Origin of the sequence: Ruminiclostridium josui JCM 17888 (assembly GCF_000526495.1) — a bacterium.
GTDB classification, from domain to species: domain Bacteria; phylum Bacillota; class Clostridia; order Acetivibrionales; family DSM-1351; genus Ruminiclostridium; species Ruminiclostridium josui.
In genome coordinates this window covers 1,602,744-1,660,414 of the sequence record NZ_JAGE01000001.1, presented here as the reverse complement: position 1 = coordinate 1,660,414, position 57,671 = coordinate 1,602,744, and the positions used below count along the sequence as shown (strand labels likewise).

The following is a 57,671-nucleotide window of genomic DNA, read 5'->3' as shown; positions in this document are numbered from 1 at the left end:
CGTAATACCGTTAGGAGCAACTAACCTATATATTGGATATGATGATGCAAATGGCACTCAGATTCAGGACTTATGGGGAAATAAATTACCTGCTACAACTATTCCTTTGAACATAGTTCTGGATACTGTTAAACCAACAGTTACAGAAGTTAAGTTTGATAATACAAAGCAGTTAACAGTTGTTTTCTCTGAAAAACTAGATAAAACAACAGCTGAACAATCAGGCAACTATGTAATCAAAGATTCAACTGGAAAGGTTATATCCGTTACTGGTGCAACTCTTGTTAATGATGATTCACTTAACAAAGTTCAGCTTGCTTTTACAGATGAATTGGGTGGCGGATCCTATACTATCGAAATAAAGGGAGTTAAGGATGACGCTTTTGTAAACAATGTAATGGATACTTATACATCAACATTGAACTTTACTGATAAGGTAGCTCCAAAGGTACTTGATGATTCAGCAAGAATTGTTGTTGGTAAAGATTCAGCAGGAAATGATAGCAAAAAGGCATCCATCTACATTCCATTCAGTGAACAAATGGATCCTACTACACTTGTGAAGGCTAACTTCATGAAGAATATTGGTGATGGTAATTTTGTTGCTTTAGGTGACAATGATACAGTTACTGCTGCTGCTGACGGAAAGTCAGTTACAATTGTGTTAGATAAGAGTGCTTCTGTTCTTATTGAAGGTGATGTTGAAATTAAGGTTGGTCTTGTAAAAGACGTTGCAGGAAATACTTTGGCAACTTATGTTAAAGATGTAACACCTACTAAAGATACTATAAAGATTGAAAAAGTTGAGGCTATAGCTAAGAAGCAAATAAAGGTTACATTTACTGGTAGACTTTCTACCATAACTGCTAAAGGCTTTAAACTTACAAATGCAGATGATGAGGAAATTGCATTGTCAGTTGCTAGTGTTACATTGAACAATGACGGTAAGTCAGAAGTTGTATTTAACCTTGGAGCAGAGCTTAAAGAAGATGCAACATATGTAAAGAGTGCGGCAACAGCAACAATAGTATTGTTATCTGTTGACGATGCCGTAGCTGTTGATACTAAATCATACTTAGGTGCAGTTATATCAACAAGCTCTGAAGTTGCTTCAGACTTAATTGCTCCTTCTGTAAATACAGTTAAGGTTACAACTGATGGTACTATCGAAGTTACATTTAATGAAGATATTGATAATACTACTTTAGCTGCTTCAACATTGAATGGCTTCTCAGTATCAGGCGATGTTAAGTTAGTAAAAGTTGCACGTACTTCATCTAATGTAATTACTCTTACACCTGAAGATGGAAAGAAATTCTCAGACTCAACTGTAGTTAAATATAACTCAGTTGCTGGAATAACTGACACTTCTAGTAACAAGGTTGCTGACTTCGAAAAGACAGCTACAAAATAATTTAACAAATAAAGTTTGGATGTAAATCCTTACAATAAAAAAAGGAACTGCCCTAGGGCAGTTCCTTTTTTGAGTTTTTCTTCAGAGTTTACAAATATGTAACCTAAATACGACCCTATCACGAAAATTTGCCTTTATTGTAGATAACTATATTGATATAATGGTAAACAGAGGGAATATTTCAGGAAAGCAAAAGGGGGACACAATGTACATAAGAAGAAAATTATCTCTAGTATTGGCTTTGATTATTTGCCTACTATCTTTTACGCAGGCATTTGCAGTTGGTAATGAGGATAGTATGACAACAGATGAGAAAGCAACAGCATTGAACAAGATTTCATTATTATCAGGAACAAACACAGGTTTCAACCTTGATGGATATTTAACGAGAGCCGAGGCAACTACTTTTATAGTAAAGCTATTGGGCAAGGCTGAATATGTTAATCAGGAGAAAGATAGACTACGAGTATCCCACTTTCCGGATGTAGTACAGTCTGCATGGTATGCTCCGTATGTAGGATATTGTAGCGAAAACGGTATTATTGCTGGATATCCCAACGGGAATTTCGGACCCAATGACAGGTTAAATGAGAAGGCCTTTTTGACTATGGTTTTAAAAGCCATAGGCTATAGTGAATTTACAGGAACTGAAGTATATACAAAGGCATATGAAACTGGATTGGTAACAGACAGCTCGTATCTAGAGAAGACAGATGTAAACAACGAATATAAACGTGGTGATGTGGTAGAGCTGCTATATCATACACTTAGCATAAATCCCAATGATTCTCAGGTATCAGTTCTGAAAACACTTATAAGTAATGGGGCAATTAAAATTGATGCAGCTATATTAGCAGGATTATTAACAGAGGCTGATAAACTTGAAATAGCCGAAATCATCCCACAAAGTGCCATGACACTTGTTGTTAAGTTTAATAAAGAAATTCAGAAGCTTACAGCAGACGATATAAAGATAAATACCTTCGGTAATGACAATGAAGTGCTAAATGCCTCAATTGTTAAGCAGGAAGGAAATACAGTGACTATAAAAACTGCTTTGCAGGTTCCGCAAAAGAATTATTTTTTAAGAATATCTAATGTATCTGATATGGATGACAACATAAAGCTCCCATATGTAGAAGCAGCATTTCCTGGTTATGTACAAAAGGAGATAATTTCTGACTTCTTTAAAATAAGCAGTATAAAACCTGTAAGTAAGAATTCAATAATTATTTATTTTACACAGCCGGTTAATATTAATGCAGAAGATCCAACGTTCTATTCAATTTTTGACGGTGATACTGAGATACTAAAAGGCAGTGCAAGTACTATCGCGGTGAAGGCTCTGGACTCTCAGAAAAATGCAGTTTCATTGACATTGAAAGGTATAAGCCTTGCACCTGATAAAGAATACCATATAAAAGTTTCAGGCGATCTTAACAGCGAATATGGTGTTCGTTTGGGAGAAGCCGAGGGTGACTCTGGGGCATTTATTAGTATAAATGAAGATAATGTGGAATTTGCAGTTGATAAAATATATGCATTGAACAGCAAGACCATAAGAATTGATTTTAATAAGCAGGTTAATCCTACTCGTGCTCAGTATATACACAATTATGGACTTACTTCCCAGGCTGATTATCAGATTCAGATTACAAAGGCTGTAGTTGCACCTGACGTAGCCAGCAACGGTAAAAGTGTGCTTCTGACCATAAATGGCGGATTGGATTCCACTCAGGAGTATAAACTTATGATTTTTGATCTTAATGATATTTCAAGACAGCAAAGCATTACAGAGAGACTATACTCATTTTCCGGGAAATACACTGACAGCGGTGTCTTGAATGTTACCGATGTAAAGGTTATTGATACCGGCACTCTTGATGTGTATTTTAACCGCGAATTAGATAGTGAGTCTGCTTCCATAAACAATAACTATACGTTTATAGGTATTACAAATACAATGTATTCATCAATACCGGTCAAGGCATATTTCGATTCACAACAGCCTAAAAAGGTGCGATTATTCCTTGGAAATGACAGTCAGTTTAAATATAGGGATAGTTATAAACTGGTTGTACAGGCATCACTAAAGGATTATATGGGTAATCCGGTTGGAACGCTGATTTATGTTTCCTTTCCATGTAATACAGAATTAAAAGCAGTTAAACCTAATATAAGCAGTGCAATTATAATTGCAAAGGATGCAGTTAAATTGACTTTTTCAAGAGAGATTTCACTAGAAACTCCAAACATACTAAACTCAAATTATGTACTTGAGTATAGTGACGGTATAAATACAGTTAAGAAGATACCGACTTCTGTAAATTATATTAATGCTACCACAATGATACTCAAATTTGATAAGCTGGATTTTAACAACAGGTATACAATTCGATTCACTTCACTCAAAGACATCTCTGGATTGTTTAAATCTTCAGGTTCTGAGTTTAATTCTGTGCAGGTTATCATGGGTTCTGACAAATAAGCTTTAACCAATTTTAAAGAGAATAGTGGATATGCTGCTATTCTCTTTTGCATTCCAGACATTTGTTAGGACAAACCCGTATATGGAAATGGAGGGATAAAATGTACAAAAAAGTTATAATTTTTATGTTACTGTTCTCATTTACTTTTTCATCTATAAATATATGTGCAACAGAGAAAAGTACAATGACATTAACGCTTAAAGATGCAACACAGCTTGCGGTAAAAAATAGCAGACAGCTGACTCGTCTTGGAAGGACTATTAAAGATTTGAGAAAGGAATATGAAGGCTCCTACGCTGTTGATGTACTTAACACTGATAGATACGTAATGGTAGACAGGATGAATGAATTATATGCCAAATTAACTTCACGTAAGCTAATGAGCCTTGATGAACAAGGTGAGCTTCTGATGCTTTATACAGTTTTAGCCGGTACCGCTGAGGCAAAAGAAATTAAACTTGAGCCTGAAATTAATCCAAAGGATTTTCCTGATGCCGTGGCATGTGCCACGATTGTAAAGAGTTGTTTGAATAAGGAACTTGCATATTTATCTATTGAGAACGGTATAAGACAAACCTTTGATTCAATATTGAGCATAACAAAAAATATTGATTTAGCACAGAAGACATATGAAATTCAAAGGCAGAGATTAAATAAAGCGGAAAAGGATTATAAAAATGGATTAATTTCAGAAACTGAAAGATTAACAATTGAAACGGAATATAAAAAACAGGGTATTGAATTAAATAAGCTAAAAAGAACTCTGCAAAACCTGAAGATGTCTTTTAATAGGCAATTGGGAATCAGTATAGATACGGATGTTACCCTTGTGCCATATAAAGTAAATACTGATTACAAGATAGATAAATATGAAAATTACCTTAAAAAAGCGTTGGTAAACAGAAATGAGATTACTTCACTTAAAATGGATTTAAAGGCAGCTGAAATCCAATTATATACTTTTAACCTAATCTACTCATTTGAATTTAGCAATTCTGAACTGGATTTGTATAAAAAGAATATGGAATTGCAGATTTCAGATATAACCAATCAAATAAAAGAAAAGCAGATTTTAATAGAGCAGGAATTAAAGAGTGCATATGCAGACCTTATAGACAAGCATAAAACTATGGAAAACTCAAAATTGTCTCTTGAATATGAAAAGAAAAAATTTGAAGTTTCAAAGCTGATACTTAGATCCGAATCATTGAGCATCTTGGATTACAATACGGCCGTGATTTCACTGGAATTAGCTCAAAGCGACTATGACAATAAGGCTAGGGATTTTGATTATGCAATATATAAATTGAAAAACTCTTGCAATATAGGCCCTGGATACAATTAATTTAAGGAGATGATGAAAAATGAGAGCAAAAGCTATAGGTAGTATAATATTAGGCTTATTAATATTACTTAATACAAGTATATTCACTCCCGCACAGGCATCAGGAGAAATAAGCCTAGAGTCAGCAATACAGACAGCTCTTAGCAATAATAAAGAACTGAAGCTTTATGACGATAAGATTACATATGCAAAACAACGTTATGATTTAGCATATGCAAAGTCATTTTCCGCAATGGCTAAAGGCTGGGATGATGACGCTGAACTGATATCAAATAAAAAAGAAGAGCTTCTATATCCGCTGCAGAGAAAGAATCAAATAGACCAATTGGTGTGGGAAAAACAAAATAAAGCTGATTCACTTGAAAGCGACGTAACAAAAGCATATTATGAGATATTAAATAAAAATACTTTGATTACTTTGCGAGAAAAAGCAGTAAAACGACTGCAAAATGAGCTAGAAGTTAAAAAGAAACAGGTAAAGGGCGGTGTAGAGGTCCAAACTACTGTTACAAACCTTCAAATATCAATAAATCAAGAACAGCAGAAAGTTAACAACCTTATTAGAGAAAGAGATGTTCAAATAATTAAATTAAATGGTTTACTTGGATTTGAACTAAGCAGCAGCATTAATCTGAAAAAAGTAAATATTCCGATTAATAGTATAGATAATATTAATATAGAAAATGCTGTAGAAAGTCAGAGTTTAAACAACCATGATATATTAAAAGCGCAAAAAGATTTAGAGGAAATTCGTCTGGAATATGATATAGTAAAAAAATATTCATATAAGCCAGACAGTAACGGAATAGAAGAAATTGAAGATCGTATGCTTGATGCGGAATATGCTTTGGAAGAAATTAAAAAGGATGTAAGTTTAAAAGTAAGAACCGACTTTAATACTCTTCTAAATTTACGCGATGATATAGAAATAAACAAGCTTGAATGTGAAAAAGCAAAAAAACTTTCCCAAGCTGCATCTGCTAAGTATAAATTAGGACAGATTACGCTGGTGGATTATGAAAAGGTAAAAGCTAATGAAGATGAGGCACAGATAGCATTAGAAAAAGCAAAATTAGACTATTTGATTGCTTATAATACTTTTATAACAAATTATAAATAATACTGGAACTTTTTTTAAAAGATTACGTCTAAGTTACAGGAGTATAATGTTTATACTCCTTCTGTTTTATATAAAAAAGCAATATTACCAAAATATTAATTTTTAATTACGAATAATTAATGGTATAATTCAGGTAGACTTTAGTGTAGAGATGCATAAAAAAATTTGATAGGGGTGTAATTTTGAACAAAAAGATCTTAATTGTAGACGATGAGAAAAATATTGTCGATATATTGAAATTCAACCTAAAAAAGGAAGGCTATGATACAATAGAGGCTTATGATGGAGAGGAAGCAGTGAACCTTGCACTTTCCCAGAATCCGGATCTTATTTTGTTGGATATAATGCTTCCTAAAATGGATGGATTCACTGTATGCAGAAAATTAAGACAGTCCATTTCAACACCTATTCTTATGCTGACTGCAAAGGAAGAAGAAGTGGATAAAGTTCTGGGGCTCGAGTTGGGAGCTGATGACTATATAACAAAGCCATTTAGTCCGAGAGAACTTATGGCACGAGTCAAGGCAAACCTTAGAAGGCTTATACCCAGTGAGCAGCCGAAGGAGAATACTAATTCTCATATAAACAAGTATGGGGATTTAACTATTGATATAGACAGGTATGAAATTAAAAGAGGAGAAGAAACTATTGAGCTCACTCTCCGTGAATTTGAACTTGTAAAATTTCTTGCAGCACAGCAGGGAACCATATTTTCAAGAGAAACTCTTCTGGAAAAGGTTTGGGGCTATGAATATTATGGGGATGTAAGAACTGTTGACGTTACAGTCAGAAGAGTAAGGGAAAAACTTGAGCAGGATCCTGCAAATCCACAGTACATTGTTACTAAAAGAGGAGTTGGATACTATTTCAACAAAATTTAGATTAATCGTGGTAAACGTATTTATTTAGGAGTTAGCATGAAATTTTGGAAAGGTTTTTTTAGGCTTCTAAACAGTTTGCAGTGGAAGCTTGTATACATTTTTATTTCAATGTGTATTATTCTGGTTTCTGTAGTATATGTTGTTATTAATATCGGACTTCAGAATATATACTATGACAGCTTTGCAAACAGTATAGAAACAGGATATAAAAATTGGATAGATGTAAGAGGCGGAGTTCCGGAATCTAATCAAAAACTTTTAGAATATTTCACAGAAAGTGGAGATGCCCTATTCTTTGGGGCGAATTCCTCTTTCCTGGGAATGACAATAATAGATTTAACAAACATACAGACTTCTACTGGTGGAATCCTTTATTCGTCTGAAAAGAGTTATACAGATGATCCTGAGGCATTTGCAAATAATATAAAAACTAGTGAAAGCCTTATGTCTATTTGGGCAGGGAACCAACTCCAGAAAAGCGAGCGTTTAATTAAAGGTGCTAACGGTAAGTATTTTGAGTATATTAAACAACCTAAAGACAATTTAATTTTTTATTTTACGTATCAGGAAGAGGCGTGGCTTCCAATATTGGAGAAGTTTAATTACCTGATACTTACAAGCGCTCTTATAGCGGTTTTTTTGTCTTTGCTTCTTGGATACATGCTTTCAAAGACAATTACGTCTCCCATAATAAGTGTTATGCATAAGGCTGAAAAAGTTGCTGAGGGAGATTTTGGGGAACAATTGACAGTTAAGTCTGAAGATGAAATAGGAAATCTGACAAGAACCTTTAACTATATGGCATCTGAGCTTAAGAAGACATTGTCCGAAATTTCGAGTGAGAAGAACAAGGTTGAGACAATACTCAACTATATGGCTGATGGGGTAATAGCCTTTGACTTAAATGGAATGGTCATTCATGCCAACCCAGCGGTTAAAAAGCTCCTTGGTGATGACGTAGTAAACAAACCTTTTAAAGAATTTGCCATTAAGGTAGGCCTTGATGTCAGAATTGAAGATATAGTTTACTTTGAAGAATCCCCGGTGAGAGAATCTGACACAATTATCAATGATATGTATGTAAAGGTTTATTTTGCTGTATTTACAGATACAAATAAAAAACCTGAGGGTATTATTGTAGTACTTCATGATGTTACAGAACAGCAAAAGCTTGATAGTATGAGAAGGGAATTCGTGGCAAATGTATCACATGAGCTTCGTACACCTATTACTTCAATAAAAAGTTATACTGAAACACTTTTAGATGGTGCTATGGAGGACCCGGAAACATCAAAACGCTTCCTTAGCGTAATTGACTCCGAGGCAGATAGAATGACTAGATTAGTAAAGGATTTGCTTCAGTTGTCCAGACTTGATAATCAGCAGATGAATTGGAAAATGGAAAAGGTATTTTTGGATACAATTGTAAAAACCATTGTTGAAAGAATGCAAATCGAAGCACAAAGAAAGCATCAAAAGCTTGAAAGCTACGTAATAGGGGACATTCCTGCAATAAATGCGGATAAAGACAGATTAGAGCAAGTTATAGTAAATCTTATAAGCAACGCAATTAAGTATACACCTGAGCATGGAGAAATAACAGTATATGTAGGTATAATCTATAACGATATATATGTAAAAGTTACGGATACGGGAATAGGGATTCCAAAGGAATCATTACCAAGAGTGTTCGAAAGATTCTACAGGGTAGACAAGGCAAGGTCCAGAGATATGGGGGGCACAGGCTTAGGCCTTTCTATTGCCAAGGAAATTGTACAGGCACACGGCGGTACTATCAGTATTTCTAGTGAAATGGGGAAAGGCACAGAGGTAACAGTTAAATTACCACGTGCAGTGTAAATATTTTTTAAATGCCATGTAATGGAATTGTAACAGAACTTGTATTATAATAAGTATATAGTACTGGGAAATAGTACAGATAGTTGTTTTTTCTCGAGGTGATATTATGAAATCAAAATTACTGATTTTTATTATAATAGTTTCTGTTTTGATGGCTGTATTTGTAACGCCTGTAATGGCTGCTTCAAATATTGTCAAGATTACTAGACCAGATGGCAATGAGGTAGTTGAAAAACCAATATTCTCAATTTGTGGTGTGTGTACATACGATGAAACCTTTATTGAGTTTCTGTACTGGGATAAAGGTACTGAAAAGTATCAACCACTTGAGACCACTGATGGAGAATACACATTTAAGGTCGGAAGCAGTAAACTGTTTGGTAAGAATGTTGAACTAAAATATAAGGGTGAAAACCATATTAGGGTAGTAGCCTATACTAAGGCCACTAAAGATGACCCGCAAACCAAGAATTACACTATAATTTATGCAGCTGAAAAGAAGAGTTTACTGGACAATATTCGTAATTGGCTTTTAGATAAATTTTAAAATATTATGATAAAATTAAATTCTACTAAAGTTGGTTTATATTTCGAAAAGCTTAAAACACTGTTTTTAATATTTTTAATAGTTCTTTGCGTAGTACAGGTGGGAATTCTCTGGAGTACTCAATCCAGTAGTTTCCCTTTTTTATCGTCTCTTTTTTCTGATTCCAAAATTGCATTACCGGTATCGGTAGAGGACACAAAATCAAAGTATCTTTTACCTTCAAGAATTGTTATGTCAACAGACTTTGATGGGGATCACTTTGTTATCCCTAATGGCTCAAAGGATTACAACAATATTTGGGATGGAGCGAAGACATATTTAGCTCAAGCTTTGGATAGCAAGCCCCAAAAGACTCAATCCTTTGATGATAAGTTATGGGGTAAATTGTCAGCCAGCAAACCTTATATGATTGAGTTTAAAACCTCAATTCCAACGGATATTGTTAAATGGGTGCTAAATCTTAAGCCATCAGCAGGAGATGGCCTTTCAGGTATTTATAAAATCATAATATGTCCGGATGACCCGGATAATGGATATAGCGACACCCTTTATATCAGAGATGACAAGAATATATATACATATAGCTTGGTTAATAGGATTACTTCATTGAGAAGTGAGGAATTTACAGTAATGTACGATATCCTCAAAGATAACCCTGCATCAAAAAATTATCAGTTTGCTGCTGAAAAGTGGGGAAAATCTGAAGAATTAAATTTTCCCAATGATATGCTTGGTCCAATGCTCGATAACACTGTTGAAGCCTACCCTAGCATTACATGTTCAACTTTTTCCGGAATGGATGAAGCTGACTTGAACTCTCTGGATTATGAAGATTACGAAAAGATAGCCTCAGAACTTTTCGGAGAATCAAGCAGTGATTATGACTATGACAGGGATATTAATGGCTCAGTGGTTTTTAAAAGACTTGATATCGTGTATAGGTTATACAAAAACTCAGTTCTGGAATATAAGTACACAGGAAGCCAGACATCAGCATATAATCTTAGGCTATTGGATGCCTATAAGAAAGCAATAGAGTTTATTATAGATGTTAATAAACAGAATAATTTTTTATCAAAAGTAAATGTATACCTCAGTGAAGTCGAAGAAAATTCCAACTCATATACCTTTAAATTTGATTATTCGATTATGGTAAACGAACAAGAGGGAGAGGTTCCTTTGATATTAAAGGATTATTCAGTTGCAAAAGGCATGGATAATCAGGAAAATGCTATAATTATTGAGGCAAACTCAAAAAGAGTAGTTCATTGTCAAATGATACCTGTCAAGTTTAAGGTAGGGAAACCCTTAAATTATCAATGGGCATTTCAATACATGTATTCAAAAGCATTTGAGAAATATCCGGAATTAAGCAACAAAGAAATGTCAGTTAAGAATTTCGGAGTATATTATGTACTATCAAATTCTGCTCTTAAAGAAAATATAGTACCAAGTTTTGTCTTATATACCGAAGACAATGGTAGGTATGTACTACCGTTAAGCCAAAAATAAAAGAATTGTAAAAAATGATTATAACAGGGTACAAGGGGAAATAATACTAATGACCAGAGGGAGGACAAATGAACTGGAAGAAAGCCAAGATAATTTTAATAATAGTCTTTACAATTTTGAATATAGTTTTGGCTTTTGCCTGGTATAAAAATATTAAGGTTGAGCAGGTATCCCAACAAACTATAACCAATACTGGATTGATTATGGCTAAAAATGGTATTAATGTAGAATGTCCCATACCTAAATATAAAGGCAAGGATTACATACTCCAATACGAGGAGAGTCCCCTAAATAAGACAAAGATAGCAGAGGTGCTTCTTGGTAAAGGATATGTAAAATCAGGGAATGATACATATACAAAGGATACAAATAAGCTTGTGTTCACATCAGATTCAGGATTTGAGTATACAGGCACCGGCGAGAACAGCGTGAAAGTTTATACCGACAGTAAAGAAGGAATCAATGCAAAATTCAAGGCATTGGCTTCTAAAATGAATTTGCCTTTCGATGAGTTCAAACAAGATTATTATACTGATTCCAAAAACGTAAATGAAAAGTTGTTAGTATATAAGGGTTTTTATAAAGGATATGAGGTTTTTGACAACTTTATTGAGATTCAGGTGATAAACAAGGAAATATGCGAGCTTAAATATCAATATAAAAAGCCTATAAGTATTACTGCAAGAAGAGATATAAATATTATACCAGCGTATCAAATTCTAATAACAAAGATGACCAAATACCAAGGCATTGACATATGTAATGTGGATATGGGATTTAAGGGATATACAGGAGTTGACAAGGAAACAAAGACTCTTTACGAAGGGTTATCCTGGAGAATAAGAAGTACCGACGGAAAAGAGTATTATTTTAATGCACGTAATGGCGAAGAAATAAAATAGCTAAGATTGGTAAATTTTAATATATGATAATAATGGTAGAATAATTTAAATCTAAATGGTATAATGAAATCGTGTGTGTAATATTATAGCAAACACTATTTGATTACATAATTTGGTGTATTTACAGATTTACCATTTGCTTCATTAAATAGGTATTGCTGTTTATAGCCTGGACAGTTTATACAAAAGGTTGGTGTATAAGGGTTTGGATAAGTTTATAATAAATGGGCCATGTCCCCTGAATGGTGAAGTTACAATTAGCGGAGCCAAGAACGCAGCAGTAGCTGTTTTACCTGCTGCACTCATCATAAATGGTATTAGTCGGATAGAAAATGTCCCTGATATCAAGGATGTAAAAGTTTTACTGGAGATACTCGTTAAATTAGGTGCTAAAATTACTAAAGAAGATGCCAACACCGTTATATGTGACACCAGAGAAATCAATTGCTGGACAGCTCCGTATGAGCTTGTAAAAAGTATGCGAGCTTCATACTATTTGTTGGGAGCATTGATTGCAAGGTTTGGAAAAGCGGAGGTATCACTTCCCGGCGGATGTGATTTCGGATTTAGGCCTATTGATCAACACATTAAGGGCTTTGAGGCAATGGGAGCGAGTGTTGAGATTGAGCATGGTATTGTTAAGGTAGATGCTTCAAATCTTACAGGAGCTCAGATTTATCTTGATGTTGTAAGCGTAGGTGCCACTATAAACTTGATGCTGGCAGCTGTAAAGGCTAAAGGACAAACTACTATTGAAAATGCTGCCAAAGAACCACATGTAGTTGACGTAGCAAACTTTCTTAATGCTATGGGTGCAAATATCCGAGGTGCAGGAACGGATGTCATAAAGATAAAGGGTGTAGATCACCTGAAAGGCGGAGGAACACATTCCATTATCCCTGACATGATTGAGGCAGGGACATTTATGATTGCTGCCGCTGCCACTCGTGGAGATGTAACTGTAAAAAACGTTATTCCCAAGCATATGGAATCGCTTACTGCTAAGCTGATTGAAATGGGTGTTACCGTTCAGGAAGATGAAGACTTCATAAGAATTTTAGGTGGAAATAAGATTAGAAATGTAAACATAATGACGTTGCCATACCCCGGATTTCCTACTGATCTTCATCCTCAAGCTACCGTGCTTTTAAGTCTTGCAGAAGGTGTAAGCACTATTACAGAAGGTGTATGGGATTCCAGGTTCCAATACGTGGATGAACTAAAAAGAATGGGCGCAAGGATTAAGGTTGAAGGAAGGATTGCCGTTATAGATGGTGGAAATCAACTTTCAGGTGCACCTGTAAAAGCTACAGATTTGAGAGCAGGGGCTGCCATGGTACTTGCAGGATTAATTTCAAAGGGGCGTACTGAAGTTTTAAATATTAAATATATAGACAGAGGATACGAGAACTTTGTACAAAAGCTGAATCTTTTAGGTGCAGATATTAGCAGGGTACCATGTGAGGATTAATTATATACAATGAGGTCAATTAAATGGTCAAGTTTTGCAGTTTGTTTAGCGGAAGCAGTGGCAATGCACTTTTTATAGGTACAGAAAAAACAAAACTTCTTATAGATGCCGGCTTGAGCGGTAAAAAAATACTTGAGGCACTATCGTCCATTGGTGAAAAGCCGGAGGAACTAAGTGCAATATTAATTTCTCATGAACATGTTGACCATGTTCGAGGTGCAGGGATTCTATCAAGGAAAGTAGATATTCCCATATATGCAAATGAGTCTACTTGGTGTGCAATGGAAAACGGTCTTGGACCTGTAAAGCTTGAAAACAAAGTAGCATTCAATACCGGTGAAGAGTTTGAAATCGGAGATATATGTATAAGGCCATTTTCAATTCCTCATGATGCTGCTGAACCTGTAGGTTTTAATTTTTTTGCAGAAGGAAAAAGGATTACCACAGCAACAGATATAGGGCATATGAGTGACGAACTTTTGAGCTACATAGTAGGAAATGACCTGGTTTTGCTTGAATCCAATCATGATATTGAAATGCTTAGAGTTGGACCATATCCGTGGCCTTTAAAGAAAAGAATTTTAGGAGACCACGGACACTTATCAAATGAGAATGCTGCGAAGGTGATTACATATCTTGCAGAAAAGGGCTGCAGCAGGTTCATTTTGGGACATTTAAGCAGTGAGAACAATTTCCCAGAGCTTGCCTACCAGACAACATATAACGCACTAAATGAAAAAAAGATAGCAGTAGGCAGTGACGTTGAGCTTGCAGTTGCTTTAAGGGACAGAGTTGGACAAATTAATATAATATAATAAAGAATGTAAAAAGGGGGAATCAGTAATTTCTGGTTTTCCTTTATTTTTGTGTTTTTGTTAGGAGATATTTATATGAAAATAACAATAGCAGCTGTAGGAAAGCTGAAAGAAAAGTATTTGAAAGAAGCAGTATCAGAATATACTAAAAGATTATCCAGATTTACAGAAGTGGAAATTATCGAAGTAGATGATGAATACGCACCTGATTCTCTCAGTGAGGCACAGGAATGTCAAGTTAAGAAGAAGGAAGCTGAGAGGCTGCTAAAGAGAGTTAAGCAGGGAAGCTATGTTATATTACTGGATTTGGCGGGTGAGCAGACAACTTCTTCAGGATTTTCCGCTAAACTTGAAAATATAATGATTTCGGGGAATTCCCATATAACTTTTATTATAGGGGGTTCTCTTGGTTTGGATCAAAGTCTTATAAATATTTCGGACTACAGACTTTGTCTTTCAAAAATGACATTTCCTCACCAACTTGCAAGAGTTATTCTTATGGAGCAGGTATACAGGGCCTTTAAGATTATTAATAATGAAACATATCATAAGTAAACTGTGCTTTATATTAAATAGCTACTAATAGTTGACATATTGTTAGCAGGGGTTGGTAGAAATGCTCAAATTATTTCTGTAATATCGTATAGGGGTGAAAAAATGAAATTCCAAGATAAATTACAGGCTCTAAGAAAAGAGAAAGGATTGTCTCAGGAAAAGTTAGCTGAAGCTATTGGAGTGTCAAGGCAAGCTGTTGCAAAATGGGAAGTAGGTCAGTCATATCCTGAGATAAATAAACTTGTTGCTTTGAGCAATTATTTTGGTGTAAGTGTAGATAAATTTGTAAAGGATTATGATGATGAAAATTGCACTTACCAATATAGTAAACAGCAAAGTTGTGCAAATGAAGAAATAATTGATTTTTTATGCCGTGCAAAAAAGTCGACTTATGCTGGTCGTGGGGTTGAAGGAACTTCCTCAAGACCTAATTCACATGATTTTTACTATGAAGAAGGTAATCTAAAATATATCGATACTTATTTGGGAGGAGAAAAATTTTCAGGGGAAGAAGCAATGTGGTATGATAACTTTCCATTCTGGTCAATGAATTATATTGGTCGGGTTATTGCTGATGATTTTTCAGGTGATTTCCTGAAAGAATGTCTATTATTAGTTCCTAAAGAATATCCTTATCGTGGACCTTTGATCTATCGAAATGGTCAATATAGCTATCATTGTGTAGTGAATGGGGAGTTTGAGTGGTTTAATGGGTATGAAGAAATTTTCTATAATGATACTAAAGTATATGAATGCATTTTTCATGGTGGTTGTGTAATATAGGTTACTAAAACCCTCCAATATCACCAGACTTTGTGCAAGTGTTATGATGATAATTATGTTATCTTTGAATCTTTTTTTAATTACTAGTTTTTATGAGAGTTAATGGATTTCAACAGACTTTAAGTTAACATTTTAAAATAAGAGGGATGCTCTATTCAAGCATCCTTCTATATTTTTAGTATACAACGAGTTTAAGACATAAACTTACTGAATGATTCTTCTTGCTGTTACATAACGGCTTGTCCAATAGCTTGTGGTAGTGTCTGTAATTTTAACAGTATCTCCTGTTTTAGGGCTGTGTATCATTTTACCGCCTCCGAGATATATACCTACATGGCTGATAACTCCGTTTCCTTCAAAGGAGTAGAAAACCAAGTCACCGGGCTGCAGATTCGCCTTGGCCACGAATGTCCCATTTGACGCTTGATCTTTAGATATCCTATTTAAAGTATAGCCATGCTTTCCAAAAACGTATTGTGTAAAACCTGAGCAATCAAAGCCTCCATCGCTGGGGGAATCACCTCCATAAACATAGGGGGTACCAAGAAAGGTCTTGGAGTAAGCAATGAGAGCGTCAACTTTTTCTTGTCTTGTAGTTTGTTGATTGTTTAATTTCAAATACTGCCCACTTGACCATCCTGTTCTGCCATCCGTTAGTTTAATCTGGTACCAGCCATTAGATTCTCCTATAATCTTTACGACATTTCCTTTCCATAATACATGCATTATGGGGTAGGCTGTTGATGCTCCGGTGCGCATATTTAAACTGGTTGCTGTTACTGTAGCTGTAGTATTAAGGGAAGCCACAGAGGAGGTTTTTGCTGGTGTGGCCGCAGCAGCATTTGTAGCAGCAACTGGAAAAAGTGAAAGAGTTCCTACTACCATTGTACCAAGCATTAGTTTTACTGAATTAATCTTGACATCTGAGAATTTCTCGCGAATAAGTTTTTTGATTTGTTCTTCAACTTTTATAGTAGTTTCTTTAGCACCTGCTAAAAATTCAGAGGCAAACTCTTCAGTGCCGGGGTTTAGGTATAACTCAAGGGTAAAGCCATCACCGTCTTCTACTAATCTATAATTTTTATAAAAATCCATATTGCACCTCATATCCTAATCAATATAGTTACTATTTATAGTTACCAGGTTTTAAGATAATATTAGAAGTGTTTGTATATGAGAATACAACTACTATTACAAATCATTCTGCAAGTAAATGATAATTGATGTTGAAAAATGTCTAAAAATAATATATATTAGTATGGCTGATAATAAATAAAATTATGATTAGTTTGAAAAATTACATAGTAAAAAATTCAATAATTAAATTACTAGATAAAAATTAGAGGTTAAAATGTCAATAAATTACGTGCAAGATATGACAGAAGGAAATGAAGTCAAACTTCTTATAGGATTTTCATTGCCAATGCTTATCGGTAACATCTTTCAACAATTTTACAACTTAATTGACTCGATTATTGTAGGAAAATATGTAGGAGCTAATGCGCTTGCAGCAGTTGGAGCTACAGCCTCACTAAATTTTCTAGCATTCTCCATATGTTTGGGGTTGTCCATTGGAATAGGTATAATAATTTCACAGTATTTTGGTGCAAAAAAAGAAGAAGATGTAAAGAGCGCTATAGCAAATGCAGTATATGTAATAGCTGTGTCAGGACTTATTATGAGTTTAGTAACATGCCTTTTAGCTCAGCCTATATTGGAGTTAATGCGAACGCCTCCTGAAATTATTGATGATTCGGTGAAGTTTCTGAGAATAACATCCGGTGGTATGATTGCAGTGGCGGCGTATAATGCCATAGCTGGTATATTAAGGGCGTTAGGGGATTCAAGGACACCCTTGTTATTTTTAATACTATCTTGTGGAGTTAATGTAGGTCTGGATCTGTTGTTTGTACTGAAATTTGGGTTTGGTGTAGCGGGCACAGCATGTGCTACTGTTATTTCACAGGCAATTGCTGCTTTGGGGTGTATTACCTTTGCTTTAACCACAAATCCATATTTCAAATTAAAAAAAGAACATATGAGAATAAGTTGGCCAATTATAAAAAAATGTTTTAAAATCGGAATTCCAGTTGCATTGCAAAACTCTATGATTGCCATTTCATTGGTAGCATTACAGAGGGTTGTAAACGGATTTGGAGAAGTGGCAGTTGCTGCATATACAGCCACCAGTAGAGTAGAACAGCTTATTGGACAGCCTTATAACTCTTTGGGAGCAGCCATGGCTACATTTTCAGGACAAAATATGGGTGCAGGAAAGCTAGAACGGGTAAGAAAGGGATATCATAAAGGTATTATAATAGTAGCGATACTAAGTCTAGTGGCACTGCTGGCAGCCCAATTCGGAGGCTATGCAATTATGAGTATATTTGTTAAAGAATCAGCTGTTATTGACCTTGGAGCTAAAGCAATAAAAATTACAAGCTGTATGTATTTTGCACTTGGCCTGATATATATAACAAGAGGGGTTTTAAACGGGGCTGGTGATGCTTTTTACTCTATGATAAACGGCTTTGTTGAAGTTATAGGTAGAGTTGGGTTTTCAACCGGCTTAGCAATGATACCAGCTATCGGAGTTTGGAGTGTATGGGCTACTACCGGATTAACATGGGGTATTACGGCTATTGCGAGTATTATAAGATACAAACAGGGAAAATGGGAACATAAATCGTTAGTAGCGGCTGACAATAACCCATAATTAAATGAAAATCCAATTTAATAACTTAGTAAACATCTGAGAACTCTATATTAACTTTTTCGTTTAAAGTAAGAAGTGTAGGGACATTTTTAGCTGCACTTTTTGGTACAAGGTATACAGGCAACGTAATTGTAAAAGTACTACCCTTGTTAGGCTCGCTCTCTAAAGTTATAGAGCCCTTGTGCAGTTCTACCAGATACTTTGTAATAGTCAATCCCATTCCGCTTCCTTCATGTTGCCGAGTAAGGGACTTATCCACTTGAATAAACCTATCAAAAATTAATGATTGGTTTTCCAAGGAAATACCGATTCCGTTATCCTTAACTGATATTTTTACATTATCAGCAGAGTCTGTAATACTTACATAAATTTCTCTTCCATTACCATTAAACTTTACCGCATTAGAAATCAAATTCAAGAGAATTCTTTGTATTTGATCAGGGTCGCAGGCCATAAACTTTTCTTCAACGTCCGTATCGAATATCAAGGTAATACCCTTATCTTTAATATAAGATGCTACCGATAGGACAGTTTCCTCTACAATATCAACAATATTGTTGTTTGATAGGTTTAGATCCAAAGAGCCTGCATCCATCTTGGTAATGTCGATAATATTATTAATAATCCTCGTCAGCCTGAAACAATTCTGATTCATTATGTGAAAATGCTTGTGCATCAATGCTGTGTCAAGTACACCATGGTTCTGGCTGATTTTAAGAGCTGAAAGTTTAAGACTGCTAACCATAAGATTTAATGGTGTTCTAAGCTCATGAGAAACATTACACAGAAAATCAGTTTTCAGCTTATCCAATTCTTTTAATTTATCATTTGCCTGATTAGCAACATTTGTAACAGCAACTTCCTCTGCAACTTTTTCAGCAAAACTGAGGACATTACTTGCATCTTGCAAGATATATGTAGTTCCGATAATAGTCTTATCCTCGGAATAAATCGGGGATATGGAGATATTGACAGGTATTGTGTGATTATCCTTAGTTAGGATTTTATAACCTGATATCTTTACACTAGATTTATCCGAGCATATTTTCGGCGAAAACAAAGTAGAAACGTCTCTTTCCAAAAGCTCAGAATGACAATATCCTGAAAGCTCTCTAAAACTATCATTGACCTCTATTATTTTACCCTTTGTATCAGTGATAATAACCATATCAGATAATTTTGAAATAATCTGTTTAGCTGTAATTGAAGCGGATGTCATATTCAAACTTTGCTTCGCAAATATAATATTTAATGTTATGGAATATATAACAATAGTAGTATGTACAATAGTCGGTGATACATTTCTACTGAAACAAGGCAATATAATGTTTGTAACAATTCCAACGCTTAAAGGAACTGTTTGAAGAAGAGCGTGTGTAATAACTGACTTTAGCTCAGTAGAACTCAAATTTATATACAAAATAATCCCAATAAAGAGGGAGCAAGGCAAAAACCATGGGTCTGGGGTATTAAAGGAGTATAACCAAATCCCATTACTCTTGTAAATAGTAAGATAACTCAAGTTGTCAAAAAGAAACAGTATCGTTATAGGAATGCATAATGAAAATATGACGGGTACAGTCAATTTTGTGTTCTGCGGCCCGTCATTTAGTATTGATACAATGTTAATTGACAAAATATTATATGTACAAAACCCTATAGCTCCCACCTTATACCACATAAGAGCAGATTCTTTGTCCGGAGAACTCAAAAAAAACACAAAAGACAAAGACCAAAGTGTAAGTACAATATTTAAAAGTAAATAAAATCGTCGATTGCTATTATTACGCTTTAGTATAAAGACACAGGAGGTAGTAACTGCGTAAGTTAACAAAATTATAAGTGATATTATCGTCACTAAAACCGAATAAGACAAATAACACATATATATGACCTCTCTCTACACCATAATATTATACTGTTATGTAAAAATAAGTCAAACACTATTATGCACCAAAAAATGAGATTTTTATGGTAAATCGCGGTATTATTATGTCTATTTCAAGTATTTATTTCCAAATAAAATATCGTATTGGATTAAGCGATAATCCTTAATAAGCTGGTTATTACTGTCAATAGTATTTATAGTTTGCTGATGGAGAACAGGGAACTTTTTCTCCAACTCCGGAAGAATATTAAAATAATTAGGATATTTTACACCGGCATCCTGCAAAATCTTGTAGGCTATATGAGACGGCGAAACAATTTCGGAGAAAGAATCAATCTCTTTGAAGTTTGACCATGCAGCAAAAGGAGTTGTGTAATATTTTAACTTTTCTAAGTTTTGGTTTTGAGCTGACCTGTCATCAGTGCCTAAGAGATCATATACTTTGTAAAAATCATTCAGAGTTCCAAGTCTGGGGGCATGATCTCCAAAGAAATACACCAATGTAGGCTTATTAGTCTTTTTCAACTCTTCTATAAGCTTTCCAAAAGATTGATCGGCGTCATAAATACCTTGAGCAAAATTACCTACTATATTCTTCTGTTGGTCGTTTAGTTTATCTGATTCCACAGTTACATCATGAGAACTGTATTTATCAATATAGGGGTCATGATTCTGCATTGAAATTCCAAAAATAAACGCGGGCTTATCAGAGGAATCCAAAGTATCCAGAATTTTGTCAACTAAGGCATAATCTGAAATATACGGTCCTTTACACTGAGAACTGAGGTCGAATTTATCAACATCGTAAAAATTCTCAAATCCGAAATAATTATATACTTTATCTCTGTTATAAAACCAACCATAATTTGGGTGAATAGCAGTCGTGCTGTAGCCGTTGTCCTTAAAAACAGATGCAATACTTGGAGTTTCTGTTCTGAGATATGCATTGTAAACAATAATACCCGGGCTCAAGGAAGAGATTGACAACCCTGTGAGAGCCTCAAATTCACTGTTTGCAGTTCCACCACCAATAATTGGCGCTGCTATTTGTCCCTTTTGGTACTTATGAGTATTTTCTACAATATCTTTGCTGAATTTTATATCATTAAGCTTAGTTATATCCCAAAAACTTTCACTCATTATCATGATAATGTTAGGTTTTTCTTTTGAAGCAACGGCAGAGGCGGCTACACTTTCACCGGATTTGCCATATTTCGTATTAATCTCGGCCATTGTATTCTCGCTATAACCTTGAGGCTTAGGATTAAGGTACTTATCAAGCTCTGTAAGGTAAAAATAGTTTTGGGCGAACATTCCGTTAGCCATTATTTCGTCTTTACCGATATACCATGATTTCTGTATTCCCAATTGTACTGACAAAGGTGTGTTTGTAAGAATTATGGAATTCAGTAAGAAAAATACTGCAGCAAAAGGAAGCAGGTATATAGAAAGTTTTGGTTTCATATATCTGCCTATAGCCTTTCTGAAGTGTATCACAAGATACATCAGTACTCCAATAGCGGCAACAACAGCGATTATAATAGGGATACTAATATATTCTTTTGATATACCGATTAAATTACGAATAAGATATAAATCCCATGGATAAAAAGGTTCGTCAAAATATGTGAACTTGATATAATTAGCAACTGTAAGGAAAATAGTCACTATTCCTATGATAACTTTAGGGATACCCTTACCTAACAATGCTGTCAAACACAGATAAATGCCGCATAAAACCATTATATTAAACATCAGATTAGGGTCAAGTACATCCTTAATGGTTTCATTTAGATTTTGCCTTATGGAAAACTCGCAAATAAAGGTTGCAATACCGGAAACTGCAAAGAAGGATATAAAGTTTACCACTGGCTTTATAAAATCTGAAAGATCAAAAGCGGTACTTCCCTTTGAGAACCTTGATATTAGCATACGGAAAATCATATTTGCAGATATGGAAAACCATATGGCAAAAAGTGTTATAAAGGGCAGGTAAACAGCGGTTAAGGCACCTAACTTAACGATATTTAACAAAAGCATACTATCAATAATTGAATGACCAAGTGCTTTAAATAGAAAAACTGCTAACCCGCAAGAAGAAATTACCAAGTTCATAAAAGCAAATGCCCATATCTTTTTCGATTTGATAATATTTTTCCCATTTACAAAGGAGCCGAATACATATACGGGATAAAATGCTATTACAAATACAGGTACACTGAAATCTAACAAAGACACAGCGTACACAGAAATAAATGAAAGCAAAAATGTTACGGGAAACAATAATTTAAACCGCTGAAGCTTTGGGGTAATAACACTCCATAAAAGATATGAAAGGAACAGCATATTTAACAGGTATATTCTGTGAGTTATTGACAGTAATAAAACAATTAGGTTTGCACCAAAAAGGATAATAAATGCAAGCCTATTAATTTTTAACTTTATAGAAGACATATAGAAAACAACGGTTGAAGCCAATAGTACTAAAGCCAATTGGACAAATCCGTTACTATTATAAAATATATCTACAGTACTTATTACTGCAACTAAAAAAAAGTAGATTAAATTATTTCTTATATTTTTCATATTTACCCAGCTTCCTGTTATTATTTAAGTCAGAATAAAGTAATAGCATTTTCTGTATAATATAATACCCCTAGCTGTATATTTCATGTCATCTTTTTGCCAAAGTAACAGGTAAATTTTGAAAAATTTTACCTGCAAAGTATTATTATACAGATATTTGCTGACTTTTAAACACGAAAACGATTATATCAAACTAAATCTAAATATAAAAGTAGATAAAAGTAGAAATACATAAATGTAACAAAAAATTTAAAAATAAGAGCCTACCCATAAATAAATGGATAGACTCTTTCTATAACACCCTATGCAAGTTCTAGTGCAATTTCCATCATATTGGTAAATGATGTCTGACGTTCCTCGGCTGATGTTGCTTCATGTGAAACAAGGGAGTCAGAAACAGTCAATATACATATAGCATTTGCACCGGCACGAGCTGCATTCATGTATAGTGCTGCAGCTTCCATTTCTATTGCCAGAACACCCATTCTGGCCCACTTCTTCCAAACCTCCGGCTCATCATCGTAAAATATATCAGAGGATAAAATATTTCCCACCTTCACGGATATTCCTTTATTCTCTGCAATGTCTAAAGCCTTTTTCATTAGGGGCCAGGATGCGGTAGGAGCAAAAGTTCCAGGCAAGTTATATTGGGATGCATAATTGGATGTTGTAGAAGCCGACATTCCGATAATTATATCTCTAATTTTAATATCCTCCTGGATAGCACCGCAGGAACCAATCCTAATAATGTTCTTAACTCCATAAAAGTTTAACAACTCGTATGAGTATATTCCGATTGAGGGCATACCCATTCCAGATCCCATAACAGAAATTTTTTTGCCTTTATAAGTACCAGTATATCCGAACATATTCCTAACGGAATTAAATTGAACCGGGTTTTCCAAATAGGTCTCGGCTATAAATTTAGCACGAAGAGGATCTCCCGGCATTAATACTGTTTCAGCGATAATACCCTGTTCGCTTACATTGATATGTGGTGTAGGAATCATAATTCACTCTCCTAAATTTAATATCTTTACGTTAAAAAACTTATAGTACATATAAATTATACAATTTTCCAGTTAAAAAAACAGTAAAAATATAACAAATAAAATCAATTTAAAAATTATTGACAATTTAAATTGATAAGTTTATAATAATTCGTGCATAAGGGAGCTTAGCTCAGCTGGGAGAGCATCTGCCTTACAAGCAGAGGGTCATAGGTTCGAGCCCTATAGTTCCCACCAAAAGCAATTATCATATTTTATGATAATTGCTTTTTTAGTATTAAAAATATTGAATATCATGCCCTTTGCATTTAATTTAAGAAATGCTGTTAATTTTGAGATATAATAGAAGCTTAATACTAAGGTTACATAGCTGTTTAGAAAAGAAAGTAGTGGAGGATATAAATGAGCGAGTACTATATACTTGATGCAAAAGTAAAAGACATAGATTTGAAGTTTGAAACTTCAAATAAAGTTTTTTCTCCAAAGAGCATAGACAAAGGTACTTTAGCAATGTTATCTGTTGTTGAATTTGAGAAAACTGATAAAGTTTTGGACCTGGGCTGTGGATACGGAATAGTTGGCATACTGGCAGCAAAAATTTTAGGGATAGAAAATGTTGTAATGACTGACAAGGACAGTATTGCTGTGGAATTGTCAAAGAAGAATGCGGCACTTAACAGTGTTGAGGGAGTTAAAATCATTCAAAGTGATGGCTTTAAAAATCTAGATGAAAAAGATTTTACTATGATATTATCTAACCCACCATATCATACTGACTTTTCTGTAGCAAAGGAGTTCATTGAAAAAGGGTTTAACAGACTTTGCATTGGTGGAAGGATGTACATGGTTACAAAAAGGAAGGACTGGTACAAGAACAAGCTCACGGCTATTTTTGGAGGGACCAAAATTTGGGAGATAGATGGTTACTTTGTATTTATGGCTAAAAAGAAGGATAGTTCTTATGCAAATACTAAAAAGAGTAGGAAATGAAGCAAATGAGTTTAGTTTTCAGGGGCAGTTTGGGGGAACTAGTGGTATAAAATCAAACAGTCATTATGGTTAAATTTTCTTATCAAAAAAGTGTTGACACATGAGTTTTACCCTGCTATACTATCATAGTGTCAAGGGCAGAAACAACTGCCATGATAAAAGAAAAGATGCTGGTGTAGCTCAGCAGGTAGAGCAGCTGACTTGTAATCAGCAGGTCGGGGGTTCGATTCCGTCCGCCAGCTCCAAAACCCTTCAAAATGACATTTTGAAGGGTTTTTTCATGTGCGAACTTCTTACTTTGTAAAAACAACACAAATGGTTTCACCTGTTTCTGAAAATTCCTTCCCAGCAACATCACCAAAAAACTCAAATGTATTGAAACCTGCCGACTGAATTTCTGATAGCAGTGCTTCCTTGGTAAAATGGTCCCATATATTAGCAATTCACAGTTTTTTTTGTAATTACAATAGACTGCCTTAACTCCGTATTATCTTCATATTGATAAACTGATTCTAAGCAAATATGTGGCTTCACACACAGAAATCCACCATCTTCACAGAAATACCATGAATGACTATCCTGTTTTCACATAAGAGGTGTAAATAACTTTCGCTAAACACCCTTTGGCATACTTCTAAAATAAATGTGATTGCCATCGGGGTCACAGAAATGCATATTTTTTGCTCCCCATGGCTGTAATTTTGGAGCATCAATAATATGTACTCCTAAATTTAATAATCTCTTATATTCTTCATCTACATCATCAACAGTAAAAGCTAAGCTGATATTTTCATTTTGGTTGTTCTTTATTTTACCGTTATTGTAAACACTCAAAGTAGTACTTTCTGTAATTATAAATTGGTGTACTTCATCCTTACAATCCGAAGAAATACCTAAGATACTTCTGTAGAAATCAACAATTTTAACAACGTCATTTGTTTCTATGCAAACTTCTCCTAAAATCATTTATCCATCTCCCTTTATAATTAAGTTATATACACCGTATGGCCTGAATTTTAAGTAATTATAACATTAAAGTAATTGGATGCCAATGCCGTATACATAATAACAAGAAGATTTGAAATGCAATTAGAGAGCCATATATGAAACATCTACAATATTATGTCTATCATTTAAATTTTCTATTATGTAAAGAATTAGGTATATGATTTTTATATTACGTAAACTATACCCAAATAGCTTAAAAAGGTGTAGTATTAAAAGAAGTGAGGGTAATATGAATTAAAACATACCTTAATGGCAATAATTACGGAAGGGTGAATTTTATTTCCTCAGGTCAAAAGTGAAATCAAATAAGGCTAATAACCTACATAGCTGAACTGAGACTATTTTCCATGTTAGTAAATTTTAATAACATTGACATGTATTTACACTTTTGATATAATGGTTTTTGTGGGATATTCAAAAATTCTCCTCTAGAAAACGGAAGAAGTAGTTTGATTTTCTATAAAGATTTTCGTGATAAATATTTTCCTTACTTTTTATTGGTCTGAATAGTAAAAGATTTTATAAGGTGGTGAATTATGGACCAAGTTAATTTACAATCAAAAACGTTAGAAGATTTGAGATATATTGCAAAAATGCTGGGGATGAAAAATATATCCAAATATAAGAAGAGTGAGTTAGTAGAACTACTTAGTGAAAACTCCAAAAAGCTTAAATCTGATGATATTGTGGAAGAAGTTGTTTCTAAAGAAATTAAAACGGCTGAACCAGCTGCGAATTCGAAAGAAACTCAAGCAAGCGAAGAAAGGTCCAAAGAAACATCAGAGGAGGTTCCTGTCTTAAGAAAATCCCGGAGAGGAAGGCCAAGCAAGGCCTCGAAACTAATGGACAAGCCGGAGAATACCGGTGTATCTGATTTACTTACTAACGTTACAGGTCAAGATAATCAGGGTAATAATCCAAATTTGGTATCAGAACAAAGTGATAAACCAGACAGATTGTCTGACACGTTAAAGCATCTGGAAACAAAAAATAATATAGAGAAAAAGTCTCATGGAAGAGGACGAAAAAAGAGTATTCAACCTTCTATCGAACTCCCGGATAATGAAAATAAATTAGTATTAAATACATCAAACGTATCAGAAGTTTCAGAAAAAGATAATATAATCAATTCGGCAGACTCAGAAAATATAAAGGACAGTAAAAACAGCGGATTAGAGCCCAAGGAATCAGTAGAACAGCCGAAAAGTGCTTCTGATGAAAAAATATCCGAAAAAAGTGAAAAGGATTTGAAACCTCAGACATACAAAAAGGATGATCAGTCTTCAACAAGGCAGGATAACAGACAACAGCACAGGCAAGCTAAATCCTTTGCAAACACAAATGGTAAGTCTGATATTCCAGCGGAACCACAGCGTATGCCGTTAAATCAGCAGCCGCAGCAGGTTCAGCCTCAACAATCTATACCATCCCAGCCTCAGGTTATTTCACCTCAGATTCAACAACCGCAAGGTAGTGAAAAAATAGAAAGTGATGATCCTGTAGAAGGAGTTCTCGAAGTATTACCGGATGGTTATGGCTTTTTGAGAAGCGAAAACTATCTGTCCGGACCTAAAGATGTTTACGTTTCTCCTTCACAAATAAGACGTTTTGGTCTTAAAACCGGTGATAAGTTAAGGGGAAAAGGCAGGATACCAAAAGAAGGCGAAAAATTTCAGGCATTATTATATGTACAGTCAATTAACGGAGACACTCCTGACGTTGCGTCTAAGAGAGTTTCCTTTGAATACTTAACACCTATATATCCTGATAGCAGAATCACTCTTGAAACTTCACCTAGAGAATTTTCAACAAGGCTTATAGATCTTATAGCTCCAATTGGAAAAGGACAGAGAGGAATGATTGTATCTCCTCCTAAAGCGGGTAAAACAATACTTTTGAAAAAAATTGCAAATGCAATTACAATTAATTACCCGGAAGCGGAGCTAATAGTACTGCTTATTGATGAAAGACCTGAAGAGGTAACCGATATGCAGCGTTCTATAAAAGGAGAAGTAATTTATTCTACTTTTGATGAAGTCCCAGAACATCATATAAAGGTTGCTGAAATGGTGCTTGAGAGAGCGCAGCGTCTTGTGGAGCAAAAGAAAGATGTTGTAATTCTTCTAGATAGTATAACAAGACTTGCAAGGGCATATAACCTGACTATTCCTCCAACAGGAAGAACATTATCAGGCGGTTTGGACCCAGGTGCACTTCATAAGCCAAAGAGATTTTTCGGAGCAGCAAGAAACATTGAAAATGGCGGAAGCTTGACGATTATGGCAACTGCGCTTATTGAAACAGGAAGCAGAATGGACGATGTTATCTTTGAAGAATTCAAAGGAACGGGTAACATGGAACTCCATCTGGATAGAAAGTTATCCGAAAAGAGAATCTTTCCTGCAATCGATATTAATAAGTCTGGAACCAGACGTGAGGAACTTCTTCTCAGCCAAAAAGAGCTTGAAAGTGTCTGGTCTATAAGAAAGGCTATGAGCAATATGGGAACTGCAGAAGTCACCGAGATATTAATAAATAAGCTTATGCAGACCAGAACAAATGATGATTTTGTAAATAGTATTAAAATATCTTTTTTAGATAAGAATTCACAGGATAGATAATAATCCAATATATAGTTATTGTAAGTACTAAAAAAAGGTATTGCGGTGTATTTGATTTTATGTTAGAATATCACTTGCCTCTTTAATAAGCAACTAAGTACATTTTATTGTACGTTGAATATATAATAATAATGCTGTTCATTGAGGACATTGCAATTATGTTTTGAAAGAAGGTGAAAAGCAATGAAAGAAGGAATTCATCCAGAATATTCTGAAGCAGTAGTAAAGTGTGCTTGTGGCGAGACTTTTACAACTGGTTCAACAAAGAAATCCCTTCACGTTGAAATTTGTTCAAAGTGTCATCCGTTCTATACAGGTAGACAAAAACTCGTTGATACTGGTGGACGTGTTGATAAGTTTAAGAAAAAATACGGTATTGTTGATAATGCGTAATGAAGGTATTATAAAGACTGGGAATGATTTTTCCCGGTCTTTTGTTTCATATCTGTAAACAAATTACTATTTTGCTTTTCTTTTAATAATATTCGAGTTATAATCTTTTTTAAGGGTTAAGTCTTTATATAGACAAGTCTGTGCATATTGTGATTTTACCAACTCTGTTTTTGATATAGGAGGAAAAATGAAAAAGACGACGATTGGTGGTCAAGCATTACTCGAAGGTCTTCTCATGATAGGGCCGGAGTACAGAGCTACGGCAATTAGGAAGTCGGATGGAGAGATAATTGTTGAAAAACATCCGCAAAAGCCAAAAGGTAAGCTGTCAAAGATTCCAATAATAAGAGGTGCTGTAAATTTATTTTCCCAGATGGTAATAGGAGTTAAGGCTCTTATGTATTCTGCTGAGTTTATAGACCTCGAAGATGATGATAAGAGTTATGAACCTTCAAAAATTGAGAAGTTTCTTGAAAGAAGATTTGGAGATAAGATAACGGATATAGCTATTTACTTTTCAGTAATATTATCCATTTTTATAAGTGTAGGTTTGTTTATATTGCTTCCTAATCTTGTTGCAGGGTTTATACCTGTAAAAGGAGTTGTAATTAAGAACCTTGTAGAAGGAGCTCTTAGAGTAAGTATATTTATAGCTTATTTGGCTCTTGTATCACTGTTGAAAGATATGAAAAGAGTGTGGGAATATCACGGGGCAGAGCATAAAACCATACATTGTTATGAGCATGGTGATGAGCTTACTGTTGAGAATGTAAGAAAATATACCACAAAGCACCCTAGATGTGGTACTTCATTATTTTTTACCATTATGATAATTAGTATTTTAATATTCTCATTTACCGGATGGCACAATATATTTCTAAATGCAGCAATCAGAATTCTCCTAGTGCCTGTAGTGGCAGGAGTTTCATTGGAACTTATAAAATTTGCGGTAAGACATGACATATGGCTGTTCAAGGTATTAAGTGCTCCCGGACTTATGTTCCAAAAGTTTACTACCAGAGAGCCCGACGACAGTCAGATTGAAGTAGCAATAGCCGCTTTTAATGAAGTTATACCAAACAGCGGCGTCAGCGATGATTGGGGAAAAGACTAAAGTTATTACGGTGAAATATGAACATAAATGAATTTATACATTATGCGAAAGATAAATTAAAAAACGCAAATATTGAGACCCCGGTACAAGAAGCCGGGGTTATGCTATGTCAGGTACTTAATTGCACAAAGGCATATCTTTATGCCTTTGGAGATAGAGAATTGAGCCTTGATGAAAAGTCAAAACTTGAGGATATGCTGGCTCAACGTGTTAAAAATATTCCGCTGCAATATATCCTAGGGGATACGGAATTCATGTCATTGAGGTTTATGGTAACTCCGGCAGTTCTGATTCCCAGACAAGATACAGAAATTTTAGTGGAAAAGGTTATTGAGCTGACAAAAAAGCAAGTATTAAAAGGGCAGAATGAAAATAGTAACGTTAGAGTAAAAGTTTTGGATATGTGCACAGGCTCAGGCTGCATAGCAGTAAGCATTGCGCATTTCTGTCCCCAATGTGACATTGTAGCTTGCGATATATCCCAAGAAGCAATTAAAGTAGCAGAAGCTAATAGTGAGTTGAATGGAGTACGAAACAGAGTAGAGTTTTTTTGCGGAGACTTGTTTGAAGCACTTAAAGGCAATTACAGATTTGATTTCATAGTAAGTAATCCACCCTATATAGAAACAGAAACAATATGTGGCCTTCAGAAGGAAGTCCGGAGTTATGAGCCTGAATTAGCACTTGATGGCGGTGCAGATGGACTTGATTTTTATAAAAAGATTACGGCTACAGCCCCTGAATATCTTAATAAACTTGGCTGGCTTGTTTTTGAAATCGGGTATAATCAAGCTGAAAAGGTTTCTGCCCTAATGAAAGAATCCTTTATTAATGTACAGGTGCTAAAAGACTACGGTGGAAATGACAGAGTTGTAATGGGGCAGCTGGCAGTTTGAAGTTAATCGTTCCATAACCGCATTGCACCCGAGTCCTGAAGCCTCTTTACCACGATAATGCTTATAGGGCCCACAAACATTCCTATTATTCCAAAGAACTTTAACCCTATATACATTGCAAGGAGGGTTACTAGAGGGTGCAGACCAATCTGGCTGCCTACAATCTTAGGCTCCATTATTTGTCTTATAAGTATGCCAAGAACGTAAATTATACCAAGTCCCATGGCAAGAGGCATATCTCCCGATATTATGGTCCACAAAATCCACGGAACCATTACAACTCCGGTACCTACGATAGGAATTGCATCTGATAGTCCCACTAGCAAGGCTATAAGAAATGCATATTTTACATTTAAGATAAACAGTCCTATGCTTACTTCTATAAAAGTAAATCCCATAAGGATAAGGATAGCTTTAAAGTAACCCAGAAGTGCTTTAAAGGTATCTTTTTTTAAGGTGACTATGTTTTTTCTCCAGGAAAATGGGAGTTGTCTGTAAAAAAAGGAAGAAATACTTTTTTTATCGCTACTTATGAAATATGTACCCAGAATTGTTACAATAACAAAAACCGTCAACCTTGGAATAGAGGTCACAGTGTTTATTACGTACTGAATAACGGAAGTTATCATGGAGCCAATTTGCTCTGAAAAAGATTCAAGATTTTTGGTTATTGCGCTGGTTACCTGTTCCGGAAGCCCGTTATAAAATATTGTTGCTTTGTCTATCAATTTGTTAATTTTAACAGATATATCGCTGGAATATGAGGTTAGATTGTCTTGCAAAACAATCAATTCATTATAGATTTTTATAATTCCTACGGTTAAAGCAAATCCAAGTACTGACATTGTAAATAACAGGGATATGGCCGCAGCAGCCTTTCGTGATATCTTGAGCTTTTGGAGCAGTTTGATAACAGGTTCATTAATATAGGAAACGATTAAAGCTATAACAAATGGAGCAAAAAAAGGTAAAAGGTATGTTATAGACAGATAAATTGTCGCAAAAATAAGCAAAATCAAAAAAATCTTTTTAATTGTAGATTGATACTTATTCCATAACTGCATGTAGTGATACTCCTAACCCCGTTACCAAATCTTTATATTAATTTATACATTATAATGGTATAAAAGTACATTTTCAAGATAATTTTAGGGAAATATATGTATACTGCCCATAAGTAGTTATGGATGAGTATAAAACATACTGTAAAGGGAATTTGGAACACAATTAGAAGCTTTCAGCAATTTTTGTATACAATACACAGCTATAACTTATTCAAACGCCTTGAAACATAGGCTTCTATTAAATTAATTATAAAAAAAATCTGTAAATTGATAAACGGAAGACATTGCAGGAGAATAAGTGACAAAAGTAATAATTGAATATTTTTTTTACCTAATAGCGAGATTGACTAAAGCACTATTTATAAATTATCATTTATAAGGGATTTAGAATGACTTTTTATTTTTTTGTCTTTTTAGAATTTTATTATGTAACAAATAATGAGATTCTTAAAAATATGAGGGTTAAAATTACATTTTGAAAGGAGAATAAGCTGTGGATTGGTATTTATTACTGGCAGCTATTCTGCTGCCTGCATTAAGTGCGGCATTATGCTATATTCTGAAGAATCAGAAGTTGCGTATTGCTGTAGTGAGCATTTCTACACTGCTGCTTTTTGCGGTGGCAGGCGGCTTCATAGCACTTATGATTAACTCTCCTGAAGGAAAACTGGTTTTCCAGATGGATGAGCATGTACTCGAGATTGTGGGTTGGTTGATTAAAGGACTTGACTTTTTACTTTTCTGCTATATCGGATATATAGGTATAAAGCATAAAAAAGCAATAGTTCTTGTATTAACAGTGTTACAATTTATTCCTTGGGTTTTATTTGAGATATTTGGAGTGTTTGGCAAGGTTCACGAGCCAGAACAGGCATTTATAATTGACCATCTGTCATTAATAATGATAATGCTTGTTTCAATTATCGGACCCATTGTTACATTTTTCGGTCTTGGCTACATGAAGGAACATGAACATCACTTGCACCTGAAAGTTTCAAGACAACCAAGATTCTTTATGATACTATTTATATTCCTTGGTGCAATGAACGCATTGGTTATGACAGATAATTTATCCTGGATGTATTTCTTCTGGGAAGTAACAACACTTTGCTCATTCCTACTTATTTCACATGATGGAACTGAAATAGCTATTAAAAACGGTTTGAGAGCATTGTGGCTTAACTCAGTGGGCGGTGTAGCTTTTATTATCGCCATATTAATGGTAAACACAAGCCTGGATACGCTTTCAATACAGGCTATATCAAACTCGGGAATGCAGGGTGCTTTTACAGGGATGCTGCCAATAGCACTTGGCCTTCTGTGTATAGCAGGGTTTACAAAATCCGCACAGTTCCCGTTCCAGAGCTGGTTGTTAGGCGCCATGGTTGCACCTACACCTGTATCAGCACTACTTCACTCAAATACAATGGTTAAGGCGGGCGTATATCTGGTTGTAAGAATTGCTCCTGCTTTTGCTGGTACGAGACTTGGACAACTGGTGGCTGTTGCCGGAGGATTTACTTTTGTAGCTGCCTCAGCTATTGCAATAAGTCAGAGTAATGCAAAGAAGGTTCTTGATTATTCAACAATAGCAAATCTTGGATTAATAATATGCTGTGCAGGAATCGGTACAAGAATATCTCTGGCAGCTGCTATTCTTCTCATGATTTTCCATGCTGTATCAAAGGGATTACTCTTCCTTTGTGTAGGTACTATCGAGCTTGGTATTGGCAGCCGTGACATCGAAGATATGCAAGGGTTATTTAAAAAGATGCCTTTTACTACAGTTATTACAGTAATTGGTCAGATTTCAATGCTTTTGCCACCTTTCGGTGTATTGATAACAAAGTGGATGGCAATAGAGACAGCTGTACACAACCCACTGGTATTGTTATTTATAATACTTGGAAGTGCCCTTACAGTTGTATTCTGGTCTAAGTGGATTGGAATAATTCTTACAATGTCATACAAACCTAAGTATCATGTGGAAAAGCTTTCTTTTTCAATCAGAGCTGCTTTGTCAGTGTTAATTGCTTTGGTAATGGCAGCAAGTATTGGAATTGCTCCTCTATATAACCAGTTTGTAAAGCCTCAAATAGTGGCATTTAATATTGCTGACAAGGAGATGCTTTCCGGAACTGGTATGGGAGTATGGTTGGAAAAGGTTAATCAGGCTGTTTATGGAGGGTTTGCTTCTATAATATTCTTTGGTGTGATTTTGATATTAATGGTTGCAATACCTATCATTACAAACAGAATCAAGCCTGCAAGATTAAAGCCGCCATATCTTTGCGGCAGTAATGCAGATGAAGATTTAAGAGGATTAGACTTTATTAGCCCTGGTGACAAAGTTGAAAAGGTAGTTGTTAGAAACTATTACATGGAGTCTGTTTTTGGTGAAAACAAGCTGACTTTCTGGCTCAACCTTGCTGCAGGTGCAATTATAATAATTTTGTTAGGGGTGGTGATCGGATTATGAGCATAAACAATATTTTAACCGCTGTTATTGCCATAATAGCTGCTCCGATTTTGGGTGGATTACTTTTTGGTATTGACAGGAAAATTACTGCAAGAATGCAGAATAGATTCGGACCTCCGGTGCTTCAGCCTTTCTACGATTTCTTTAAATTGATTGGCAAGCAGGGAATTGCCGTTAACCAGACTCAAATGGTTTATGTTTTAGGACATTTGTTCTTTGCAATAGGTGCACTGGTTATGTTGGTTTTAAAACAGGATTTGCTAATGCTTATGTTTATTCTGGCATTTTCAGGTGTATCACTGATAATGGGTGCAATGAGTGTTCGTTCCCCTTACAGTAAGATTGGTGCTCAGAGAGAAATTATGCAGATGATGGCATATGAGCCTGTATTGCTGTTAATGGTTGTTGGTGTGTACAAGGTAACAGGAAGCTTTATGATTTCTGATATTTTCAACCACGACAAACCTCTGTTGTACAGCTTGCCTCTTTTGTTCCTGGCATTCATTTATGTTTTGACAATAAAGCTGAGAAAGTCACCTTTTGACTTTTCAACTTCTCACCATGGTCATCAGGAATTGATAAAAGGTGTTACTACCGAATTTTCTGGTACTCAGTTGGCATTGCTGGAATTGACAGACTGGATTGATTTGGTACTGCTCCTGGGATTAATTTCATTGTTTTTTGCAAAACCTTTATGGGTAGGTATATTAATAGCATTAGTATGTTATTTCTTTGAAATAGTTATTGATAATATCAGTGCCAGAGTTACCTGGCAATGGATGGTTAAAATTACTTGGGTTGCAGGTATCGGTGCGGCTCTGGTAAATATTGTATGGATGTATCTGATTCCTTAATAAGAACTACTAAATATATTGGAGGTTGCTTGCAAAAAATTATATTTGCATGCAGCCTATCCTGTAAGAAAGGTGAATTGTATGGGTATAATAAGCAAATCAAGGAAGAAATCACCCTGGATAATGCATTACGACTGTACAAGCTGCAACGGATGTGATATTGAGACACTTGCATGTCTCACTCCAATGTATGATGCAGAGCGTTTGGGTATTATAAATGTTGGTAACCCAAAACATGCTGATATATTGCTTGTAACCGGTTCTGTAAATAAGAGAAACGAAATTGTATTGAAGAATATATACAATCAAATGCCTGACCCTAAGTGCGTTGTTGCTATTGGAGCATGCGCTTGTACCGGGGGTATTTTTAAGGAATGTTATAATGTACTTGGCGGAGTTGAAAATGTAATTCCCGTTGATGTATTTGTTCCAGGGTGCTGTGCAAGACCTGAAGCCATAATAGACGGTATAGTTCAGGCTATAGGTAAACTTGACGAAAAGGCTGAAGCAATGAAGAAGGTAGCTAAATAAGGGCTGTCAAGGCTCATGGAGGTAAAATAGAATGATTGAAAATTTGGTGGAAATTACAAGTGATCAGCTACTTGCGGAAGTTCAGAAATGCAAGTATGATGGATACAGATTCGTTACTACCACTAGTGTAGATAACGGTGATGACACTATAGATATTGTATATCATTTTGATATCGACTATAAAATGAAGAACTTAAAGATTACTGTTAAGAAGGATGAAGAAGTTCCAAGCATTTCTAAAGTTTATGTCAGCGCTTTACTGGTTGAAAATGAGATAAAGGAACTGTTTGGAGTTAATATTACCGGAATTATAGTAGATTACGGCGGACACATGCTTCTTTCAGAGGAAGAACTTGGCTCACCAATGTTAAGACAGCAAATAACTATTGAAAAAAGAGGGGGTAATTCATAATGAGTTCAACTATAGTTCCTTTTGGGCCACAGCATCCTGTGCTTCCAGAACCCCTTCATATCAAGTTAGTTATGGAAGATGAAAAAATTGTAGATGCAATACCAGCTATAGGATATGTTCACAGGGGCCTTGAAAAGCTAACTGAAACAAAAGAGTTTACTCAAAACACATTTGTTGTTGAAAGAGTTTGCGGTATATGCAGTGTAATGCATGCAATGGCTTATTGTCAGGGTATCGAAGAATTGATGAATATTGAGATTTCCGACAGAGCAAAGTTTTTAAGAGTTATCTGGGCAGAGCTTCACAGAATGCATAGCCATTTCCTTTGGTTGGGACTTCTAGCTGATGCTTTTGGTTTCGAAAGTCTTTTCATGCAGACATGGAGAGACAGAGAAAAGGTAATGGATATAATGGAAGAAACAGCCGGAAGCAGGGTTGTTATTTCATGTAATACAATAGGTGGTACAAGAAGAGACCTGACTAAAGAGCAAATGGCGAAAATTATTACAACAGTTGATGAAATCAAGCATGATTTAGAACAGGTTGAAGCAGTATTCCTTAACAATTATACTGTTAAGCACAGATTGGTTGGAGTGGGGGTTCTCACAAAAGCTGATGCAATCGAATATTGTACAGTAGGACCCATGGCGAGAGCAAGCGGTATTGCTATGGATATGAGAACTACTGGATATTCTGCATACGGACAACTGGATTTTGAGCCTATTACTCATAATGACGGTGACTGCTATGCAAGAACCTATGTAAGACTCAAAGAGATATATCAGTCTATTGACCTTATAAAACAGGCTATAGCAAAGATACCTGAAGGAGAGCATGTTGTTCCTTTTAAGGGATTTCCGCCAAAGGGAGATGTAATATCAAGAGTTGAGCAGCCAAGAGGGGAAGTTCTCTATTATTTAAGAGGAAATGGTACAAAGAATTTGGATAGATTGAGACTTAGAACTCCTACATTTGCAAATATTCCGTCACTTCTGAAGATGTTGCCGGGAAGTCAGCTTGCAGATGTACCTATGCTTATTCTGACCATTGACCCATGTATATCCTGTACCGAGAGATAATATAAATGTATTTGGTAGATAGGAGGTCATAAGAGATGTTTAAGATGATGGAAAATGTATTTAAGAATCTTACTTCAAAGCCTGCAACCAGAATGTATCCTATTGAAAAAAGAGAACCGTTTAAGGATTCTAGAGGTCAAATTGAAGGTATTGAAATAGATAAATGTATTTTCTGTGGAATTTGCCAGAGAAAATGTCCAGCTAATGCCATAACGGTAAATAAAGCTGAGAAGTCCTGGGAGATAAACCAGTTTAAGTGCGTAATATGCAATGCTTGTGTTGAAGCTTGCCCAAAGAAATGTATTGTAGCAAGTGCAGAGCATAAAACTGCACAAACCAAAAAAGAAAATTACAAAGCTGTTCAGCCTCCAAAAGAAGCTGAAAGCGATAACAACAAGGTTACAGCTTAGGCATAATAATAAGTGAATTTATATATACTAGTAAAATTCAGAGGAAGAAAAGGCTTTCTCTGAATTTTAGTGTTTGTGGATATAATATTATTGATATAACATACATTAAGTCACGGAGGTTATGGACGTGCATGAATACGCGGTAACCCAGTCGATGCTTAAGCTGGTTTTAGATGAAGCCAAGCGGGTTGAGGCGTCAAAAGTACTGGAAATTAGGCTTGTAATAGGCGATTTGTCAACTATAGTTGACGACTCGGTGCAAATGTATTTTGATATTATGAGTGAAGGTACCATTGCCCATGGAGCAAAACTTGTTTTCAGACGCGTGAAAGCAGAATTTAAGTGCAGAGAATGCGGAGAGGTATTTATAAAGCCCGCCACAGGTTTTGATTGTCCTAAGTGCGGGGGACTTGGTATGCCAACTGGCGTAGGCAGGGAGTTTTATATAGAAAGTCTTGAAATCGAATAGCAAAAACACATTCTTTCAGCATTTTCATATTATGAAGTATGATATGCTGCTGGAGTGGGTCTTAATTTATGCTGAGAGGAAGCTTCATGTTGGTTCTGGGTATAGTTGATATAATAGGTACAGTAGCTTTTGCTGTATCAGGAGTTCTTGTAGGAATCAGGAACAAGCTTGATTTGTTCGGTATATATGTGTTAGCTATGGCAACTGCTTCCGGCGGGGGGATTATACGGGATACTGTAATTGGAAGAGAAGTACCTGTTTTTTTTGTACAATGGAAGTACTTCGTTGCAATAACGGCAACGATGCTTGCTACCTGCTTTTTGTACACAATAGTTAACAGAGTTATGTCCTTTATAGTATTGGCTGATGCTATAGGGCTGGGAGTTTTTACAGTAACCGCTACATATAAGGCCATGGAATACGGGCTGCCTCTTCTCGGTATTGTTTTCGCAGGAGTTATAACCGGGGTTGGCGGAGGTATACTAAGAGATATAATGGTTAATGAAATTCCTTTAATATTCAGAAGTGAAATATATGCCATTCCGTCAATTATAGGCTCTCTTTTGTTCTACTTCTTACATGGACGAATTAGCCTTAGCTTAAACATATATCTGTGTGTAGGACTAATATTTGCAATTCGAATGATATCTGTTAGGTTGAGATTGCATTTGCCTGTAATAAGCAAGAGCAATGGAGAAGCGCATGCAGGAAATAACCGTAAGAGCTTTAGGATGTAAGGTATATATGGCACAAGTGTATTAACTCAAAGTTTCAAAATAATTATTTGGAGGTACTTATGGAAATAAAAGTTATGAAAAACATAATGCATGCCAATGACAGGCTTGCAGAAGAAAATAGAAATTACTTTAAAAGTAAGGGAATAAAGGCTGTCAATATAATGGCTTCACCCGGTTCAGGAAAAACCAGTACTATTATGAAGCTTATAGAAGCTTTTGATGACAGAGCAAGTGTAGCTGTAGTTGAAGGAGATATTGCGTCTTCTATTGATGCAGAAAAAATAGACAAGCTGGGTAATCCTGTTGTTCAGATTAATACCGGAGGAGGATGCCACCTTGACGCAAATATGATAAAGAGCGCTGCAGAGAGTCTGCAACTAAAGGATGGGACAATCCTATTTATTGAAAATGTGGGGAATATTGTATGCCCTTCTTCCTTTGACTTAGGTGAAGGTATAAAAATGGTTATTGCTAGTGTACCTGAGGGACATGACAAGCCTTACAAATATACCTCAATGTTTGAACTTGCGGATATTGTTGTACTTAACAAGACAGATTTAATGCCTTATATCGACTTTGATAAGGACAGCTTTTACAAAGGCGTTAAGGCATTAAATGAAAATGCAAAGATTATTGAAGTATCATGTAAAACAGGTGAAGGAATAAATGAGCTTGCAGATTGGATGCTTAATGTGCAAGTATCTCATAACCCGTCTGTGTAACAGCTACAGTATATTCCCATTGGGCAGATAAAGAACCGTCTTTTGTGGTTACAGTCCAATTGTCTTTTCCAATCTGGACCTTATAACTGCCCTCGTTTATCATAGGTTCTATTGTAAAAACCATTCCGGGAAGTATCAGGAATCCCATGTCCTTCCTCTGAAAATGATCGACATGGGGTTCTTCATGAAAGTGAATTCCCACTCCATGCCCGCCTAAATCACGAACAACGCTATAGCCGTTTTTATTTGCAAAAGGCTCAATCGCTCTTCCTATATCATTTATTGAACCGAATGGTTTAACTTGTTTTGTTCCTATATCAAGACACTCTTTTGTTACTTCTACAAGCTTTCTTGCATTTGGTGAAACATCGCCTATCATATACATTCTGCTAGCATCTGAAAAATATCCGTCTAAAATAGTAGAAACATCAATGTTGACTATATCTCCTGATTTGAGAACGGTTTTCTCATTGGGGATTCCATGACAGACAACATTGTTTATAGAAGTACAAACACTTTTGGGGAACCCGTTGTAATTCAGTGGCGCAGGAATTGCATTTTGTGCAACTGTGTATTCATACACAATTTTATCTATTTCTGCAGTGGTTATGCCCGGTTTCACTTCTTTTTCCAATAAATCAAGTATCTGAGTAGTAATCTCACCGCTTTTGCGAATACCTTCAATTTGCTGAGAATTTTTTAGTAGGGATTTATGGGGTATTATATATCCCATGCTTTTAAAATTTTCAAGTTTTTGTGCAATATCATTGATACTCACTAAATACACTTCCTTAATAATGTTTTTAAAGTCCTATATTAAATTATAACAAATATAAACTATATTTACTTTATTTCCAGTAAAGCAATAGTAATATCATCCATTATCTCATGAATAGTGCTGCCGGAAAAGGACAAGGCCTTGTCTACAAGCTTGGATATTATACTTGAAGGGTTTAAGTCCTTCCTTAAAAAATGCTCTATGATTCTGTCCTCTCCAAATTGCTCGCTGGACTTGTTTTTAATTTCAATTATTCCATCAGTGTAGAATAATAATCTGTCCTTTGGATTAAGCTTTTGTGTTACTTCAGTATATTCAGGATTATCTACCCAGTTGCTGATAGGTATCCCTTTAGTTCTCAAAAGCTTGAAGTCATCTCCTGAAAATAATATAGGAGGAACGTTTAGACCAGCATTTGAGTAACAAAAACTATAATCTGATATATTTATTATTCCATAAAATACGGAAATATAAAGCTCATCTTCGAAACCGTTCTTATTAAACTCCTGATAGAGCTGAGTCAGTACCTTTGACGGCGAAAGTGAGGACTTATCTATAGCAGCACGTAAAAACATTGTAAGCATAGATGCTGCAACTCCGTGACCGGATACATCAGCAATATAAATACCTACGTGATCTTCGTCAATTTCAAAAATATCAAGAAAATCACCGCCAATCATTTCACAGGGCTTATAAACGTAGCTGAAACTTATTTTTTCTCCAACAAACTGTTGTTTTGGCAGAAGACTACATTGTAGCTTTCTTGCTATGGAAAGGTCCTCTCTAAGCTGTTCGTTCTGTCTTTCCAATTCCTGACTTAATGCTTTAAGTTCAGTTATATCATGGAGTACTTCGATAACAGCTTCCACGTTATTTGATTGAAAACTTTTTAAAGGCGAGCTTGTCACTGAAAAAACACGCCCGTTTATTGTTTCTTCCTTGGAACTAGGAAGATTTTTACCTCTGAGGCTTGAGATACAGTTTGGACAGGGAGAAGAACGTCCAAGAACTTCAAAGCACTTTCTGCCAACGGCATCATAGCCCAGTCCTTCACGCATCGGTTTATTGACAAATAAAACCGTTCCATCTTTGTCTATAACTCTAACCCAATCCTGCATTCCATCTATAATATCTTCTATAAAATTTGATTCTAATGATGCAAATTCTTTAACAATTTTATCTGACAATAAGCACCAACCTTTCGTATTCAAATGAAAACATACTTTTTTTCTATTCACATATATTTTAACATAGTTTTTCAAGAAGGTACTATTTAATCTTATTCTTGTCAATACTACTTAATAAATTATATAGAAGGGATTAGATGGTGATAGCTGTATGAATTCAGACAGCAAGGTTAACAATTTAAAATATATTGACTCTAATAATGCAACCGCAATTTTATCTTTTTCAGATGCTCTTTACAAGACTCTAACAAACTGTAAAACAGAAGGATATCGAGAAATCGTTATTATATGTATAGGGACAGACAGATCAACAGGAGACAGCCTTGGGCCTATCATCGGATACAAACTTAGAGGAATGAATTATAGTAATGTATATGTGTATGGTGACTTGGAAAGTCCGGTCCACGCAAAAAATCTTCAGGAGACAATTAAAAGCATATACAAAAGGTATGAAAAACCTTTTCTAATTGCTATTGATGCATCACTTGGAAGAACAGATCATGTTGGTTTTATTTCGGTAGGCGAAGGTTCTATAAGACCCGGTTCTGCATTGAACAAGGATTTGGAGCCTGTTGGACACATGCATGTTACCGGAATTGTCAATGCCGTGGGATTCATGGAATTTATGGTTCTTCAAAATACGAGACTTGGTACAGTAATGAAGATAGCGGATATTGTTGCAACCGGTTTAAAGTATGTTATGTGGAAGATTTCAAGGGAAGGTATACTGTCGGGAGAAGGCCGTCAAGTAGAAAGATGGAGTATATGAAGTTGAAAAAAGTAGTCCCTTATATAAGAGACTACTTTTTATATATTCTTCACAATATTCTATAACAATCTTATTTCAGCTGTAATATTGCTTTCTTAAATTACTGCAGCTTAGGGAAGACAGTTATCTGACCAAGGATATACTTCCTAACAAAAGCAGAATCAAACATATCTATGATACCGTCACCATTAACATCTGCTGCCCACATATCATCATCAACTGGGAAATCATTAATTATGCCTAGACTATAATCTACAATTAATGATTGATCATAATCGTTAATAATGCCGTTTCCGTCTACATCACCTACGAGAGACCAGCTGTAATCTACGCTGACATAGCTGTTATCCCCATCATTCTGAAGTTCAGGGCCTCTATATGTTGAATATGTATTATTAATTTTGTCGTGAACCCTGAAGCTTTTTAATGTAACAGGGGAACCATCTTGCTCATCGTCTCCCACCATTAAATACCACTTGTATGTTTTAGTCTTGTCCAAATTGAACTTTGTAATAAAGTCTGTCATATCAACTGCAAAGTTGCCATCACAAGCAGTTCCGTCATCATTAAAGTCAAAAGGCTCTTCATGAGAGAAATAGTTTAAGGTGCTAGGAAAGAAATATGCTTCTGGCATGTTTTTATCCATTTCAGAATAGCCTACGGCAATCCTAAGCTGATTTTCTTTTGCATGGCTTACCGTAAACTCCGCAATAAGCTGAGGTTCATAATTCCTTCTGGGTGTTATCCACTCAAATGCATCCTTAAAAATTGGTTTTCTTGTTGGGGTGTTAAACTGACTGAATTGAGAATTTCTATATAAACTGTCATAAGTGACATAGTAGAAACCATCATAGCCATAATTTGTTCCCCAACTGTTGGCTAGTTTAAAAATGCCTTTTTCTTCAGGCTGAGGTATTCCATCACCATTCACATCGCCCCACCAAATATTGTCATCGTAACCTACAAGGGTCATTTGATGACCTGCGTCAATTTCGTCAACCATATAATAGAAGTGCTTTCCAACTGCATAATCGTCATTTACTGTAGGATCAGGATTATCAAGAATTACATTGGGATATTGCACAAAATTGTAAATACCTGTATCAAAGGATAATACATAACCATTGTTCAATAGCTGTTTTATACGATCTAAATTATTTTCATTTGCATCTATATATCCGTACTTATCCATTCTGTAGTTTATTGCATTTTCCCATGCATTTAAATCGGTACTCAGTTTGAATCCATCCACACCATCATCTACATACGGTGCATCCGCCAATGTTGCACAACCAGAATCCAAATACGATTTATATATGCTGCTCATAACTCCGGTGCCACTAAATGTAGTACTTACACTATTAGCAAACTTGGGAGAAAAAACTTTACTTCCGGTAGTATCATTTTTAACATCCCATTGTTGGCCTGCGTTTATCTTGGCAAGGCCAACCATATGTGTCATCATATAATACCCGGTGGACCAGGCAATGCAATCCCCATTAACCTGCAAGCCTATATTGGGGAAACACTGCAAGGTACTGTTATCCACCGATGAAGGAAGTGACTCAGCGTATATTGTATTCAAATCTACCGAATTTCCCTGAACGATAACGTTGTTGGGAGTATCGTCTGTAATAATTTCTTCTCCAACCTGAACAGGATTAACTTCTACCAAAGGTTTATTTTCCTGTTGCCGTCTTGTATTAATACGATCCAAACCAATGGAATTTAACCGGATATTATTAATATCGCTTGATGGTACCAGTGCATTCTGTGACACTATTTTTATAGGGCTGCTTTCTGGTGACCTGTTCCCCTTTGCATCCACTGCAACCACGTAGAGCTCAATGATATCTTTGTAATCAATACCATAGCAATTAAACATACAATTCTTTGTATAATGTTTCAGATTGCCATTAACGTAGATCTCATACATTGCTGTTCCTGAATCATCAGAGGCTTCGTCCCATGCTATTTGACACGAGGGCTGGGACTCATAAACAACTCTTAGATTAGTGGGTGCCAGTGGCGGAGTATTATCTGTATACTCAATATCAATATTTTCAAAGCGGGCTGTACACAGCTTGTTGGGGTCAGTTGATGTAGCTGCAAAACCTATATATACCTTTGAATTCATAGATATTGTCTGAGTATTGCCAACCTTTGTCCAATTACTTCCGTCAGTTGACATAAATGATTCGAAGTTATTCCCCAACCTTGTCATTTTTAAATAAACGGGTACACTGCCAGAAGTACCAGCATCAGCAGCGCTAGAACCTCCTGTCACAGTTCTGTACTGGAACTGGATCTGATTTGATTTATTTAATGCAATAAATGCATTCTTACTATCTGTACTTAGACTCTCTCTTATCATAAGTCCTGCTTTACCAAAAATATCTGAACAGCTCTCCGAGACAATTTTTGCCTGAATTGTACAGTCACCATGTACAGGTATGTATGAATAAATTAATGAATCCTCGGTATTAAAAGCACCTGACCCGCTACCTGCAACAATTATCTTATCTGTAAAAACATCAGCGGAAGAGAATTCATGTGTACTACCTATTTTGCTGTAATTCCAGTAGTTTACATTAGTTATACCTTCTGCACTGACTTGGATTGTATCAAATCCAAGATTAAACATCATATACTGGATTAGAACTGCAAGAGCCAGTACTATACTTATCTTATTTAGTTTTTTTCTCATGTAGCCTCCTCTTAAAATGAGTATTAGAATATATTGGAAGAATATAATATATATTTATACCATTTTTGGTAAAAAAGTGTCAATGTTCCGATATATTGCACATGGATTAATTATATTAACTTTTTTCAGACTTTTTAAAAATTAATCCTTATAATAATATATAAGAATCAAAACAGCTGTGTTAATAATTTTTATATATGCTATTTAAGGACTTTTAAGGAGGATTTTTATGAATAACAGGCATAGAGGTACCATGGTTGTAGGAGTGGTGCTGATAATATTAGGAATACTTTTCCTACTAAGTAATTTTGGTATATTTGAGATTTATTTTGATATTTTTGATATAGGTTTTCTATTTGCACATTTCTGGCCTATGTTTTTGATAATTCCCGGAGTGGTTTTCCATTATGCATACTTTACGGCAAAAACACCTGATGCAGGCTTGTTGGTACCAGGAGGTATTTTACTTGTAACAGGTCTTACTTGTCAGATTTCAATGCTGTTTGACTTGTGGGCTTTCATGTGGCCGGGATTTATACTTGCAGTTGCAGTAGGCCTCTTTGAACTTTATCTTTTTGGTACAAGAGAAAAAGGACTTTTGATTCCTGTGTTTATTCTGGGAGGATTATCTCTTATTTTCTTTACTTTCTCACTGGGAAGCTCATGGGTACTCAGAACTTACCTTGTACCGGGTATACTCATATTGGGTGGAATTTTAATAGTAACTCGAAATCGAAGAATTTAAGTGCCTGTTTGCTCATTAATTGCATATACTGTATTAGTTATTAAGAAGATTCTTGGGAGTTGTCCTTAAGAATCTTTTTAAAAATAAATACATAAACACTGCTCAAGGGACATTATGAGCAGGGGACAGAGGTGTGCTTTTATGAGTAGCGAGGATAATATTACAGTAAAGCTTGAAAATCCTAAATGCTATATGTATAATGAAATACAACATTTATTTTCCCAAAATACGGAAGTTTCGGAGGTCGGAGATTTTGTGGATACCCAGAAGTATAAACCGACTAAACACCAGAAGGCTTTTAAATTTAATAAAAATTTAAAAAAAAGGTGTTATGCGAGATAAAATTTGGGAATATATATTGTAGTAAATACAATACGATGAGGCCGAATTTCTTTTTTCGGCTAAGATTAAATTAGGAGGGTAACTATGGATAAATACGTTTGTACAGTATGCGGTTATGTTTATGACCCCGAAGAAGGGGATCCTGATGGTGGAATTGCACCGGGAACAGCTTTTGAAGATATACCTGAGGATTGGGTTTGCCCAGTCTGTGGAGTAGGCAAGGATATGTTTGAAAAACAATAAAAGCATATTACAATAAAAAACGTAAGCAAGAGAGAAACGGTTTTCCCTATAGTCAGCGGAAAACCGTTTTTATTCGCCGACAGAAAATCTAAATATCAGGATGGGGGATGAATAAATGTATAAGGGCAAGCCGATAATTGGAATTACTGCTGCATTTGATTATGACAAAAACATCAGCACTTTGAAGAATGATTATTATGAGGCAATTATTCAATGTGGTGGATTACCCGTTATAATCCCTGTAACTGAAGAAAAAAGCTCATGGGTTGAGTACTTGGATATATGCAGCGGATTTATACTTTCAGGAGGTCCGGATATTGATGCTGCATATTTTGGTAAAGGCAATATGCCATATGCAAATGAGATTTCACCAATACGGGACAGTATGGAAATTTTTATTACACAACAGGCTATAGCTATGGATAAACCCATTCTTGGTATTTGCAGAGGCTGTCAGATAATGAATATTGCAGCAGGGGGAAGCATATATCAGGACATATATGCCGAGTGCAGCGACAAAAATACATTGTTAAAGCACAACCAGCAGGCCCCAAGATGGTTTCAGATACATGATGTTACTATATACAAACCATCCTGCTTATACAATGTTTTTGGTATGGATAGCATCAAGGTTAATTCATTTCATCATCAGGCTGTCGGTGAAGTAGCTCCGGGATTTACAGTAAATGCTTGCTCTCAGGATGGTATTATTGAAGCAATAAGTAATGAAAATAAGAAATTTGTTTTAAGTGTACAGTGGCATCCGGAGAATTTGTGGAGAAAGAACCGGACGCATTTAAAGCTATTTGAAAGGCTTGTTTCAGTATGTTAAAATAGTCCGAAGAACACTTTGTAGTTTTGCGAAACAGAAGCGGAGGGAAAGGATGCTTAGCACTGTAAAGGGAAAGCTTGAGAATCTGCTTGGAGATTTTTATGCTCCTGTAATGATATTACTTAAAACACTCGTAGTGCTTATAGTTGCATTTGCGTTAGTCAAAATAGGCAGGATAGTTATAAAGAAACTTTTCGATAAACAAAAAAAATTAAAGTATAAGATTGATGATAAAAGAATCGACACTATATCAACGTTGACTATAAGCATATTCAAATATACTGTATATATAGGAGCGCTACTCACAATATTATCGGGGATACTGGACTTGAAGGCAATACTGGCTGCAGCGGGGGTAGGAGGTGTTGCTTTGGGATTCGGAGCCCAGAGCCTTGTGAAGGATACAATTTCAGGTTTTTTTATACTACTTGAAGATCAGTATGCTGTAGGGGATACGGTAACTATTGAAGGTCTTACGGGTAGAGTTGAACATATGGAGCTTAGAGTTACTAGACTGAAAAACTATACCGGGGATTTGTATATTATTCCTAACGGTGAAATCAGAAAAGTTATTAACCACACCAGAGATAACAAGCTGGTTGTTGTGGATATTCCAATAGCATATTCAAGCAATATGACTAAGGTTACTGAAATCACTAAAAAGGTATGTGAGGAGGTTAAAAAGAAATTTGACAAATTCACTGAAGACCCGTCCATATTGGGAATAACCAGTTTTAGCGAACATAATATGAATTTAAGGATTACGGCACGTACACTCCCAAATGAACAGTGGGAGATTGAACGGCAAATACGTCTTAAAGTAAAGGAAGAGTTTGAGAAAAACGGGCTTGAGTTTTTTGACAGAACACGACTCATAAAGCCGGAATGAAAGGAATAATGGATTATGCCTGATAAATTTTCAGTTGGTGATGTAGTAGAAATGAAAAAACAGCATCCCTGCGGTAGCAAGCAATGGGAGATAATTCGAACTGGAGCTGATTTTAGGATAAAATGTGTGGGATGTGCCCACCAGGTAATGCTTGCAAGGACAAAGTTTGAGAAAAGTGTAAAGAAGATTATTAAAAGTGCAGTATTAGATGAAGGTAATGTATAGGAAATCCATGTCATGGAAACAATTCGTAATATTATTAAATATTACAAAAGTACCGTTGTTTTAGGTATTAAGACATGGAGGCTGAAATGGCAGATACTAATAAGGCGCAACCATCACAAACATTTGAAACCATCATAAAAGATTACCTGCATCAGGGAAAAGAAAAACTTGAAAAGGATTTGGCAGGTACAAGAGAGGCTATAAAGCTTATAGCCCGGGATAAAACAAGAAATTTTATGCGTACAATGGATATGGGACTTAATGAAGAAGAAAGGGAATGCTTACATTCATTAATAGTAACAAGTATGTACCAATCTTTTTGCTACGGTTACGGTATAGGAAAAATAGAAGGAGAAACAAAACAAAAAGTATGTATTTAATCCTTATAGGATAGAAGCCGTTAAAAGCAATCTAAGTTGCTTTTAACGGCCGTTTTTATTTAGACTTTTCCTTTTGTGCATACAAAAACCCTTCTATAGCATGAATCTTAAAATATTACCAAATAATACTAAGATTATAATTTTATGGGAATAATAAATACTAACAGTTTTACAGATTGGAAGTAGGTGTTTATTATATCAAAAGTAATTGATTTATCAAAATCCGTACATGATATCTGCAAAGAATATCCGGAAATGATAGGTATTCTTAAAGAAATAGGCTTTGAGAATATTACTGCACCGGGTATGTTAAAAACTGCAGGACGTATTATGACAATACCCAAAGGAGCTGTTATGAAGGGTATAGAGATGCAAAAGATTAAAGAAATACTTGAAGGAAAGGGCTTTAGCATTAAAGAATGAAAGGTTGGTGTTTATGAGCGAAGTAATCAATAACAGAGAATACAGGCAAAAAGTTTTAAAAGAACTTATTTCCGAATTGCACAGAGGCAAAAGTGTAGATGAAGTTAAAGAGCGGTTTGAAAAGCTTATTGAGGGAGTTTCTCCTACTGAAATATCTGAAATGGAACATTCTCTTATGATGGAGGGAATGCCTGTAGAAGAGGTACAAAGGCTTTGCGATGTTCATGCGGCAGTTTTTAAGGGTTCAATTGAAGAAATTCACAGGCCCCAAAAGCCTGAAGATGTGCCTGGACACCCTGTACACACTTTTAAACTTGAAAATAAAAAAATAGAAAGTCTGATTGATAAAATTAAGACTGACATTGAAAAATTTCGAAGTCAGGATACACGTGAGAATATACAAAATCTTAGAAATGACTTTGAAAAGCTTTGGGAAATAGACAAGCATTATTTAAGAAAAGAGAACCTTTTATTCCCTTTTATGGAAAAGTACCAAATCACAGCACCTCCAAAGGTAATGTGGGGAGTTGATGATGAAATACGAGATGCAATAAAGGACGTAAAGGCCCTTCTAACAGACTACAGTAGCGTAAACAAAGAGCAGTTGTCAGATAAGGCTGAAGAGACGGTAGTAAGAGTCAAAGAAATGATATTTAAGGAAGAGAATATACTATTTCCAATGGTATTGGAAACATTGTCTGAGGACGAATGGCTCATTATTGAAGAGGGCAGCAGTGAAATAGGGTACTGTCTTTTGGAAAATGTTGTTAAATGGAAGCCAGTAAAGATAAACGTTGAAAAAAAGGCTGAAAAAGAAGGTGAGGAGCCTTCGAATAACGGTTATATAAAGTTTGATGCAGGAATTATGTCTCCTGATGAAATTAATGCGGTTTTGAATACGCTTCCATTGGATATGACCTTTGTAGATAAGGACGGTATAGTAAAATACTTTACACAGGGGAAGGAAAGAATATTTGCCAGAACAAAAGCCATTATAGGCAGGGAAGTGAAAAATTGTCATCCTCCGGCAAGTGTTCATATTGTAGAAAAAATTGTAGAGGATCTCAGCTCGGGTAAAAAGGATCATGAAGATTTTTGGATACGGATGGGAGATAAATTTGTGTATATAAGGTATTTTGCAGTTAGAAATACCAAAGGTGAATACCTGGGAACTATTGAGGTTACACAGGATATCAAACCAATACAGGATATTACAGGTGAGAAGAGACTTGCATCCTCTTGATTTTTTCTTTTTGGCCTGTACGAGAGTATAAATTGTATCAATGGAAGCTTGATTAAAGATATTTGCAGTTGTTTCTCGGCGAAGTCGGATATTTTACCGGAACACCTACACGATGTAGGTGTTAGCGATACAATGAATCATGGATGATGAATGTGAGCGACGGTAAAATATCCTAAGATGAGCAGCTAGAAACACTTGCAAATATCTTGGAAGCAATCATTGATATAATTTTATACGGGAAGTACTCGTGCAAAGACAGAAAAACTTTACTCCCCTAAGCCTTCAAACTGCATATTATAATACTTTGCGTACAAACCGTCCTGTTTTAGCAAAGTATCATGTGTACCCCTTTCCTGAATCCCGTTTTGGTCTATAACTATTATTTCATCTGCATTACGGATTGTACTAAGTCTGTGAGCTATTACAATTGTTGTACGATTCTTTGCAAGATCTTCAAGAGAAGTCTGAATATGACGTTCACTTTCATTGTCCAGTGCTGATGTGGCTTCGTCCAGAATAAGAATAGGTGGATTCTTTAAAAATACACGGGCAATGGCTATTCGCTGCTTCTGGCCACCTGAAAGACGTGTACCACGTTCCCCTACAAATGTGTCATAACCGTCTTCTAGACTCATAACAAAGTCATGTATGTTGGCATTTTTGGCGGCTTGGATTATTTCTTCTTCAGATGCACCCGGTTTGCCATATGCAATGTTTTCACGGATGCTTCCTGCAAATAAGTATACATCCTGCTGAACTATTCCGATACAATTCCTAAGAGATTTAAGAGTTACATCCCTGATGTCTTTACCATCGATTGTAATTTGTCCCTGAGTAACATCATAAAATCTGGGAAGAAGAGAGCATAAGGTTGTTTTTCCTCCGCCAGATGGACCCACAAATGCTACGGTTTTCCCTGCTTCAATGGATATGTTTATGTTATCTAATACTTCTGAATCTTTCTCATACCTAAATGAAACATTATTGTATCTGATATCTCCACGTGGGTTTACCAGAGGTTTTGCACCTTTTTTGTCCACTATTTCAGGCTTAGTTTCCACTACATCAAGAAAACGTCTGAAGCCTGAAAATCCTTTTTGAAAGGCTTCGGTAAAGTTAATAAGAACATCAATTGGATTAAGAAAGATACCAATATACAGTGCATAAATAGCCAGGTCTGAGGCTTTAAGGCCACCCTTGGCTATAAAGAAACCTCCGCTGACAAGTACTACCGTGTAAAGCAGCCCCTGAAAGAAGGAGTTTCCAGCATGAAAGCTTCCCATTATAAGATAGCTGTCTTTTTTGGAATCCAGAAATTTCAGATTACTTTCACAAAATTTATCCCTTTCGATTTCTTCATTTGCAAAGGACTGTACAACTCTTATTCCTGACAGGCTGTCCTGCAAACGAGAATTTACGGTTGCAATCTTTTTTCTATTATCAAAGAAAACTAAACGCATTTTTCGATTTTTAAACAGGCTGAAAATACCCATTATTAATGTAATAACTAGCAAAATTAGTGTCATTGGGACATTAATCATTGCCAGCAGTGTAAACGAACCTATTATCTTTATGGCAGATATGAAAAAGTTTTCAGGACCGTGATGAGCCAACTCGGTTATATCGAATAAATCAGAAATGAGTTTTGACATCATTTCCCCTGTATTGTTTTTATCATAGTAAGAAAAGGATAGCTTTTGATAGTGGTCAAATAATTCTTGCCTCATGTCGCTTTCCATGCGAGCCCCCATTATGTGTCCCCATGAGGTTATAAAATATTGGCAGTAATACCTGACTATATACATTACAATAAGTCCTGTTCCGATAATCCATAGAGAGCGAAGTATTTGAGAGGAACTGCCAGTGAATATACCCTTTGTAAGCAGATTCAATATCTGTGGGAAAGCAAGGTCTATGGCAGAGGCAATAAGTGCACATAACATATCAATGAAGAATAGTTTTTTATATGGTTTATAAAATCTAATAAACTTTTTAAAAGTTTCCATATGACCTCCGAAAAATTATATAATATTCTTTATTTTAATTTATATGATGTATTTTACCACAACGGAGAGTTAATATGGGTGAAAAATATATGATAAGAACCTTTTACTGTATAAAAATCCATAATGTTGATTATATTAAACTTGATAAAGGGATACAAAGGAGAAATACCGATGAAAAAAAGATTGTTATCTTTTATATTGGCTTTTGTTCTGGCTGTGAGTATGATGACAGGATGCAGAAAAGAGGATCCAATGGATAAAATGCCTTCGAAAGATACTGCCTCGAAAACATCAAAGGAATCTATGGAAAAATCCGTAGATATCAACATTTTTGTCAATAACCCTGAGTATGTTGATGCAATCAATGAGTATCTTAAGGAATACAAAAAGAACAAACCAAACTTAACAGTAAACTTAAAAACAATTCAATCGGATTATTCTCAAATACTTAAAACAAAGATTAAATCTGGTGATATGCCGGATGTATTTACAACTTCCGCGGGAAGCGAGATAAAAGAATACGCGAAATACTCCTATGACCTTACAGGTCAACCTCTTGCAAAAGCCATGACAGACGAGGTAAGAATGAATATGTCATATAAAGGTAAAGTATATGGCTTTCCTATCAAAGAAAATGTATATGGCTTAGTATACAACAAGGAGTTGTTTGATAAGAGCAAAATACCTGTGCCGAAAACATTAGTTGAGCTTGAAGCTGCGGCTCAGAAGCTGAAATCTATGGGCATACAGCCTTTTTCAACTGGATATAAGGAGCCATGGGTGTTCAGGCATGTTTTTATGCATTTCATGGATGCCTCCAAGCCGGATGATGTTGAAGGACTAGTAAAGAATTTTTCTTCCGGAAAAGATAAATTTGAAACGTATCCGCTTATTAATGATAATTTCTTTAAATTTATTGATTTAACAGTAAAGTATGGTGACATAAAGCCTCTTGAAACAGACCTGTCAGCAGAACTTGCTGATTTTGCCATGGGAAAGGCGGCTATGATAATAGGGCAGGGTTCATGGGCCGAATCTGATATTTTAAATATTAACCCTAAAATAAAGATAGGAATTACAGGTTATCCGGTAGATGACAAAACGGCAAATGCATTTATTGTAGCCGGAACTGAGCAGGCTACCAGAATATATAAGGATTCCCCCGTATTGTCTGAGGTTTTGGATTTGTATAACTGGCTTTTTACTTCCGACTACGGCAAGAAATGGTTTTCAAAAATTGCAAAGGTAATGCCACCTGTAAATGGTGCCGATATGTCAAAAATGCAGATTGCAAAGGAGTTTGAGACATATAAAAAGGACAATATGGTTGGAGATATGTATGTAAACTATGTGAATGACGATTTTCACCAGAAGTTTGGAGAGATAATGCAAGGATATATTGCAAAAACTTATACCAAGGAACAGGCCGTTAAGGAAATCCAAAATACATTTAAGAAAACGGGCAAAGAAAAATAATATTCATCATAGTATTCCTTTAATCATATTATGTAAGTAATACAACAAATATGAAAGAAGGAATTGTATTATGACAACAGTAGTAGTGGATATTCCAAACACGACATTTGTGTCTTCTGCACAACCTACTATTAATTTTTCGGTATATCCAACCATCTATTCAGGTAATGATGCACAGTATCAAAATTGCATAAGTCTGATGCAAATAGCATTGCCAGCATTGCCCGTAAGTTTTGTTGACAGTGCTGTGCTTCAGTTAGCTGTTATTGCAAAAAGCGGTACCAATCCCAGTCCCGTTGTGGTAAATACGGTAATGGAGCCTTTCAACAAAACTACTGTGACCTACAATACACAACCGGCCTATACACCTACACAATCACAGGTTAATGTTACTACAAATGACCTTTATAAAACAGTTGAGATTGATGTAACAGCTTTAGTAAACAGTTGGCTCAACGGAACTGTTGCAAACAATGGCTTAGCATTAACTAATTCTGACGGTACTACTGTTGTTCAGTTTGGAACGAATAATATCTCTTGGGAGCCATACTTTCCTAAATTAGTGCTTACATATACAGGTACTCCGTCAGAAAATTCAGCAACAAACTTTTGTTATTCACAGTTATCACACATAATACAGCAGATTATTATGTTCTATCCTACCAATACGGTAACTGTATTTACCAAAGGGTTAACGGCTTCTTCCATAACAGGTACACCTTATCAGCTGTTTGCTTCTCCTGCTGCAAACAACGGGGCGGTATTCATAGTAATGGACAACGGGCAAGAACAAGCCATTCCACTTAATTCTATTACAGCAATATACACCGGTAATAGTACGGTATACAATCCTTCTTTTACATATCTATCGGTACCTGCTTTCACGCCGGGATACGATACAGATATTGTAACGACGCTTTATGAGTATTTAAACAGTAAAACCGATGTTGATATATATACAGGTTCAAATGTACATGCTACAGGGACAATATATAAAAACGAATACGGGATAGTCGTAATATCTGATGGAAGTGGAAATACGCCAGTCTTTATTCCTATTTTGCCTATAACAGCGATTATCCCTGCAACAAGCAATTTATTGAAAAAATCAGAAAGTAATAAAGGTCAGGTTTTAATTAGTGTGGAAAAACAAATAGAAAAGGAAACAAGTAAGAAATAAATCGAAAGCCCGGTCTTATGACCGGGTTTTGACTATTTTCTTGAGAATATTCTGCATTGTAGGTAAAGCTTTAACAGAAAAATAAGCAGCTCCTATGCCAAGAATCAACCCTGCGGCTACATCGGAAGGATAATGAACATACAGGTAGAGCCTTGAAACGGATATCATAGCTGCAACAAGTAAGGCCCATACCCCTAATTTTTTGCTTCTTAAGAAAAGAACGACAGCGGCTGCAAAGGAAGACATGGTGTGTCCCGATGGGAAAGAATAATCCTGAGGGGATGACACCAGCAAATGTACACTTGTATTGACCCAACAGGGGCGTGACCTTGCAATAATAGGCTTTAGGGTAAGGTTGCCTATTATCAGGCAAATTACTAATGCACCTATAAGCATAAGTCCAGTTGTCCTGTATTTTTTTGAAATCACAAGTAAAATAGCAATTACAATCCAAACCATACCGTTGTTGCCCAAAAAAGTAATTACCGGCATAAATTTATCCATAAAAACTGAGTGCAAATTGTTTTGAATAAAGTTTAATATATTTGTATCTATATATTGTATAGCGGAAATCATTTTATCACCTCGTTAGAACATATTTTAACACATATAGATACTAATTCAAAAATGGTATTTTATGAAAACGGAGCTTTGCACTAACTGTAATTTAGTACAAAGCTCCGTTTTCATTCATTATATAAAGGTTAATATCAAATTATGTGCTATTTGAAAAATGCAGCAACAACTTTTGTAAGTAATTCCTTTTCAATACTGTTTAATTGCTTGGTCTTCATTAAATCAATAATTTCTGAATATTCCTTTAGCACATCAAAATCTGAAACTAAATCTGCTTTGGCTGACTGGCTGTCAGCACCATCCAAAGTTTCGGTGATATAAATCATTTCATTGGATATATCAATTATTACGGTTTTACTGAAGCAGGAATTACTATCAACTTCCCAAGTGGTAACACATTCGTACGCACCTTTTTTAATTTCTCTCATGGAAATGATATTTAATACTTCATCTATACCCCTATTTGAGATAGCATTCATAATTTCAGAAGAATGTTTATAAAACGAATACTCAATGTAACCTTCAGTTTCCTTGAGATATGCAATAAGCTCAAAAATATCCATATTGGCACCCCTTAAAATAATTGTATTTTCATTAGTTATCGGCTAAACGCAGGTAAGCTATTAGTAACATTTTAGCTGAATTTTCCTGCTACTTATTGACGATTTCCAGTCTTCCTTCATCAATAAACTTCTGTATGTGGGATACGCTTATATCAAGAGCAGTTGCTACCATACTGACCGATGACTTTGGATTGTCTTTTAAAAATTCTTTAATTCTCCGAAATTCGGACTCGTTTTTCTGACTGCAGCTCAAACATAATTGCTCACTGGTTACATATTGGAAAGTGCAGTTACACTCTTTGCAGCGTTTAGGTTCAGCCACCGAATTTTCCCCCTGATAAAATAAATTAAACTACGCATCTTCCGAGCTTAGTCGAATATTTTTGGCTTTGACCCCTGGAATTTCATTTAATTTGTTTTCCAGTCTTTCTATTTCATCGTCAGAACCAGTCAGATGAAGTATTATAAGGCCTTCATTTGAACAGCTGTTTTCGCTTGCATCATGTATACCAAGTCTTGTCTTAATTATACAACCAGACTCAGTGAGAACATTTTGCATTAGATTCACATTTTGTATTCTGTTATTTGTCAGAACAGACATAACATTATATTTTGCCATAGCATTGCCTCCTATTGTTTTTTATATAAGGAAAGTATACCCTATTAACTGTTGTTTGAATCTGATGTAGCAGGTGCATCAGGATTTTTGACTTCCAAAACATCAAGTATAAATATAAAAATCGGAATACCTATAATAAGTCCCCATATTCCAAGTATATGCTCTGAAACTATTAATACCACAAATGTGTAGAACACAGGAAGTTTTGTTTTTTGAGACATAAGTTTAGGGTTAAGAATATAGCTTTCAATAGCATGAAGAATTGCAATCAGTATTAAAACGTAGAGAATCATTGTAGGCCCGCCGACTCTGAGTGCTATCATGGAAAGGGGGACAAGTGATATTACAACACCTGCAACAGGGACAAGACCAAGAATAAAAATCATAAATCCAAGTCCAAAAATCTGCGGAAACTTGAGTATATAAAGCATTATCATAGAAAGAATGGCGTTGATAAATGAAATAGTTATCTGAGTCTGAATTACCTTTCCGAAAGACTGCAGAAATTTACGTCCAAAGAATGAAAGTTCATCATAAACTACAGATAGTTTACTGTTTTTAAAACCTGATGTAAATCTGACAATTCGGTTTTTCTCCAATATAAAGAACAGGCTTAACACAATTGCCATAACAAAGTCAAAACCGATTTTACCTATATTTGAAATTGATTTATATAGAACTTCAAAATTATCTCTTATATAGGAAGAGATCTTGATTTCTTTGGATAACGAAATAATGTAGTTCAAAGTCTCGTTTTCGTAAGTGGTATTATAAAAGGTTTTTACTTGTGCGGTAAGGGCTTTTAGCTCTGATAT

At 35.4% G+C, this 57,671-nt stretch carries 54 protein-coding genes and 2 tRNA genes (2 of these 56 cut by a window edge); 41 read left to right on the top strand and 15 right to left on the bottom strand.

Annotated features, from left to right (window positions below):
* From K412_RS0107835 to K412_RS0107775, 13 genes are all read left to right on the top strand, one after another.
* On the top strand, positions 1-1,414 hold the end of the coding sequence (locus tag K412_RS0107835) for an Ig-like domain-containing domain (RefSeq protein ID WP_024832590.1). 1,511 nt of this gene lie to the left of the window's left edge; only the last 1,414 of its 2,925 coding nucleotides appear in the window; its start codon lies beyond the left edge, outside the window; it ends in the stop codon at positions 1,412-1,414.
* A gap of 205 nt (positions 1,415-1,619) precedes the next feature.
* Positions 1,620-3,902 carry an S-layer homology domain-containing protein gene (locus tag K412_RS0107830; RefSeq protein ID WP_024832589.1) on the top strand — a complete coding sequence of 761 codons (2,283 nt, stop codon included), beginning with the start codon at positions 1,620-1,622 and terminating at the stop codon, positions 3,900-3,902.
* A 101-nt stretch (positions 3,903-4,003) separates the two neighbouring features.
* A complete protein-coding gene (locus K412_RS0107825; protein WP_024832588.1) occupies positions 4,004-5,248 on the top strand; it encodes a TolC family protein in 1,245 nt (414 codons plus the stop codon).
* Between the two features lie 19 nt (positions 5,249-5,267).
* Complete coding sequence (locus tag K412_RS0107820) at positions 5,268-6,368, top strand: TolC family protein (protein WP_024832587.1); 1,101 nt, start codon at positions 5,268-5,270, stop codon at positions 6,366-6,368.
* 182 nt (positions 6,369-6,550) lie between these two features.
* On the top strand, positions 6,551-7,249 hold the full coding sequence (yycF, locus tag K412_RS0107815) for a response regulator YycF (protein ID WP_024832586.1): 699 nt from the start codon (positions 6,551-6,553) through the stop codon (positions 7,247-7,249).
* A 36-nt stretch (positions 7,250-7,285) separates the two neighbouring features.
* Positions 7,286-9,109, top strand: a complete 1,824-nt coding sequence (gene pnpS, locus K412_RS0107810; protein ID WP_024832585.1) for a two-component system histidine kinase PnpS — start codon at positions 7,286-7,288, stop codon at positions 9,107-9,109.
* A gap of 106 nt (positions 9,110-9,215) precedes the next feature.
* Positions 9,216-9,656 (top strand): hypothetical protein, encoded by a 441-nt coding sequence (locus K412_RS0107805; RefSeq protein ID WP_024832584.1) that lies wholly within the window; start codon positions 9,216-9,218, stop codon positions 9,654-9,656.
* A 6-nt stretch (positions 9,657-9,662) separates the two neighbouring features.
* A complete protein-coding gene (locus K412_RS0107800; protein WP_024832583.1) occupies positions 9,663-11,168 on the top strand; it encodes a hypothetical protein in 1,506 nt (501 codons plus the stop codon).
* A gap of 68 nt (positions 11,169-11,236) precedes the next feature.
* Positions 11,237-12,070, top strand: coding sequence for a two-component system regulatory protein YycI (yycI, locus tag K412_RS0107795; RefSeq protein ID WP_024832582.1), 834 nt, complete (start codon positions 11,237-11,239; stop codon positions 12,068-12,070).
* 205 nt (positions 12,071-12,275) lie between these two features.
* The gene (locus K412_RS0107790) at positions 12,276-13,541 is read left to right on the top strand and encodes a UDP-N-acetylglucosamine 1-carboxyvinyltransferase (RefSeq protein WP_024832581.1); all 1,266 of its coding nucleotides are present in this window, start codon (positions 12,276-12,278) and stop codon (positions 13,539-13,541) included.
* 23 nt (positions 13,542-13,564) lie between these two features.
* The gene (locus K412_RS0107785) at positions 13,565-14,356 is read left to right on the top strand and encodes an MBL fold metallo-hydrolase (RefSeq protein ID WP_024832580.1); all 792 of its coding nucleotides are present in this window, start codon (positions 13,565-13,567) and stop codon (positions 14,354-14,356) included.
* Positions 14,357-14,431: 75 nt separating this feature from the next.
* Entirely contained in the window at positions 14,432-14,911 is a 480-nt protein-coding gene (rlmH, locus tag K412_RS0107780; protein WP_024832579.1) for a 23S rRNA (pseudouridine(1915)-N(3))-methyltransferase RlmH, read from the top strand.
* Positions 14,912-15,013: 102 nt separating this feature from the next.
* The gene (locus tag K412_RS0107775) at positions 15,014-15,694 is read left to right on the top strand and encodes a DUF5680 domain-containing protein (protein WP_024832578.1); all 681 of its coding nucleotides are present in this window, start codon (positions 15,014-15,016) and stop codon (positions 15,692-15,694) included.
* 204 nt (positions 15,695-15,898) lie between these two features.
* Here K412_RS0107775 and K412_RS21345 read toward each other — a convergent pair whose 3' ends face one another.
* Entirely contained in the window at positions 15,899-16,789 is an 891-nt protein-coding gene (locus K412_RS21345; RefSeq protein ID WP_024832577.1) for a C40 family peptidase, read from the bottom strand.
* 256 nt (positions 16,790-17,045) lie between these two features.
* Here K412_RS21345 and K412_RS0107765 point away from each other — a divergent pair, with 256 nt between their 5' ends.
* Positions 17,046-18,410: an MATE family efflux transporter gene (locus K412_RS0107765; RefSeq protein WP_024832576.1), complete on the top strand. Its 1,365-nt coding sequence runs from the start codon at positions 17,046-17,048 to the stop codon at positions 18,408-18,410.
* 25 nt (positions 18,411-18,435) lie between these two features.
* Here the strand turns inward: K412_RS0107765 and K412_RS0107760 are convergent, their stop codons facing one another.
* The 3 genes from K412_RS0107760 to deoD form a co-directional block, all read right to left on the bottom strand.
* Complete coding sequence (locus K412_RS0107760; RefSeq protein ID WP_242835578.1) at positions 18,436-19,830, bottom strand: PAS domain-containing sensor histidine kinase; 1,395 nt, start codon at positions 19,828-19,830, stop codon at positions 18,436-18,438.
* A 576-nt stretch (positions 19,831-20,406) separates the two neighbouring features.
* Positions 20,407-22,884: an LTA synthase family protein gene (locus K412_RS0107755; RefSeq protein ID WP_024832574.1), complete on the bottom strand. Its 2,478-nt coding sequence runs from the start codon at positions 22,882-22,884 to the stop codon at positions 20,407-20,409.
* A 302-nt stretch (positions 22,885-23,186) separates the two neighbouring features.
* A complete protein-coding gene (gene deoD, locus K412_RS0107750) occupies positions 23,187-23,894 on the bottom strand; it encodes a purine-nucleoside phosphorylase (protein WP_024832573.1) in 708 nt (235 codons plus the stop codon).
* 161 nt (positions 23,895-24,055) lie between these two features.
* Here deoD and K412_RS0107745 point away from each other — a divergent pair.
* From K412_RS0107745 to K412_RS0107730, 3 genes are all read left to right on the top strand, one after another.
* Positions 24,056-24,131 (top strand) — tRNA-Val (locus tag K412_RS0107745).
* Between the two features lie 165 nt (positions 24,132-24,296).
* Complete coding sequence (locus tag K412_RS0107740) at positions 24,297-24,884, top strand: class I SAM-dependent methyltransferase (protein WP_034847312.1); 588 nt, start codon at positions 24,297-24,299, stop codon at positions 24,882-24,884.
* A gap of 169 nt (positions 24,885-25,053) precedes the next feature.
* Positions 25,054-25,129 (top strand) — tRNA-Thr (locus K412_RS0107730).
* 367 nt (positions 25,130-25,496) lie between these two features.
* On the opposite strand, the gene K412_RS0107725 is transcribed toward K412_RS0107730, so the two are convergent.
* Entirely contained in the window at positions 25,497-25,850 is a 354-nt protein-coding gene (locus tag K412_RS0107725; RefSeq protein ID WP_024832571.1) for a VOC family protein, read from the bottom strand.
* A gap of 578 nt (positions 25,851-26,428) precedes the next feature.
* On the opposite strand from K412_RS0107725, the gene rho reads away from it, so the two are divergent.
* The 4 genes from rho (at position 26,429) to prmC (ending at position 30,916) form a co-directional block, all read left to right on the top strand.
* The gene (gene rho, locus K412_RS0107720) at positions 26,429-28,513 is read left to right on the top strand and encodes a transcription termination factor Rho (RefSeq protein ID WP_024832570.1); all 2,085 of its coding nucleotides are present in this window, start codon (positions 26,429-26,431) and stop codon (positions 28,511-28,513) included.
* 183 nt (positions 28,514-28,696) lie between these two features.
* Complete coding sequence (gene rpmE / locus K412_RS0107715; protein ID WP_024832569.1) at positions 28,697-28,906, top strand: 50S ribosomal protein L31; 210 nt, start codon at positions 28,697-28,699, stop codon at positions 28,904-28,906.
* Between the two features lie 187 nt (positions 28,907-29,093).
* Positions 29,094-30,020 (top strand): DUF1385 domain-containing protein, encoded by a 927-nt coding sequence (locus K412_RS0107710; RefSeq protein WP_024832568.1) that lies wholly within the window; start codon positions 29,094-29,096, stop codon positions 30,018-30,020.
* Positions 30,021-30,037: 17 nt separating this feature from the next.
* Positions 30,038-30,916: a peptide chain release factor N(5)-glutamine methyltransferase gene (gene prmC / locus K412_RS0107705; protein WP_024832567.1), complete on the top strand. Its 879-nt coding sequence runs from the start codon at positions 30,038-30,040 to the stop codon at positions 30,914-30,916.
* 2 nt (positions 30,917-30,918) lie between these two features.
* On the opposite strand, the gene ytvI is transcribed toward prmC, so the two are convergent.
* Positions 30,919-31,980, bottom strand: a complete 1,062-nt coding sequence (ytvI, locus tag K412_RS0107700; protein WP_024832566.1) for a sporulation integral membrane protein YtvI — start codon at positions 31,978-31,980, stop codon at positions 30,919-30,921.
* A gap of 493 nt (positions 31,981-32,473) precedes the next feature.
* On the opposite strand from ytvI, the gene K412_RS0107695 reads away from it, so the two are divergent.
* The 9 genes from K412_RS0107695 to hypB all read left to right on the top strand — a co-directional run bounded on the left by K412_RS0107695 (position 32,474) and on the right by hypB (position 39,673).
* Positions 32,474-34,459: an NADH-quinone oxidoreductase subunit 5 family protein gene (locus K412_RS0107695; RefSeq protein ID WP_024832565.1), complete on the top strand. Its 1,986-nt coding sequence runs from the start codon at positions 32,474-32,476 to the stop codon at positions 34,457-34,459.
* Entirely contained in the window at positions 34,456-35,313 is an 858-nt protein-coding gene (locus tag K412_RS0107690; RefSeq protein WP_024832564.1) for a respiratory chain complex I subunit 1 family protein, read from the top strand. Before K412_RS0107695 ends, K412_RS0107690 begins: the two co-directional genes overlap by 4 nt.
* Before the next feature lie 81 nt (positions 35,314-35,394).
* Positions 35,395-35,844, top strand: coding sequence for an NADH-quinone oxidoreductase subunit B family protein (locus K412_RS0107685; RefSeq protein WP_024832563.1), 450 nt, complete (start codon positions 35,395-35,397; stop codon positions 35,842-35,844).
* A gap of 31 nt (positions 35,845-35,875) precedes the next feature.
* The gene (locus K412_RS0107680) at positions 35,876-36,256 is read left to right on the top strand and encodes an NADH-quinone oxidoreductase subunit C (RefSeq protein ID WP_024832562.1); all 381 of its coding nucleotides are present in this window, start codon (positions 35,876-35,878) and stop codon (positions 36,254-36,256) included.
* Positions 36,256-37,335, top strand: a complete 1,080-nt coding sequence (locus tag K412_RS0107675; RefSeq protein WP_024832561.1) for a hydrogenase large subunit — start codon at positions 36,256-36,258, stop codon at positions 37,333-37,335. Before K412_RS0107680 ends, K412_RS0107675 begins: the two co-directional genes overlap by 1 nt.
* 35 nt (positions 37,336-37,370) lie before the next feature.
* Positions 37,371-37,745: a 4Fe-4S dicluster domain-containing protein gene (locus K412_RS0107670; RefSeq protein WP_024832560.1), complete on the top strand. Its 375-nt coding sequence runs from the start codon at positions 37,371-37,373 to the stop codon at positions 37,743-37,745.
* Positions 37,746-37,866: 121 nt separating this feature from the next.
* Entirely contained in the window at positions 37,867-38,214 is a 348-nt protein-coding gene (gene hypA, locus K412_RS0107665) for a hydrogenase maturation nickel metallochaperone HypA (RefSeq protein ID WP_242835577.1), read from the top strand.
* Between the two features lie 68 nt (positions 38,215-38,282).
* Positions 38,283-38,951: a trimeric intracellular cation channel family protein gene (locus tag K412_RS0107660; RefSeq protein WP_242835575.1), complete on the top strand. Its 669-nt coding sequence runs from the start codon at positions 38,283-38,285 to the stop codon at positions 38,949-38,951.
* Between the two features lie 59 nt (positions 38,952-39,010).
* Positions 39,011-39,673: a hydrogenase nickel incorporation protein HypB gene (hypB, locus tag K412_RS0107655; protein ID WP_024832557.1), complete on the top strand. Its 663-nt coding sequence runs from the start codon at positions 39,011-39,013 to the stop codon at positions 39,671-39,673.
* Here hypB and map read toward each other — a convergent pair.
* Together map and K412_RS0107645 are read right to left on the bottom strand one after the other, a co-directional pair.
* A complete protein-coding gene (map, locus tag K412_RS0107650) occupies positions 39,639-40,451 on the bottom strand; it encodes a type I methionyl aminopeptidase (RefSeq protein ID WP_024832556.1) in 813 nt (270 codons plus the stop codon). The genes hypB and map overlap by 35 nt on opposite strands.
* Positions 40,452-40,516: 65 nt before the next feature.
* Positions 40,517-41,638, bottom strand: a complete 1,122-nt coding sequence (locus K412_RS0107645) for a SpoIIE family protein phosphatase (RefSeq protein WP_024832555.1) — start codon at positions 41,636-41,638, stop codon at positions 40,517-40,519.
* 151 nt (positions 41,639-41,789) lie between these two features.
* Between K412_RS0107645 and yyaC the strand changes: the two genes are divergently transcribed.
* Entirely contained in the window at positions 41,790-42,407 is a 618-nt protein-coding gene (gene yyaC / locus K412_RS0107640; protein WP_024832554.1) for a spore protease YyaC, read from the top strand.
* Positions 42,408-42,507: 100 nt separating this feature from the next.
* Here the strand turns inward: yyaC and K412_RS0107635 are convergent, their stop codons facing one another.
* Positions 42,508-45,114 (bottom strand): DUF1349 domain-containing protein, encoded by a 2,607-nt coding sequence (locus K412_RS0107635; RefSeq protein ID WP_024832553.1) that lies wholly within the window; start codon positions 45,112-45,114, stop codon positions 42,508-42,510.
* A 229-nt stretch (positions 45,115-45,343) separates the two neighbouring features.
* Between K412_RS0107635 and K412_RS0107630 the strand changes: the two genes are divergently transcribed.
* The 8 genes from K412_RS0107630 to K412_RS0107590 all read left to right on the top strand — a co-directional run bounded on the left by K412_RS0107630 (position 45,344) and on the right by K412_RS0107590 (position 50,436).
* Entirely contained in the window at positions 45,344-45,859 is a 516-nt protein-coding gene (locus tag K412_RS0107630) for a LiaI-LiaF-like domain-containing protein (RefSeq protein WP_024832552.1), read from the top strand.
* A 426-nt stretch (positions 45,860-46,285) separates the two neighbouring features.
* The gene (gene rd, locus K412_RS0107620; RefSeq protein ID WP_024832550.1) at positions 46,286-46,444 is read left to right on the top strand and encodes a rubredoxin; all 159 of its coding nucleotides are present in this window, start codon (positions 46,286-46,288) and stop codon (positions 46,442-46,444) included.
* A gap of 115 nt (positions 46,445-46,559) precedes the next feature.
* Positions 46,560-47,276 carry a gamma-glutamyl-gamma-aminobutyrate hydrolase family protein gene (locus K412_RS0107615; protein ID WP_024832549.1) on the top strand — a complete coding sequence of 239 codons (717 nt, stop codon included), beginning with the start codon at positions 46,560-46,562 and terminating at the stop codon, positions 47,274-47,276.
* Positions 47,277-47,328: 52 nt separating this feature from the next.
* A complete protein-coding gene (locus K412_RS0107610) occupies positions 47,329-48,165 on the top strand; it encodes a mechanosensitive ion channel family protein (RefSeq protein WP_024832548.1) in 837 nt (278 codons plus the stop codon).
* 15 nt (positions 48,166-48,180) lie between these two features.
* The gene (locus K412_RS0107605) at positions 48,181-48,390 is read left to right on the top strand and encodes a DUF951 domain-containing protein (protein WP_024832547.1); all 210 of its coding nucleotides are present in this window, start codon (positions 48,181-48,183) and stop codon (positions 48,388-48,390) included.
* An 86-nt stretch (positions 48,391-48,476) separates the two neighbouring features.
* Positions 48,477-48,770: a hypothetical protein gene (locus K412_RS0107600; protein WP_024832546.1), complete on the top strand. Its 294-nt coding sequence runs from the start codon at positions 48,477-48,479 to the stop codon at positions 48,768-48,770.
* Between the two features lie 195 nt (positions 48,771-48,965).
* Positions 48,966-49,193, top strand: a complete 228-nt coding sequence (locus tag K412_RS0107595; protein WP_024832545.1) for a DUF1858 domain-containing protein — start codon at positions 48,966-48,968, stop codon at positions 49,191-49,193.
* 13 nt (positions 49,194-49,206) lie between these two features.
* Positions 49,207-50,436: a DUF438 domain-containing protein gene (locus tag K412_RS0107590; protein ID WP_024832544.1), complete on the top strand. Its 1,230-nt coding sequence runs from the start codon at positions 49,207-49,209 to the stop codon at positions 50,434-50,436.
* 266 nt (positions 50,437-50,702) lie between these two features.
* On the opposite strand, the gene K412_RS0107585 is transcribed toward K412_RS0107590, so the two are convergent.
* Positions 50,703-52,442: an ABC transporter ATP-binding protein gene (locus K412_RS0107585; RefSeq protein WP_024832543.1), complete on the bottom strand. Its 1,740-nt coding sequence runs from the start codon at positions 52,440-52,442 to the stop codon at positions 50,703-50,705.
* A 171-nt stretch (positions 52,443-52,613) separates the two neighbouring features.
* Between K412_RS0107585 and K412_RS0107580 the strand changes: the two genes are divergently transcribed.
* Together K412_RS0107580 and K412_RS0107575 are read left to right on the top strand one after the other, a co-directional pair.
* Positions 52,614-53,918, top strand: coding sequence for an ABC transporter substrate-binding protein (locus tag K412_RS0107580; RefSeq protein ID WP_024832542.1), 1,305 nt, complete (start codon positions 52,614-52,616; stop codon positions 53,916-53,918).
* A 70-nt stretch (positions 53,919-53,988) separates the two neighbouring features.
* On the top strand, positions 53,989-55,098 hold the full coding sequence (locus K412_RS0107575; protein WP_024832541.1) for a DNRLRE domain-containing protein: 1,110 nt from the start codon (positions 53,989-53,991) through the stop codon (positions 55,096-55,098).
* Positions 55,099-55,113: 15 nt separating this feature from the next.
* Here K412_RS0107575 and K412_RS0107570 read toward each other — a convergent pair whose 3' ends face one another.
* From K412_RS0107570 to K412_RS0107550, 5 genes are all read right to left on the bottom strand, one after another.
* On the bottom strand, positions 55,114-55,674 hold the full coding sequence (locus K412_RS0107570; RefSeq protein ID WP_024832540.1) for a phosphatase PAP2 family protein: 561 nt from the start codon (positions 55,672-55,674) through the stop codon (positions 55,114-55,116).
* A 146-nt stretch (positions 55,675-55,820) separates the two neighbouring features.
* Positions 55,821-56,237, bottom strand: coding sequence for a hypothetical protein (locus tag K412_RS0107565; RefSeq protein ID WP_024832539.1), 417 nt, complete (start codon positions 56,235-56,237; stop codon positions 55,821-55,823).
* Between the two features lie 88 nt (positions 56,238-56,325).
* Positions 56,326-56,559: a MerR family transcriptional regulator gene (locus K412_RS0107560; RefSeq protein WP_024832538.1), complete on the bottom strand. Its 234-nt coding sequence runs from the start codon at positions 56,557-56,559 to the stop codon at positions 56,326-56,328.
* Positions 56,560-56,589: 30 nt separating this feature from the next.
* Positions 56,590-56,856, bottom strand: coding sequence for a CPF_0552 family protein (locus K412_RS0107555; RefSeq protein WP_024832537.1), 267 nt, complete (start codon positions 56,854-56,856; stop codon positions 56,590-56,592).
* 44 nt (positions 56,857-56,900) lie between these two features.
* Positions 56,901-57,671, bottom strand: partial view of an AI-2E family transporter gene (locus K412_RS0107550; protein WP_024832536.1) — the 3' portion only. The gene runs 273 nt beyond the window's last position; the window shows 771 of its 1,044 coding nt (coding positions 274-1,044); the start codon falls outside the window, past its right edge; its stop codon occupies positions 56,901-56,903.

What these genes read in the sequence shown, in the direction of transcription:
- K412_RS0107830 (WP_024832589.1), top strand. Translation starts at nt 1,620, where the DNA reads ATGTACATAAGAAGAAAATTATCTCTAGTATTGGCTTTGATTATTTGC.
- K412_RS0107825 (WP_024832588.1), top strand. Translation starts at nt 4,004, where the DNA reads ATGTACAAAAAAGTTATAATTTTTATGTTACTGTTCTCATTTACTTTT.
- K412_RS0107820 (WP_024832587.1), top strand. Translation starts at nt 5,268, where the DNA reads ATGAGAGCAAAAGCTATAGGTAGTATAATATTAGGCTTATTAATATTA.
- pnpS (WP_024832585.1), top strand. Translation starts at nt 7,286, where the DNA reads ATGAAATTTTGGAAAGGTTTTTTTAGGCTTCTAAACAGTTTGCAGTGG.
- K412_RS0107805 (WP_024832584.1), top strand. Translation starts at nt 9,216, where the DNA reads ATGAAATCAAAATTACTGATTTTTATTATAATAGTTTCTGTTTTGATG.
- K412_RS0107800 (WP_024832583.1), top strand. Translation starts at nt 9,663, where the DNA reads ATGATAAAATTAAATTCTACTAAAGTTGGTTTATATTTCGAAAAGCTT.
- yycI (WP_024832582.1), top strand. Translation starts at nt 11,237, where the DNA reads ATGAACTGGAAGAAAGCCAAGATAATTTTAATAATAGTCTTTACAATT.
- K412_RS0107785 (WP_024832580.1), top strand. Translation starts at nt 13,565, where the DNA reads ATGGTCAAGTTTTGCAGTTTGTTTAGCGGAAGCAGTGGCAATGCACTT.
- rlmH (WP_024832579.1), top strand. Translation starts at nt 14,432, where the DNA reads ATGAAAATAACAATAGCAGCTGTAGGAAAGCTGAAAGAAAAGTATTTG.
- K412_RS0107775 (WP_024832578.1), top strand. Translation starts at nt 15,014, where the DNA reads ATGAAATTCCAAGATAAATTACAGGCTCTAAGAAAAGAGAAAGGATTG.
- K412_RS21345 (WP_024832577.1), bottom strand. Translation starts at nt 16,789, where the DNA reads ATGGATTTTTATAAAAATTATAGATTAGTAGAAGACGGTGATGGCTTT.
- K412_RS0107765 (WP_024832576.1), top strand. Translation starts at nt 17,046, where the DNA reads ATGTCAATAAATTACGTGCAAGATATGACAGAAGGAAATGAAGTCAAA.
- K412_RS0107755 (WP_024832574.1), bottom strand. Translation starts at nt 22,884, where the DNA reads ATGAAAAATATAAGAAATAATTTAATCTACTTTTTTTTAGTTGCAGTA.
- deoD (WP_024832573.1), bottom strand. Translation starts at nt 23,894, where the DNA reads ATGATTCCTACACCACATATCAATGTAAGCGAACAGGGTATTATCGCT.
- K412_RS0107740 (WP_034847312.1), top strand. Translation starts at nt 24,297, where the DNA reads ATGAGCGAGTACTATATACTTGATGCAAAAGTAAAAGACATAGATTTG.
- K412_RS0107725 (WP_024832571.1), bottom strand. Translation starts at nt 25,850, where the DNA reads ATGATTTTAGGAGAAGTTTGCATAGAAACAAATGACGTTGTTAAAATT.
- rho (WP_024832570.1), top strand. Translation starts at nt 26,429, where the DNA reads ATGGACCAAGTTAATTTACAATCAAAAACGTTAGAAGATTTGAGATAT.
- rpmE (WP_024832569.1), top strand. Translation starts at nt 28,697, where the DNA reads ATGAAAGAAGGAATTCATCCAGAATATTCTGAAGCAGTAGTAAAGTGT.
- K412_RS0107710 (WP_024832568.1), top strand. Translation starts at nt 29,094, where the DNA reads ATGAAAAAGACGACGATTGGTGGTCAAGCATTACTCGAAGGTCTTCTC.
- prmC (WP_024832567.1), top strand. Translation starts at nt 30,038, where the DNA reads ATGAACATAAATGAATTTATACATTATGCGAAAGATAAATTAAAAAAC.
- ytvI (WP_024832566.1), bottom strand. Translation starts at nt 31,980, where the DNA reads ATGCAGTTATGGAATAAGTATCAATCTACAATTAAAAAGATTTTTTTG.
- K412_RS0107690 (WP_024832564.1), top strand. Translation starts at nt 34,456, where the DNA reads ATGAGCATAAACAATATTTTAACCGCTGTTATTGCCATAATAGCTGCT.
- K412_RS0107685 (WP_024832563.1), top strand. Translation starts at nt 35,395, where the DNA reads ATGGGTATAATAAGCAAATCAAGGAAGAAATCACCCTGGATAATGCAT.
- K412_RS0107680 (WP_024832562.1), top strand. Translation starts at nt 35,876, where the DNA reads ATGATTGAAAATTTGGTGGAAATTACAAGTGATCAGCTACTTGCGGAA.
- K412_RS0107675 (WP_024832561.1), top strand. Translation starts at nt 36,256, where the DNA reads ATGAGTTCAACTATAGTTCCTTTTGGGCCACAGCATCCTGTGCTTCCA.
- K412_RS0107670 (WP_024832560.1), top strand. Translation starts at nt 37,371, where the DNA reads ATGTTTAAGATGATGGAAAATGTATTTAAGAATCTTACTTCAAAGCCT.
- hypA (WP_242835577.1), top strand. Translation starts at nt 37,867, where the DNA reads ATGGACGTGCATGAATACGCGGTAACCCAGTCGATGCTTAAGCTGGTT.
- K412_RS0107660 (WP_242835575.1), top strand. Translation starts at nt 38,283, where the DNA reads ATGCTGAGAGGAAGCTTCATGTTGGTTCTGGGTATAGTTGATATAATA.
- hypB (WP_024832557.1), top strand. Translation starts at nt 39,011, where the DNA reads ATGGAAATAAAAGTTATGAAAAACATAATGCATGCCAATGACAGGCTT.
- yyaC (WP_024832554.1), top strand. Translation starts at nt 41,790, where the DNA reads ATGAATTCAGACAGCAAGGTTAACAATTTAAAATATATTGACTCTAAT.
- K412_RS0107635 (WP_024832553.1), bottom strand. Translation starts at nt 45,114, where the DNA reads ATGAGAAAAAAACTAAATAAGATAAGTATAGTACTGGCTCTTGCAGTT.
- K412_RS0107630 (WP_024832552.1), top strand. Translation starts at nt 45,344, where the DNA reads ATGAATAACAGGCATAGAGGTACCATGGTTGTAGGAGTGGTGCTGATA.
- rd (WP_024832550.1), top strand. Translation starts at nt 46,286, where the DNA reads ATGGATAAATACGTTTGTACAGTATGCGGTTATGTTTATGACCCCGAA.
- K412_RS0107615 (WP_024832549.1), top strand. Translation starts at nt 46,560, where the DNA reads ATGTATAAGGGCAAGCCGATAATTGGAATTACTGCTGCATTTGATTAT.
- K412_RS0107610 (WP_024832548.1), top strand. Translation starts at nt 47,329, where the DNA reads ATGCTTAGCACTGTAAAGGGAAAGCTTGAGAATCTGCTTGGAGATTTT.
- K412_RS0107605 (WP_024832547.1), top strand. Translation starts at nt 48,181, where the DNA reads ATGCCTGATAAATTTTCAGTTGGTGATGTAGTAGAAATGAAAAAACAG.
- K412_RS0107600 (WP_024832546.1), top strand. Translation starts at nt 48,477, where the DNA reads ATGGCAGATACTAATAAGGCGCAACCATCACAAACATTTGAAACCATC.
- K412_RS0107590 (WP_024832544.1), top strand. Translation starts at nt 49,207, where the DNA reads ATGAGCGAAGTAATCAATAACAGAGAATACAGGCAAAAAGTTTTAAAA.
- K412_RS0107585 (WP_024832543.1), bottom strand. Translation starts at nt 52,442, where the DNA reads ATGGAAACTTTTAAAAAGTTTATTAGATTTTATAAACCATATAAAAAA.
- K412_RS0107580 (WP_024832542.1), top strand. Translation starts at nt 52,614, where the DNA reads ATGAAAAAAAGATTGTTATCTTTTATATTGGCTTTTGTTCTGGCTGTG.
- K412_RS0107575 (WP_024832541.1), top strand. Translation starts at nt 53,989, where the DNA reads ATGACAACAGTAGTAGTGGATATTCCAAACACGACATTTGTGTCTTCT.
- K412_RS0107570 (WP_024832540.1), bottom strand. Translation starts at nt 55,674, where the DNA reads ATGATTTCCGCTATACAATATATAGATACAAATATATTAAACTTTATT.
- K412_RS0107565 (WP_024832539.1), bottom strand. Translation starts at nt 56,237, where the DNA reads ATGGATATTTTTGAGCTTATTGCATATCTCAAGGAAACTGAAGGTTAC.
- K412_RS0107555 (WP_024832537.1), bottom strand. Translation starts at nt 56,856, where the DNA reads ATGGCAAAATATAATGTTATGTCTGTTCTGACAAATAACAGAATACAA.